The organism is Providencia sp. (genome assembly GCF_052096715.1).
Taxonomy (GTDB): domain Bacteria; phylum Pseudomonadota; class Gammaproteobacteria; order Enterobacterales; family Enterobacteriaceae; genus Providencia.
The window spans coordinates 1-47,954 of sequence record NZ_JBQDNB010000033.1 but is presented as its reverse complement, the minus strand read 5'-3'; the positions used below and the strand labels follow the sequence as shown (position 1 = coordinate 47,954).

Sequence of the window (47,954 nt, the reverse complement as noted above, 5' to 3'; positions counted from 1 at the left end):
TGATGAGTTGAGATATCGCAGATAAGCAGGTATCTCCACATGGGCTTCCTTGCACCGCGTGGATACGACGAATTAGATTTAATGCATCAATAATTAATAAATGGATCATAAGTATCGGGCCGTCCTTGGCTGCTTAAATTTATTTCACAATTTCATAGCAAGGTTCGTAGGCAGTTCCGCCCGGCAGTTTCATACGATGCTGACTAACGAAGCCTTGTAATAAGATATCCATACGTCTCATGATGTCAGTATCACCATGGATTTTAAAAGGACCATTTTTTTCAATAGCTTTCATTCCTGATTCTTTCACATTACCCGCAACAATGCCTGAGAATGCGCGGCGTAGGTCAGCGGCTAATTTTTCAGGTGCCTGGCCCGGATGTAAGTTCAAAGAAGCCATATTTTCATGACTAGGCTCAAAAGGATGCTGTAAAGCATGATCAATTTTAATTGACCAGTTGAAACTATAGGCATCACCAGTACTGCGGCGGTTATCTTTAACTAGAGGCATACTTTTTTTCATGACTCTAGCGACTTCTTGAGGATTATCAATAATGATCTGATAATGCTTACTCGCTTCATCCCCTAAAGTATGGCGAACGAAATCATCAAGTACAGCAAAGTATTCTGCACTTTCTTTTGGTCCGGTCAGAACGAGAGGGAGAACTTGCTCACTGTTTTCAGGATCCATTAAGATACCCAGTAAATAGAGAAGTTCTTCTGCTGTACCTACACCACCTGGGAATATAATGATCCCATGGCCTAATCTGACAAATGCCTCTAGACGTTTTTCGATATCAGGCATGATTAATAGTTCATTAACCAATGGATTAGGTGGCTCAGCTGCAATAATCGAAGGTTCAGTTAAACCGATAAAACGGCTATTTTTATATTGTTGTTGTGCATGGCCTACCGCAGCACCTTTCATCGGAGCTTCCATCGCACCTGGTCCGCAACCAGTACAGATATTGAGTTCCCTTAAACCTAACTCATTACCGACTTTACGGCCATACAGATATTCAGTTTCATTAATTGAGTGTCCACCCCAACATACGATCATGTTAGGTTCTTCATCAATATGTAAGGCGCGAGCATTGCGTAAAATAGAGAAAATCATGTTAGTTAAATGAACACTGTTTTCAATATCTAAATGAAATTGTTCTTTTGCGTTACTAATTTGTGCATGGACAAAAAGAATATCACGCAGTACTGCAAATAAGTTAGCTTGTAACGAGCGGATAATCTTGCCATCAACAAAGGCTTCTTCCGGTGGATTGATTAGTTCAAGTTTTACACCGCGTTCACGACGCAATACATTAATGTCAAAATCAATGCTTTTTGCCAGTAACTCTTTACTACTATCGGTTAAGCTGCCGGAGTGTAAAACTGCTAAAGAGCAATTTCTAAACAGCTGGTATAAATGGCTGCTAGCCGTTCTTTTTAACATATCAACTTCAAGTTGAGATAGTAGATCCATAGATCCTAATGGACTAATATGAGTAATCAAGTAACACTCCTTTATCCCCGCAGGGATCTTGATGTTGGATTGTGTTGAAATAGGTTCAGCGGCTGTTGTTTCAACTGCATTTTCCAATAATACATTTCAACTACATTCATTTTGACTATATTTTGTACTTATTGCCGTGCTAAGCGACCTGTTTGTGGTTTAAATTGCTCATTGCTACGCCATGGGTTGATATCAAGGCCACCTCGGCGTGTATAGCGTGCATAAACACTCAATTTTTCAGGTTTACACAGTTGTGTTATATCGTTAAAAATACGTTCCACACATTGTTCATGAAACTCATTATGATGGCGAAATGAAATGAGATAGCGTAATAACGCTTCATGATTAATTTTTGGGCCACGATAATGAATTTGTACTGAACCCCAGTCAGGCTGGTTCGTAATAAGACAATTCGATTTTAACAAATGGCTGACTAATGTTTCTTCAACAATTTCACTTTGTGTACAATCAGCTAAATAATGGCGGCTGAATTCATAATTATCGATATCAATATCTTGTTCATCTATACAGATACCATTAAATTGATGAATAGTTTGTTGTGAAAAATCATCTAGCTTATGGAGTGTAACGCTAACCTCGCCGTTAGCACAGTAACTTAAATCACTTTGCAAAACGCTTCGCACATTTTCCCACGTTTCAAATTTGGTTTGGTTAAAACTGTTGAGATAGAGTTTAAAACTTTTAGATTCAATAAGGTTGTCACTATTTGCATTTACACTAATAGAGCCTATTGCGACTTGAGGTAGACCTTTAGGGTTGAGCCATGAAAGTTCATACAGTGTCCAGATATCAGCCCCTTGAAATGGCAGAGCATCATTTCGAATTGCTAAAGGCTCTCTATTTAAGCTACGAGGAACCGCTTGTAATAACGTTGGATCGTATTGATCAATGTAGGCGGTTTTTTTACCGAGAGTTAAATTGTCGAGAGCTGGATTGTTCTGGTAGTGTGACATATTGATCCTTATACTTCATAAACTAAAATGAGGCTCAAAGCAGGAAAAGGGCGTAACAAGCACATTTTTTACGGTTAATCTGCTGTGATAATATCATTTATCAACCCTATTGACGTCTTTCAATTCAATTTGGTCTAAATAATACATAATTATGAATACAATAATTTCTGAATCACTTAACAATTTTACTCAGTTATATATGTCTCAATGGTTGGAGCAAACAGGTTTACCTCCAGCATCTGTTGATTTATATGGTATTCCCTCACCCTGTATCGTACGTACAGGTGAGAATTGGGTTTATTGGGAACCTCAACCTTTTCCGCTAGAAAATAAGAGTCTTCAAAAGGTTGCCACTGCACTTGATATTAGTTTACAGGATGATATTCATGGTTTTTATACCACTCAACTTGCGGGTGATATGAAAGCGAGATTTGCAGAGTTAGAGCTTAGTTTGGTTCAAGTATGGAATGAAGACGATTTTATTCGTTTACAAGAAAATTTAATTGGTCATTTAGTGACTCAAAAGCGTTTAAAACTGCCACCAACATTATTTATTGCGACTTTGGATTCTGAAATTGAAATGATTTCTATGTGCAATTTAAGTGGCGAAATTATTTTAGAAAAATTTGGAAGTAAAGAAAGAAGAGTACTTGCTCCTAATCTTGCTAGTTTTATAAATGCACTTTTACCGATAATTGAGCCACAAAGGTAAGATATCAGATACGAAGATGTGTAAGCATTTACCTACAATTGGGTTAAGCAATATCTTAAATATTTTTAATTTAAGTGAAATGATAATTATTTCACTTTTGATTTCATGACGTTACTATAGATACCCAATATCACTATGATTTGTAATGAATTTTAGTTTCCTCCACTAGGTTGTTTCATTAATAGATTTAATACATTCTTATGTGGCTGGACAGGGTAGATTGTTTAGCTTTTTATAAGTAAAAACAAAGTTATGGATGACTAATTAGACTTATTTTGTCTATTAAATTGTTTTTATTTGACAGGATGTCAGACGACAGGGAGTCGTTTTTGCAGGATGCTGTAAAACGTGTTTAAACTCGAGATGAGCCAGTCAATGTTTTTATTGGCTGGCTTTTTTCGTTAACGGCACTTTATTTCTTTATCGATAATTCAATTTTTGATTATGCGGTATTGATTATATACAGTAATAATTGTATTTAACTTGCTAATTTTTCTGATGTATTCGTATTAACTGAATATTGAGTGAGGGAATTTATTATATTCTGGAACATGGCCTCTCTTAATGCTTCACGTCGACGAAATTCAGCTCGGCGCTGGCTTTTAACTAATTCAATATCTCGTACTGGTTCTTGAAGCGGAAGTTGATACCAACCTTTAGGCGTCAATATTGCACCACATTCTTGCCAAAAATTGTCATAACTTGATTTTAAATGTTGGCTTTTAATATGGCTATTATTTGATATTCCCAAAATCGATGTAATGTTGAAATAAGCAGCGACTGCATAAATTGCTGACATTAATAAATTTTTAGGTCTCATACCATGCATTTGTTTGGTAATAGATTTAACTTGTTCAACACTTTGCTCAGTTGAGGGGCCTTGTAGAGAGCAGACATATAATTGTCCTTGGGGCCCGAATGAAAAACTCATTAAATAAATTTCATCACCGGTTTCATTGCGTAAATTTAAAGTTAAGTCACCTTCTCGAGGATATTCGGAGTAAATCAGTCTTAATTGCGCGAGATCGCCTGATTTAAGTTCTATATCGGCAACTTTAAGGCCTTCACGCTTATCTGAAAACATCGCCTCAATGGCATCAGGGGTAAAAGTATTTTCTATCAAATTCAATGTATGGCTTGCAGTAAGTAGCTTTTGTTTACCACTCCAAGCTTTGTGTAGGTATTTATTAATTGGGCGTTCAATAAAATGAGGAACATTACTTATTGTGCTTGATAATTGAGCACTATGGTAATTTTCACACATAAATTGATATTGCTGATATTGTTGTGAAGGCAGTTTAGCGATGCGAATACGTCGCTTTAATTGAACGTAACTATTGCTAAAGGATTTCCATATATTATTTTCTTTACGCCACTGCTTTAGTAATCCCATAAATAAACCATTTCTTCTGTGTTAGTAATACACAAGTATCAATTTGAAAAACATTCGATGATAAAGGTGGTTACAACAACAAATCATAAACGAAACTTAATTATTCTAAATGTATTGTGCAAATTAATCGGAGTAATTTAAAAAAGGGTGCCATGTTAGTAGTAGAACTTGCTTTTTATCGTTATCAGCACCATGTTTTCGACAGAATTGTAGAAAAAAATACAGTATATTTTGGGTTATCACCGTTAAATAGGTTTTAGTATGAATATCGAGCAACACATTGTTGAAAAATTGCGTCATGTAGAAGATGAAATGAAAGCCAAATCATTTTGGCGTGAATTACCGCCAAATGCAGAGGCATTTGAAAGTACTGAGCCATTTTCTATTGATACGATGGAAGCGTTGGAGTGGCTTCAATGGATTTTGATCCCACGACTGTATGAGTTGATAGAAAAAGGTGCCGTTTTACCCAGTAATTTTTCTATCGCGCCTTATTTCGAGGAAGTTTATAAGGATGATTGCAATGGTGATTTCATTGCGCTTTTTGAACATTTACGCGAACTTGATAATTTATTTCAGTTTACGCCAATGGGTAAGTTATAAATGTTAGAAATTATTTACCATGATGAATATATTATTGCCATTAATAAACCCGCTGGCATGTTGGTACATCGTAGCTGGATAGATAGTCAAGAAACCGTTTTTGTGATGCAGACTCTTCGCGACCAAATAGGGCAGTATGTTTATCCCATTCATCGTTTGGATAAACCAACTTCAGGTGTTCTACTTTTTGCACTATCAAGTGAAGTTGCAAGGCTGCTATCTGAGCAATTTGAGAATCATCAAATTGAGAAAACCTATCATGCCATCGTACGGGGTTATGTTACTGAGGAACAAAAAATAGATTATCCGTTGCTTGAAGAGTTGGATAAAATTGCTGATAAGCGAGCAACAAGAGAACCCGTATTACAAGAGTGTGTGACGCACTGTAAGCCGATTGAAACAGTTGAGTGTGCGGTTGCTATTGGCCGCTATGATACTGCCCGCTTTAGCTTGTTAGAGTTGAAACCTGAAACGGGGCGAAAACATCAATTAAGACGACATATGTCACATATTCGCCATCCTATCATTGGTGATAGTAAACATGGTGATTTGCGGCAAAATCGTGGGGTAACCGAACATTTTTCAGTTGCACGATTAATGCTACATGCGAGCCAATTAGTTTTAATTCACCCGATAACAACGCAAAAAATAACGCTTATTGCAAATTGGGATACTCAATGGCTATCACTGATTGAGCAATTTGGATGGTTGGATGTTGCGACAAAACTAGGTTTTGATGCAGTAAATCAGGCGAGTTAATTTTTACATAAATTAAGCACGTAAATTGAGGAACGGTTATGTCTAAAATTGGTATTTTTGTTGGCACTGTCTATGGTAATTCATTGGCTGTCGCTGAAGCTGCGCAGGATATTTTAGCGCAACAAGGGCATGAAATTGTTATTTTTGATGAGCCTACATTGGATGATTGGCAATCTTATAATTCAGATAATAATATTGCTTTAATTGTCACGTCTTCTACAGGACAGGGTGATTTCCCCGATACCATAGCGCCACTTTTTTATGAAATTAAAGATGTACTCGGTTACCAACCTGATTTACGTTACGGCATTATTGCGCTTGGCGATAGTAGCTATGAAAGCTTCTGTGGAGCAGCTAAGCATTTTGACGAGTTACTGACAGAACAATCTGGTACACGTATTGGTGATGTGTTATTCATTGATGCAACAGAGGTGGATACGCCTGAAGAGTTTGCTAAAGCGTGGATTCAAGCTTGGAGTGAACTTATCTGAAGATCTGCACCGGTAAACTATCTTAGAAACCATCTTAAAAACTAAAGTACAGTTAATGTAGATATCACGGTGCAGTCATTTATTCGGCAATTTTAAAGCGATTTTTGAATTATTTACGTGTTAATTTTTCAAGATCTGCTTCAATTTCGGCAATTTTATTAGAGACAACATGTTCTAAATGGCGTAAGTCATCAAGAATTTTATGTTTTAAATCGAGTTCAGATTTATCGGTCTGACAGATTTGATCGAGCTCTTCAATAGCATAACGAAGATTAGTATTGATTTCGTTGATTTCTTTAAAATTATTACTGCCATCTGTCGCAGCAATTGTTTTGCGCTGGCGTGGATATTTAAATTTCACGCTTTTAGCAAAAAACTCGCCTTTGTCTTTGCGAAAATAAATTTTCAAAATATCGTTATTTGCTTCTTGGCGCAGGGTATAGCGGTCGATGTCTTGAGGGTTGCTGATACCTAAACTTTTCAAATTATCGTACATGTAAACTCACTTAGCCGTAGGAGACAGAGTCGATGAATAAATATGAGAGTATGGGCCGGTTATAACAATATCGGTCTATTTCTCGCTTCTAAAGGATGTGGTGGGTCTGTTTAAATGATAAACAGTATTTCTATTAACTATATAATATTAAATAGAATAGATGAAAATATCTGCGCACATCACATCATTATTATGGCGAAAAATAAAATAATACAGTTTTATTAATGGCAACCAGCTAAAGCCACGGTCATATTATGCGCGATTTATTGAAATTGACAAACCTCTCCTTACAAGAAAAAGAGGTCTATCATCTAATTGGAAGGGGAGAGTGTTAGGAAGCTACTCTGTCACCTAATGGAAAGTTATTCATCAATGCTTCGTAATAGCTCATTGATACCAACTTTACCACGGGTTTTTTCATCCACTTTTTTAACGATAACAGCGCAGTAGAGACTATAACGACCATCTTTAGAGGGAAGGTTGCCAGAAACGACAACAGAGCCTGCGGGTACGCGACCATAAAAAATTTCACCCGTTTCACGGTCATAAATTTTAGTGCTTTGACCGAGATATACGCCCATTGAAATGACAGACCCTTCTTCAACGATAACTCCTTCTACAACTTCAGAACGAGCACCGATAAAGCAATTGTCTTCAATAATGGTTGGATTGGCTTGTAAAGGCTCAAGAACACCGCCAATACCGACGCCACCAGATAAGTGAACATTTTTACCAATTTGTGCACATGATCCGACGGTTGCCCATGTATCGACCATACTCCCTTCGTCTACATAAGCACCAATATTCACATAAGAAGGCATCAATACACAGTTTTTAGCAATATAGGCACCTTGGCGAACCGCTGCGGGAGGAACAACTCGGAATCCCTCTTTTTCGAAACGCGCTTTATCATAATCTGCAAATTTCATAGGGACTTTGTCGAAATAGCGACTTTCTGCACCCTCAATGACTTGGTTGTCATGAATACGAAATGAGAGTAAAACGGCTTTTTTTAGCCATTGATGGGTAACCCAAACGCCTGCAATTTTCTCTGCAACGCGGAGTTTGCCGCTATCGAGTAATGCTATAGTGTCCATTACGGCTTGTCTTACTGGCGCAGAGACGGTATTCGGTGTGATAGTCGCTCTGTCTTCAAACGCCTGTTCAATGATCGCTTGTAAATGCTGCATTGAGTTTATTTCTCCTTGGATAACGAAAAAAATGTTATATCCACCACAGATAAATGTGATGGATGTTATATTTTATCCTTCGATTTAAGGGCATCTGTCAACCTTTCTGATAACTCTTGTTGCATATTTTTACTGAGCGCTTTGTGATTTTTATCTGCAAGGACAAAAAAATCTTCAACTTTTTCGCCAATTGTGGTGATCCGCGCGCCGTACAATGAAATTTCCATTTGTGCAAAAATATGCCCAATTTTGGCAAGTAAACCTGGTTGATCAAGTGCGAATAATTCCATATAGCTACGACGTTCATTCGTAGAGTGTAGAAAATTAACTTTTGTCGGTACGGTAAAATGACGTAATTTTGCAGGGATCATCCGCGGCTTAGGTGGCAAAATTTCAGGTTGTTGAATGGCGAGCAGTAGCGTTTTACGGATCTGCTCATATCTATCTTTCGATAAGGCGGCGCCATTTGGCTCGAGTACGACAAACGTATCCATTGCCATATTGTCTTTGTTGGTGAAAATTTGAGCGCTATGAATGCTTAAATTACGTCTATCAAGTTCGCTGGCGACAGCGGCAAATAAGTGTGGTTTATCAGGGCACCAGATAAATATTTCGGTGCCACCATGTTTTGATTGAGTACTAATCAAAACTAATGGATGCGTTAAATCGTGTTTCAATAAATTACTGGCGTGCCAAGCGAGTTGTGACGGTGTGTGTCGTAAGAAATAATCTGCATGGCAACGAGACCATAATGCATTTAGTTTCTCTTCATCAATAGATGATTGGCGTAGTAATGATAAAGCCTGATAACGATGATGACGAATACGTTCACGTAAGTCTGGCGTGCTTTGCATTCCTTGATTTAATTGATGTTCAGTCAATAGAAAAAGTTCTCGAATAAGACTTTGTTTCCAACTATTCCATAATGTGCTGTTGGTGGCGCAAATATCGGCAACAGTTAGGCACATTAAATAATTTAGACGTGACACCGATTTAACTTCTAGTGCAAATTGTTTGATTATATCAGGGTCTTGAATATCTCTTCGCTGTGCAGTGACAGACATCAAAAGGTGGCTTTTCACTAGCCAAGCAGCGAGCTCCGCTTCTTTTATTGAAAAATCATGTTGTAGTGCAAAACTATAGACAAATTCAGCGCCAAGATCTGAATGATCGCCAGAGCGGCCTTTTGCAATATCATGGAACATCGCTGCTAGGCGTAAAATTTCGGGTTGCAGTAACTTTGGATAAACACTGACACAAAGTGGGTGATCGCGGCGATTTTCTTCTAACGTAAAACTGTCAATTTTCTGAAGGACACGAATAGTATGCTCATCAACAGTATAAGCATGGAATAGGTCAAACTGCATTTGGCCGACAATATTGCTCCACAGTGGTGTATAGGCGCTTAAAACACTGTGCAAATGCATGGGAACAAAGGCCCCTTTAATTGCGCGAGGGTGTCGTAATATTTTCAAAAATAACTTTCGTGCTTCAGGGTTTTCACATAGAGGAGTGGCGAGATTCCGTCTAGCAAATCGTAATTGACGTAATGTAGTCGAATAAATACCAGTAATGTTTGGATATCGAGCCATTTGGTAAAACATTTTTAAGATGGTGGCGGGCTCTTTGATAAATAACGCTTCATCAATCACATCAATTAATGATCCGCGAAGTTGGAATTGTGTATCAATGGGGCGTGGTTTTTCATTCGGATTCAACGTTAAAATAGCTTCATCAAATAGCTGTAATAGCATTTGATTGAGCTCTCTGACTCGACGAGTTACACGATAAAAATCTTTCATCATCCGTTCAACAGGTTGATTTTTATCACCTTCATAACCCAGTAAGCGAGCAACACTAAATTGCCGATCAAACAACAGTCGATTATCGTAACGTTTAACCACTAAGTGTAAGGCAAAGCGGATCTTCCATAGAAAGGTTAAACATTCTTTAAGTTCGTGATGTTCTTCTTCAGTTAGAAAACCAAAACTCACCATTTCATCAACTGTAGTGGCACCAAAGTGGCGGCGGCCTATCCACAGTAAAGTATGCACATCGCGCAAGCCTCCAGGGCTACTTTTAATATCTGGTTCTAAGTTGTAGCTGGTGCTGTGGTAGCGTTGATGGCGTTCGTGCTGTTCTTCAATTTTGGCGGCAAAAAAAGTGGTTGATGGCCAAAAGTCATCACTGAAAATAGTTTTTTGTAGTTGTAAAAATAAGGCGATATCACCACAAATTAATCTAGACTCAATTAGGTTGGTTGCCACGGTTAAGTCATCATTTCCAGCTTTAATGCATTCTGCCAATGAACGAACACTATGACCAATATCGAAGCGCAAATCCCAAAGCAACGTAATAAATTGCCCAATTTTGGTAGCAATTTCTTCGGCAAGAGGCTCTTTACTTAGCACTAAAATATCAATGTCCGATAACGGATGCAGTTCATGCCGGCCATAGCCGCCTACTGCGATTAAGGACATATTTGGACGTTTATCAAATTGATATTCTTGCCATAATCTTGTTAATAGCGCATCAAGGTAATCACTACGGACATGAACTAAATCCACCACGGATTGACCATGATTAAAGGCTACTTCTAACCAATTATTAAAGTCTTCAACATGCAGTCTTAACGTTGATAGCTCAAGGTCAGAGGGTTGAAATAAATGAGGCGATAGATATGTTTTAGAAGATGCTGTCATCATTTTCTTTCCGTGTTGATAAGCGCTACAGAAACTTTTATCAGCTTACGGTGTTTGAATAAAGATGAACAGTGAAAGATACCCCGAAGAAGGGGTATCCGAGAGAAAATAATTTACTGATTAAGGGTTAATTACACATTAACGAGAACTGCTGAAATGAATGGCTCTTCTTCTTTGCGCAATGTGAGGATTTCACAACCATTATCAGTCACAACTAATGTGTGTTCGTATTGCGCTGACCAGCCTCTATCTTTAGTTTTGACGGTCCAACCATCTTTCATTGTGCGGATACGGTAATCACCAGTATTCACCATAGGCTCAATCGTAAATGCCATCCCTTTTTGTAGCACAACGCCTCCATCATCTGCATCGTAATGCAAGACCTGTGGTTCTTCATGGAAGCCGACGCCAATACCATGGCCGCAGTATTCACGTACCACGGAAAGATCATGTTTTTCGACAAACTCTTGAATAGCTTTACCCAAAGTACGTAGACGAATACCAGGTTTCACCATGCGCAATGCTAAATACAGGCTATCTTGGGTAATTTTACAAAGACGTTCGCCTTGAATCGTTGGTTTTCCAACAATAAACATTTTTGAGGTATCGCCATGAAAACCATCTTTAATAACGGTAACATCGATATTAACAACGTCACCCTCTTTTAGAATTTTATCATCGCTCGGAATACCGTGGCAGATAACATCATTGATGGAAATACAAACAGATTTTGGAAATCCGTGGTAGTTCAGACACGCGGGAATAGCTTGTTGCGTTTCAACAATATGCTGATGACAGAGGCGGTCTAGCTCACCCGTACTCACTCCAGGCACAACATGCGGAGCAATCATTTCTAACACTTCAGCCGCTAGTCGCCCAGCAACTCGCATTTTCTGAATATCTTCTTCAGTTTTGATAATAATAGCCATGAGTTCGGTCCACTTATGTCAATAACAAGATTATGACAATTTGATAAAAAGATTTGAAAATGAGCGGTTAGTACCGCTTATTCACCATTAATGATACTAATGGTAACAGCCACCGCATTTTCTGCCAACTAGCACAGAACTAGATGCCACATAGAATATGGAGTAAGGATACGTGAATCAGCTTCAGAGCCTTGTTCAATTTGAGCCTTTAATCGCACAAATTGCAAAAATAAAAATCTGGTGAACCTCTTGCAGATGAAAGGATTTACTGGAAAATACGTCAATGTATGCGTTATTTTTACAATTTAAAAAACAACAAAAGTTAGCTTATTCTTCCGTTTTATGGTATAAAGCGCGCCGGCAATCCATATTTTTCTTCTTACTTTTTGGTTTGTGTTGATTTTGACATAAGTGTGAATTGTAAATGATTAAAATGGGTATGCGTAAACTAAACTCAATTGTGTAAATAACACACACGAATCGACACATGCACCGGGGTGCTCCTATGCGTTTCTACGCAGCTTTGGAGTCGGTAGTATGGGATTCGTGGAGGCATAACCCCAATTACTTAAATACAGAGGTATTAAATGGCAACTGTTTCCATGCGCGATATGCTACAAGCGGGCGTTCACTTTGGTCACCAGACTCGTTACTGGAACCCAAAAATGAAACCTTTCATCTTTGGTGCGCGTAACAAAGTACATATCATCAACCTGGAAAAGACTGTTCCAATGTTTAACGAAGCTTTGGCTGAGTTGACTAAAATCTCTTCTCGTAAAGGCAAAATTTTGTTTGTTGGTACTAAACGTGCTGCAAGCGAAGCCGTTCAAGAAGCTGCTAACAGCTGCGACCAGTATTTCGTTAACCATCGTTGGTTAGGCGGAATGTTGACTAACTGGAAAACAGTTCGTCAGTCAATCAAACGTCTGAAAGATTTAGAAATTCAATCTCAAGATGGCACTTTCGACAAACTGACCAAGAAAGAAGCGCTAATGCGTACTCGTGAACTTGGTAAGTTAGAAAACAGCTTAGGCGGTATCAAAAACATGGGCGGCTTACCTGACGCTCTGTTCGTTATCGATGCAGACCACGAACACATTGCTATCAAAGAAGCAAACAATCTGGGCATCCCAGTATTTGCTATCGTTGATACAAACTCTGATCCAGACGGTATTGATTTCATTATCCCTGGTAACGATGATGCGATCCGTGCAATTAAGCTGTATCTGGGCGCTGTAGCAAACACCGTTCATGAAGGTCGTTCACAAGATCTGGCTGTTCAAGCAGAAGAAAGCTTAGTAGAAGCTGAATAATAAGGTAAAAGCCCTTATTAACCAGGTATTGCTATATATTGGTTAGAAGGGGCCTAATTAGGCCCCTTTTGTTTCTGTGAATCAGAACTATCCTTGTGGGGAATGCTCCCGTAAGGTATATCGAGGAAGAAATCACATGTCTGGAATTACCGCGGCATTGGTAAAAGAACTGCGCGAGCGTACTGGCGCAGGTATGATGGAATGTAAAAAAGCACTAGTTGAAGCTAATGGTGATATTGAATTAGCAATCGACAACATGCGTAAATCAGGTCAGGCTAAAGCCGCTAAGAAAGCAGGCCGTGTAGCTGCTGAAGGCGTTATCCTTGCAGAAGTATTTGCTGATGGCAAAACTGGTGCATTAGTTGAACTGAACTGTGAAACTGACTTCGTTGCTAAAGATGCAGGTTTCTTAGCATTCGGTAAAGAAGTAATGGCATCTGTTGTTGCTGATAAAAGTGCTGATATCGATGCACTGAAAGCACAATTTGAAGAAGCTCGTGCTAACTTAGTTGCTAAAATCGGTGAAAATATCAATATTCGCCGTGTCGCTATTTTGGAAGGCGCAAATGTAGGTAATTACCTGCACGGCGCTCGTATCGGTGTTCTCGTTGCGGCTGAAGGCGCAGATGAAGAATTACTGAAACACATCGCTATGCACATTGCAGCAAGCAAACCAGAATATCTGACTCCAGACAACGTTCCAGCTGATGTTGTTGCTCATGAGCAACAAATTCAGTTAGACATCGCTATGCAATCTGGTAAACCACGCGAAATCGCTGAAAAAATGGTTATCGGTCGCATGAACAAATTTACTGGCGAAATCTCTCTGACTGGCCAGCCTTTCGTTATGGAGCCAAGCAAATCTGTTGGTGACCTGCTGAAAGAGAAAAATGCTACTGTTACTGGCTTCATTCGTTTTGAAGTTGGCGAAGGCATTGAAAAAGTTGAAACTGACTTTGCAGCAGAAGTTGCTGCAATGAGCAAGTAAGCAATATAAGGGCCGCCAATTGGCGGCCTTTCTTTAATACTCGTCATACTTCAAGTTATCTGGTTGTTGATTACATTCAGCAACATGTACTTTGAATTATTCTGAGTATATGACTGCTATATTCAGTCTAAGTCAAAATCAAGGCATATAGAGTCTATAATTCTATGTGCGTTACCCCAATAAATTATCTGTGTAGGACAGAACACCATGGCAACTAATGCGAAACCCGTTTATCAGCGTATTCTGCTCAAATTAAGTGGCGAAGCCTTACAAGGTGCAGAAGGTTTTGGTATCGATGCTAGCGTTTTAGATCGTATGGCTCAGGAAATCAAAGAACTCATAGAACTGGGAATACAGGTCGGTGTAGTTATTGGTGGTGGTAACCTGTTTCGCGGAGCCGGCTTGGCAGAAGCGGGTATGAATCGCGTTGTTGGTGACCATATGGGTATGCTAGCAACCGTCATGAATGGGCTTGCTATGCGAGATGCTTTGCATCGTGCTTATGTGAATGTAAGGCTGATGTCTGCAATTCCACTTAACGGTGTTTGTGATAACTATAGCTGGGCTGAAGCTATTAGCCTACTGCGTCATGGCCGTGTGGTTATTTTTTCAGCGGGAACAGGTAATCCATTCTTTACAACAGACTCAGCAGCTTGTTTGCGTGGTATTGAAATCGAAGCTGATGTTGTATTGAAAGCAACAAAAGTTGATGGTGTTTATTCTGCAGATCCTGCAAAAGATCCTGATGCTGTTCTTTATGAAAATTTAGATTATCAAGAAGTTCTGGAACGTGAATTGAAAGTAATGGACTTAGCGGCATTTACTTTAGCACGTGACCATAACTTACCAATTCGTGTTTTCAATATGAATAAGCCAGGTGCGTTACGTCGCGTTGTGATGGGCGAAAATGAAGGGACTCTGATTTCTCACCGTTAATACTCAGAGACATGACCTGAGTTTAAATGTATTATCTAATGTAAATTCAGACAATTTAAGCGAGGCTGCATTGCGGCCTTTAATAACTAGTTCTTAAGGGTTGAAAACGTGATTAACGAAATCCAAAAAGATGCTCAAGACCGTATGGAAAAGAGCGTTGAAGCACTAAAAAGCCAAATTAGTAAAATCCGTACAGGTCGTGCATCTCCTAGCCTGCTTGATGGTATTATGGTTGACTATTATGGTTCTTCAACACCATTACGCCAACTGGCTAACGTGACTGTAGAAGATTCACGTACATTAGCAATTTCAGTCTTTGACCGTTCAATGTCTCCGGCAATTGAAAAAGCGATTATGTCTTCAGATTTAGGTCTGAATCCATCTTCTGCTGGTACTGTTATTCGTGTACCTCTGCCTGCATTAACAGAAGAACGTCGTAAAGATCTAATCAAAGTTGTTCGTGGTGAAGCTGAACAAGGTCGTATTGCCGTTCGCAACATTCGCCGTGATGCTAACGATAAAGTTAAAGCTTTACTCAAAGATAAAGAAATCAGTGAAGATGACGAACGTCGTTCACAAGATGATATCCAAAAATTGACTGATGGTTATATCAAGAAAGTTGATGAAGCATTAGCGCAAAAAGAAACGGAATTGATGGATTTCTAATCCATCATTAGTAATGAAGCCATCTAGGTATACAGTTAATCTGTATATTTTGGATGGCTTTATTATTTTTCATACCTATTAAAGAATCCATTCTTATCTTTAAGCTGATATAATCTCAGTATTGAATTAATACAGAGTACCCGACTACTATGAAACGTCTGACAATCCTCGGTTCGACCGGCTCAATTGGTACCAGCACTCTTTCTGTTGTTCGACAAAATCCTGATAAATTTCAAGTTCTTGCTCTCGTGGCAGGGAAAAATGTTGCTGAAATGGCAAGCCAATGTATTGAATTTAATCCTAAATATGCGTCGATGGCCGATGAGTCATCAGCTCAATCATTGCGTAGGATTCTATCTGAAAATAATTGTAAAACCGAAGTTTTATCGGGTAAAGAAGCCACAATTGAACTTGCTGGGCTCGATGGCGCTGACCAAGTCATGTCAGCTATTACTGGTGTTGCTGGGTTATTGCCAACGCTTGCGGCGATCCGTAAAGGAAAAAGAATATTATTAGCGAATAAAGAATCTCTTATTACCAGTGGTCGTTTATTCTTTAATGCTATTCGTGAGCATAATGCAACAGTCTTCCCTATTGATAGCGAGCATAATGCGATCTTTCAAAGCTTACCTGAAGTGATTCAACTTAATTTAGGTTTTGCTGATTTATCGGCATCAGGTATTTCGAGTATTATTTTAACGGGTTCTGGTGGCCCATTTAGAGATACTCCACTTTCACATTTTGCTAATGTCACACCTGATGAGGCTTGTAATCATCCAAATTGGTCGATGGGACGTAAAATTTCCGTTGATTCAGCAACAATGATGAATAAAGGATTAGAATATATTGAGGCTTGTTATTTCTTCAATGCCACGCAAGATCAAATGGAAGTGATTGTTCATCCTCAATCCGTGATTCACTCAATGGTGCGTTATAGAGATGGCAGTGTTATTGCACAGCTAGGTACACCTGATATGCGCACGCCGATATCGTATAGTATGGCATATCCACAGCGTATAATGTCAGGTGCTAAGCCACTTGATTTTGCAACTTTATCGTCACTAACCTTTGTTCAACCTGATTTCCAACGCTATCCTTGCTTAAAACTTGCTATTGACGCATGTCATGAAGGGCAAGCTGCGACAACGGTTCTTAATGGCGCAAATGAAATAACGGTAGAAGCTTTCCTTGAAGGTAAGATCCGCTTTACGGATATCGCAAAAATTAACCACAAGACCATGGAAAAACATGTTTTTTCTGAACCAGTCTCGATTGAGGAGGTCTTAGAAATCGATGCATGGGCTCGTCGTGAAGCTGGAAAGTCAATTTCGCAAGAATTTTAATCTTAGTATGTGATTTATTTAGTTGCTGATACCCATGATATATCTTTAATATGTGATGGGTTCAAAAAACAAAGACAATATCAGTAGTTATCTGAGAATTTAAGGATGTGTCTTATCAGCATATTTAATAATAAAGGTTATTATTGAGTTGGATTCTCAAAGTTATACACACAAGGATTAACATTTAATGAACTCTAGTGGTGAAAATCTCGCTGAATCGATGATTCCTAAGCATGTCGCTATCATTATGGATGGTAATGGGCGATGGGCAAAGCAGAGAGGCAAACTCAGAATTACAGGTCATAAAGCAGGTGTTGAATCTGTGCGTAACTCTGTTCGTTTTGCAGTAAAAAATAAAATTAGCTCATTAACTCTTTATGCGTTTAGCAGTGAGAACTGGAGAAGACCAGAAAAAGAAGTCAGTTCGTTAATGGAGCTATTTGTTTTTGCGTTGGATAATGAAGTTAAAAACTTGCACAAAAACAATGTTAAATTAAAAGTTATTGGTGATATTAATCGCTTTAGTGAACGCCTTAGAAAAAGAATTGATAAAGCAGAGGCGCTGACACAGAACAATACGGGATTAAGATTAAATATTGCAGCGAACTATGGTGGGCGTTGGGATATTGCCAATAGTGTTAGACAAATATTTGAGAAAGTCAGTAATGGTGATATCGCTATTGACGATGTTAATGAAGAAACCATTAATGATTATGTCTGCATGAATGATCAAGAAAATGTAGATTTAGTGATTAGAACCGGTGGTGAACATCGGATTAGTAATTTTTTATTATGGCAGGTCGCATATGCGGAATTTTATTTCACCAACGTTTTATGGCCAGATTTTGATGAAATGGTGTTTCAAGATGCAGTTGATGCTTTTAGTAAGCGCGAACGTCGTTATGGTGGGGCTGAATCAGATGACGAGTTGGTTAAATAAAGGGAGAAAGATGTGCTGAAATATCGTTTACTAACAGCAATAATACTAATACCTATAGTTATTGCGGCATTATTTTTGCTTTCCCCTGTGAATTTTGGTTATGTGGTGATTGCGGTTTGTGCATTAGGTGCTTGGGAATGGGCGCAATTTGCGGGCTGGCATTCACAAGCAAAGCGTATTGGGCTAGCTGTCGTGTTTGCCGCTATACTGCTTGCGATTCAATTTTCTTTACCTAACATCGTTGAACTGGCTAGTGAACCGGTAATTAATTATGGGTTATGGGCAGGGCTCGTATGGTGGGTTGTTGCTATTTTATTAGTCATTACTTATCCAGCTTCCGCGTCATGGGGTAAATCGGTCATCGTACGCCTGTTATTTGGTGTATTAACCATTGTTCCTTTTTATTGCGGCATGATGGTGCTCAGAACGATTGGTTATCATAGCGATACCTTCTTTGGGGCTTGGTGGCTATTATATGTCATGTTGTTAGTTTGGGGCGCGGACTCTGGCGCTTATGCTTTCGGCCGTACGATGGGACGTAATAAATTAGCCCCTAAAGTTTCGCCTGGAAAAACATGGGAAGGCTTAATTGGTGGATTGATTACTGCTGGTGTTATCTCGTGGCTGTTTAGTGCATTTGCACCGATCCCAGTGATGCCTGACTATTTACTGGTGACATCAATTATTGTGGTTATTGTTTCTGTGTTTGGTGACTTAACTGAAAGTATGTTTAAGCGCCAGTCAGGAATTAAAGATAGTAGCCATTTAATTCCGGGTCATGGTGGAATTCTTGACCGAATTGATAGTCTAACAGCCGCAATTCCAGTTTTTGCAGGGCTAAATTTGTTAGTTTTTAACGGTTTTGGTCTTTAGGATTATAAATGGGATTTATTTGGAGTTTAGCTGCATTTATCATTGCCATTGGGGTATTGATAACTGTACATGAATTTGGGCATTTTTGGATTGCCAGGCGTTGTGGTGTTTATGTTGAACGATTTTCTATCGGGTTTGGCAAAACACTATGGCGCAAGGTTGACCGCCATGGTACCGAGTTTGTTTTAGCGTTAATACCACTCGGTGGTTATGTGAAAATGTTAGACGAACGGGCAGGGGATGTAGCACCTGAACGTCGTCATTTGGCATTCAACAATAAAACGGTGGGGCAACGAGCTGCAATTATTAGTGCAGGTCCGATTGCGAACTTTTTGCTTGCTATTGTTGTCTACTGGATAGTCTTTATGATTGGGGTTCCATCAGTTCGCCCGATTATTGAAGATGTAAAACTGGGCTCAATTGCAGCGGCAGCAAATTTTACGCCTAAAATGGAACTAAAATCGATTGATGGTATCGAAACGCCTGATTGGAATTCAGTTCGTTTAGCGCTAGTGGGCAAAATTGGCGATCGTGAATTTACTGCACAAGTTTTGCCTCAAGGATATAATGAGCCAATTACGGAAACAGTTGATTTAACTGCGTGGCAATTTGATCCCGAAAAGCAAGACCCGATACTTTCGATTGGTATCATGCCTGTCTCTGCGAGAATTGATCCTGTTATACAAAAAGTAACACCGGGTTTAGCAGGTGATCGTGCAGGTTTAATGCCTGGTGATAGAATTGTCAGTGTAAACGGGGAAAAACTAGGTCTTTGGGACCCAGTGACGCGAATTATTCGTAGTAATCCCGGGACACTTTTAAAATTAGATGTAGAAAGAAACCAGCAACTTATTTCGCTTGTGCTTACACCTGATAGCCAAAATGGACAAGGTGGAGAGAAAATTGGATTTGCGGGTGTTGAACTTTCAGTGTTACCGTTAGCAGAAGAATATAGAATGGTACAGCAATACGGACCATTCGCTGCGTTTTATCAAGCAAGTGATAAAACATGGCAGTTGATGAAACTAACTGTCAATATGATGGGTAAACTGGTTGTTGGGGATGTCAAACTCAATAACTTGAGCGGTCCGATATCTATCGCGAAAGGTGCGGGGGTATCAGCCGAGTCAGGCTTGGTATATTATTTGATGTTTATTGCGCTTATTAGCGTAAATTTAGGTATCATCAATCTGTTTCCATTGCCTGTTTTAGATGGGGGACATTTGCTCTTCTTGTTAATTGAAAAAATTAAAGGAAGTCCAGTGTCTGAGCGAGTACAAGACTTTAGTTTCCGGATAGGTGCAATGGCATTGATTCTGTTAATGGGACTTGCACTTTTTAATGATTTCTCTCGCTTCTAATTTTTATTAGCTGGGGACCAGTAAGGAATACGCTAACAACGATGGCGATGAAAAAGTTGCTCATAGCGTCGCTGCTTCTCGGCAGCGCCACTGCATACGGTTCAGACGGATTCGTAGTTAAAGACATTCGTTTCGAAGGTCTACAACGCGTCGCCGTTGGTGCAGCATTATTGAACATGCCTGTTAGGGTGGGTGATTCGATTGATACTGAAGATATCAGTCGTTCTATCCGTTCCCTATTCTCAACAGGTAACTTCGAAGATGTTAGAGTCCTGCGTGATGGAAACACGCTGATCGTTCAAGTTAAAGAGCGGCCAACCATCGCAAGTATCACTTTTACAGGTAATAAATCGGTAAAAGATGACATGCTGAAGCAGAACTTGGAAGCATCTAATATTCGTGTCGGTGAAGCTCTTGACCGTACGACTATTGCGAATATTGAAAAGGGTCTAGAAGACTTTTACTATAGCGTTGGTAAATACAACGCGACTGTAAAAGCTGTTGTGACACCATTACCGCGCAACCGTGTTGATTTAAAATTTGTTTTCTCCGAAGGTGTATCTGCAAAAATTCAGCAGATTAATATCGTGGGTAACAAAAATTACACGACGGCAGAACTGGTTAATAAAATTCAGTTACGTGATGATGTTCCATGGTGGAACTTTGCTGCAGACCAAAAATATCAGAAACAAAAACTTGCTGGTGACTTAGAAACACTGCGCAGTTTTTATCTTGATCGCGGTTATGCTCGCTTCAATATTGATTCTACTCAAGTTAGCCTGACACCTGACAAAAAAGATATTTACATTACAATTAACATTACTGAAGGCGACCAGTACAAAATTTCTGGCGTTGAAATTAATGGTAATACGGCAGAGCATTTAGCGGATATCCAAGAGCTAATCACAATTACACCGGGTGAACTTTATAACGGTGCGCAAGTGACGCAAATGGAAAACAAAATAAAAGAGTTATTTGGTCGCTATGGTTATGCTTATCCACGTGTAATGACTCAGCCTGAAATTAATGATGAAGATAAAACGGTCAAACTGCATTTAAATGTTGATGCTGGAAATCGATTCTATGTTCGTGAAATTCGATTCCAAGGTAATGACACCAGCAAAGATACCGTTTTACGTCGTGAAATGCGTCAAATGGAAGGTGCTTGGCTAGGCAACGATCTAGTTGAGCTAGGTAAAGAGCGTCTTAATCGTACTGGTTTCTTCGAAACAGTTGATGTAGAAACACAACGTGTTCCAGGTAGCCCTGACCAAGTTGATGTTGTCTATAAAGTTAAAGAACGAAATACCGGTTCAATGAACTTCGGTGTTGGTTTTGGTACTGAAAGCGGCGTAAGTTTCCAAGTCGGCGTATCGCAAGATAACTGGATGGGTACGGGTAACGCTGTTGGTATCAACGCGAGTAAAAATGATTACTCAACTAACGTTGAATTCTCTTTCACTGATCCTTACTTTACCGTAAATGGTGTAAGTTTAGGTGGTCGTATTTTCTATAACGACTTTAGTGCAAAAGATGCCGATCTATCTGGTTATACCAACAAAACTTATGGTTTAGATAGCTTCTTAAGCTTCCCATTCAATGAAAATAACTCATTCCGTTTAGGTGCGGGTTATGTTCATAATGACTTGTCTGATATGCGTCCACAAGCTGCGATGTGGGATTACCTCTATTCTATGGGGGATAAACCACCAATCAATGAAACTGGTCGTAATAAAGAAAGCTTTGATGCCAATGACTTTACTGTGAATGCGGGTTGGACCTATAACTCACTGAACCGTGGTTTCTTCCCAACGTCGGGTAACAAAACCAACGTATCAGCGAAAGTCACAGTTCCAGGTTCTGATAACGAATACTATAAACTGCGTTTTGATACGGCTCATTATTATCCAATCAATGAAGATGAAACTTGGGTTGTTTTAGGTCGTGCGCAAGCGGGTTATGGTGATGGTATCGGCAGTAAGCAAATGCCATTCTATGAAAACTTCTATGCGGGTGGTTCAAGTACTATTCGTGGTTTCCGTTCGAATAATATCGGACCGAAAGCGGTTTATCTGAAAAACACGGGTGGTAATGTTGCACCAGAACCAGGAAGTCCATCAAGTGATGCTGTCGGTGGTAATGCTATGTACACCGCGTCATTTGAGTTGATCACACCAACACCATTTATTGACGAGAAATATGCGAACGCAGTTCGTACATCGCTCTTTGTCGATGCGGGTACTGTGTGGGATACTAACTGGAATAGTATTAACTCTGAGTGGCGTGCAGGAATGCCAGACTACGGTAAAGCGACAAATCTCCGCGCTTCAGCGGGTGTTGCTTTACAATGGATGTCTCCACTTGGACCACTGGTTTTCTCCTATGCGCAACCTATCAAGGATTACGAAGGCGACAAATCAGAGCAGTTCCAATTTAATATTGGTAGAACTTGGTAATATCTATCTAGTGTCTTCCTAAGAAAGCCCTCACAATTAAGTGAGGGCAACCAAAATTTCCAGCCATAAATATGGGTTAAGGAGTTTAGTGTGAAAAAATTGTTGTGTGCAGCGGGTGTGAGTATTGCTTTAGCAATGTCTGCAGGTGCTTATGCTGAAAAAATTGCTATCGTAAATGTAGGCGAAATTTTCCAAAATATGCCTGCTCGTGAAGCCGTTGCTAAACAGCTTGAAAGTGAGTTCAAAAGTCGTGGTACTGAATTGCAAAGTTTAGAAAAAGATTTGCAAACACGCGTAGAAAAACTACGTCGTGACGGTGCTACTATGAAGCAAAGCGAACGCGAGAAGCTTGAAGCTGAACTCATGACTAAACGTGACCAATTTGCTGAAAAAGCTCAAAAATTTGAAGAAGACAACCGTCGTCGTCAAGGTGAAGAGCGTAATAAAATTTTGACTCGTATTCAGGATTCCATTAAATCTGTTGCCGCTAAAGAAGGCTATGATGTTGTTATTGACGCAAATGCAGTTGCATATGCAAAAGATAGCATTGACATCACAAGTCAGGTTCAAAAACAGGTTAAATAATAGATGTCCTCAATTCGATTGGCTGACCTTGCTCAGCAGTTGAATGCGCAGTTACACGGTGATGGCGATATTGTCATCACCGGTATTGCTCCGATGCATTCAGCAAATAATCAGCAGATTACTTTTCTATCTGATAGCCGTTATAGCGACAAACTCACTGAGTGTCAGGCCGCAGCGGTTGTACTCACAGCAAAAGATCTTGATGTTTGTAAGGTTGCAGCTCTTGTGGTTGATAACCCTTATCTTGCATATGCTCGTATGGCTCAAATTATGGATACAACGCCGAGTCCGGCTGAAAATATCCATGTATCCGCAGTTATTGCTGATGATGTTCAATTAGGCGAAAATGTATCGATTGGCGCTAATGCTGTTATTGAAACGGGTGTAATTCTGGGCGATAACGTAGTGATTGGCGCGGGTTGTTTTATTGGTAAAAATACGCAGATTGGTGCTGAAACTCGCCTTTGGGCAAACGTCACCATATATCACAACGTAGAGATTGGCACTCAATGCTTGATCCAATCTGGTACAGTTATTGGTTCTGATGGCTTTGGTTATGCAAATGATCGTGGTAATTGGATCAAAATACCGCAGTTAGGTACAGTGATCATTGGCTCACGTGTCGAAATCGGTGCGAGTACAACGATTGACCGTGGTGCATTAGATAATACAGTTATTGGTAATGGTGTTATCATAGATAACCAGTGTCAAATTGCACATAATGTGACAATTGGCGATAATACAGCTGTTGCTGGTGGTGTTATTATGGCCGGTAGCTTAAAAATCGGTCGCTACTGTATGATTGGCGGAGCAAGCGTTATCAATGGTCACATGGAAATTTGTGATAAAGTAACGGTAACTGGAATGGGTATGGTCATGAGACCAATTACTGAACCCGGAGTATACTCTTCAGGCATCCCTTTACAGCCTAATAAAGCTTGGCGTAAAACAGCCGCTTTAGTCTTAAATATCAATGAGATGAATAAGCGATTGAAAACGATTGAGCGTGAGTTAGATAGCCAAAATCAAAAAAAACAGTAAACATTTTGTAATTCAGGCTAAAATAGTTATCTGAGTTACGTTTTTCCGGCCTGCCAGTTGACCTTGTTTCGAGGTTGAAGCAGGCCGATTCATTAATTAAATCTTATTAATAGACAGGAAGAGTATTTCGATGAGTGATAATCATACTCTGAATATAGAAGAAATCTTAGAACTACTTCCACACCGTTACCCGTTTCTTTTGGTTGACCGTGTATTGGATTTTGACGCAGGCAAATCTTTACGTGCAGTAAAGAATGTCTCTTTCAACGAGCCGTTTTTCCAAGGGCATTTCCCTAGCAAACCGATTTTTCCGGGTGTGTTAATTTTAGAAGCGATGGCGCAAGCTACCGGTATCTTAGCATTCAAAAGCTCGGGCAAATTAGAACCGGGTGAATTGTATTATTTTGCAGCAATAGATAATGCGCGTTTTAAACGCCCTGTTTTACCAGGAGATCAAATGATCCTGGAAGTCGAGTTCATTAAAGAGCGTCGTGGTGTTGCGCGTTTTAAAGGTGTTGCAAAAGTTGATGGAGAAATAGCCTGCGAAGCAGAAATGATGTGCGCCCGTCGTCGCGAGGTCTGATATGATTGATAAAACTGCTTATATCCACCCTTCATCTGTTGTCGAAGATGGCGCTATTATTGGCGCCAATGTTCACATCGGCCCTTTTTGCTATATTGGAGCTGACGTTGAAATTGGCGAAGGCACTGAACTGAAATCTCACATTGTTATTAACGGACATACTAAAATTGGTCGTGACAACGTGGTATTTCAGTTTGCCTCTATTGGCGAAATAAACCAAGATCTAAAATATCAAGGCGAGCCAACTCGTGTTGAGATTGGTGATAGAAACCGTATTAGAGAAAGCGTCACTATTCACCGTGGAACGACACAGGGTGGCGGCTTAACTAAAGTGGGCGATGATAACTTATTGATGGTTAATGTGCATATCGCGCATGACTGCTTAATTGGTAATCGTTGTATTATTGCAAATAATGGTACTCTCGGTGGACATGTCACTTTGGGAGACTTTGCAATTATTGGTGGTATGACCGCAGTTCATCAATTTTGTCAAATCGGCGCTCACGTCATGGTTGGCGGCTGTTCTGGTGTTGCACAAGATGTTCCTCCTTATGTGATTGCGCAAGGTAACCACGCAACACCATTTGGCTTGAACCTCGAAGGATTAAAACGTCGCGGTTTTGATAAAGAATCCCTACATGCTATTCGTAACGCTTATAAAACGTTATATCGCTCAGGTAAATCTTTAGAAGAAGCGCGCGAAGAAATTGCTGAAATGGCGAAAAATAATTCGCATGTACAAGTGTTCAGTGATTTCTTAGAGGAATCAGCACAGTCTAAACGTGGTATTATTCGTTAATATCTATTTTTATAGATAGGAATGATATTAGGCCTTTATTAAGGAGCGAATTTCGGTGAATAACAACCGCCCACTTACTATTGGCCTTGTTGCCGGAGAAACATCTGGTGATATTTTAGGTGCAGGGCTTATCCGTGCACTGAAAGAACAGGTACCGAATGCGCGTTTTGTCGGTGTCGCAGGACCTCTTATGCAAGCAGAAGGCTGTGAAGCTTGGTATGAGATGGAAGAGCTTGCTGTGATGGGAATTGTTGAGGTACTTGGTCGTTTACCTCGTCTCCTGACTATTCGTAAAGATTTAACCAAGCGATTCACTCAATTACAGCCCGATATTTTTGTTGGTATTGATGCCCCTGATTTTAATATTACGCTTGAAGGAAGATTAAAGTCTAAAGGTATCAAAACCATTCATTACGTTAGCCCATCTGTATGGGCGTGGCGTCAGAAGCGCGTGTTTAAAATTGGCCGTGCAACTAACTTAGTACTTGCCTTTCTTCCCTTTGAAAAAGCGTTCTATGACCGTTTTAATGTTCCATGTCGTTTTATTGGACATACGATGGCGGATGCAATACCGCTTCATCCTGATAAACAAGCGGCAAGGGCGCGTCTTAATATTCCTGAATCTACGAAATGTTTAGCCTTGTTACCGGGAAGCCGCCATTCTGAAGTTGAAATGCTAAGTGCTGATTTTTTAAAAACAGCTAAGATTTTGCATCAGCACTTCACTGATTTACACATTGTGGTGCCTTTGGTGAATGAAAAGCGGCGTGAACAATTTAACGCTGTTTGGCAGGAAGTTGCCCCTGAACTCAATGTTCATATTTTAGACGGTCAAGCGCGTGATGCGATGATGTCTGCGGATGCAACGTTATTAGCGTCTGGTACGGCAGCACTCGAATGTATGTTAACTAAATGTCCAATGGTTGTGGGTTACCGTATGAAACCCTTTACTTTTTGGTTAGCAAAACGATTAGTTAAAACGCCTTATGTTTCGCTACCTAACTTATTAGCGGGTACTGAAATTGTGAAAGAGCTATTACAGGATGAATGCCAACCTGAACAATTAGCTCAGCAGCTTACCCCATTATTAGAAGGGGGAGAGCCGGTGGAAAAATTAAAACAAACTTTTTTACAACTGCATGAACTGATCCGTTGTGATGCAGATAAACAAGCTGCGGATGCAGTATTAGATTTGGTTAGGAAATAATGGATTTTATATACCCTAAAGCCAACTTAATTGCTGGCGTAGATGAAGTTGGCCGTGGGCCTTTAGTTGGTGCGGTAGTCACTGCTGCTGTTATCCTTGATCCTAATAATCCTATTCTTGGGTTAGCAGATTCAAAAAAGCTCACAGAAAAAAAACGTGAAAAGTTATTTGTTGAAATCCAAGAAAAAGCCCTTTGTTGGAGCATTGCTCGTGCAGAGCCAGAAGAAATTGATAATATCAATATATTGCATGCGACTATGTTAGCCATGCAACGAGCAGTTGCAGGATTATCAATCACACCTGATTTTGTTTTAATCGATGGTAATCGCTGTCCTAAATTGCCGATGCCTTCGCAAGCGGTAGTGAAGGGTGACAGCTTAGTACAAGAAATTAGTGCTGCATCTATTTTAGCTAAAGTGATAAGAGATAGAGAGATGGTTGAACTTGACAAAGTTTTTCCTGAGTATGGATTCGCAAAGCATAAAGGCTATCCGACAGCTTATCATTTAGAAAAACTGACGTTGCATGGGGCAACTGAGTTTCATCGTAAAAGCTTCGCCCCTGTGCGACTTGTTTTGGCAATGAAAGGGTAGGTATCAGGTTGATGGTTTCTCCTCGTTTTATTCACTTACGTGTTCATAGTGACTACTCTATGATAGATGGGTTGGCTAAAATCAGCCCATTAGTCAAAAAAGTAGCTGCAATGGGGATGCCTGCATTTGCAATTACTGACTTTACTAACCTTTGTGGTTTAGTTCGATTTTATGGTGCAGCCCATAGTGCAGGTGTTAAACCTATTATTGGTGCAGATTTTTATGTTGAAAGTGAGCTATTAGGTGATGATATTTCTCACTTAACAGTGCTTGCTAGGAATAATGAAGGTTATCAAAATCTTACACTTCTTATTTCTGAAGCTTATCAAAAAGGTTATGGTGCTATTGGCCCAACAATACAGCGTGATTGGTTAACGAAACATAAAGAAGGTTTAATTCTACTTTCAGGCGGACGTAAAGGTGATGTAGGCCAGTGCTTACTACGAGGTAATCAAGCTCTAGTTGATGAATGCCTCGAATTTTATGAAGCACATTTTCCTAATAGCTACTATTTAGAATTAATAAGAACAGGCCGATCAGACGAAGAAAGCTATTTACATGCCGCTGTTGAGCTAGCCGCCAAAAAAGGTTTGCCAGTTGTTGCGACGAATGAAGTGTGTTTTCTTGAAAGTAGCGACTTTGATGCACATGAAATTCGTGTTGCAATTCATGATGGTTTTACGTTAGTTGATCCTAAAAGACCTAAAAATTATAGTCCTCAGCAATACTTACGTACTGAAGAAGAGATGTGTGAGCTATTTGCTGACATCCCTGAAGCACTAGAAAATAGTGTAGAGATTGCTAAGCGCTGTAATGTAACTATTCGTCTTGGTGAGTACTTTTTGCCACAATTCCCTACGGGGGAAATGAAGACTGAAGACTTTTTAGTCATGTGCTCACAAAAAGGCTTAGAAGAACGCCTTGAATTTCTTTTTCCTGATGAAAAAGTTAGAGCTGAAAGACGTAAAGAATATGATGAACGTCTAGAAATTGAATTAAATGTCATTAATCAAATGGGTTTCCCTGGTTACTTTCTTATTGTTATGGAATTTATCCAGTGGTCGAAAGATAATGGCGTTCCTGTAGGGCCAGGGCGTGGTTCTGGCGCGGGTTCGCTCGTCGCTTATGCTTTAAAAATTACGGATCTTGATCCATTAGAATTTGACCTACTGTTTGAGCGATTTCTCAACCCAGAACGTGTTTCAATGCCCGATTTTGACGTTGACTTCTGTATGGAGAAACGCGACCTAGTTATTGATCATGTCGCTCAAATGTATGGACGTGATGCGGTATCACAAATAATTACATTTGGTACCATGGCCGCAAAAGCAGTTATTCGTGATGTAGGACGAGTTCTTGGGCATCCTTATGGTTTCGTTGACCGAATTTCAAAGCTGATCCCTCTTGATCCAGGTATGACACTGGAAAAAGCATTTGAAGCTGAGCCTCAGCTTCCTGAAGTTTATGAAGCAGATGAAGAAGTTCGAGCGCTGATAGATATGGCGCGTAAACTGGAAGGTGTTACGCGAAACGCAGGTAAACATGCGGGTGGTGTGGTTATCGCACCAACAAAAATTACTGATTTTGCTCCACTTTATTGTGATGCGGAAGGCAAAAACCCAGTTACTCAATTTGATAAAAATGATGTTGAGTATGCTGGTTTAGTAAAATTTGACTTCTTGGGTTTGCGTACACTCACAATTATCAACTGGGCGTTGGAAATGATCAACGCGCGGCGTAGTAAGAAAAATTTAGAACCTATTGATATTGCAGCTATTCCTTTACAGGATCAAAAAAGCTTCGATATGCTACAGCGTTCAGAAACAACGGCGGTATTCCAGTTAGAGTCCCGCGGTATGAAAGATCTGATTAAGCGCCTGCGGCCTGATAGCTTTGAAGACATGATAGCCCTTGTGGCACTTTTTCGCCCAGGGCCGCTGCAATCAGGCATGGTGGATAACTTTATTGACCGTAAACATGGTCGTGAAGAAATATCTTATCCTGATGTCGAATGGCAACATGAATCATTAAAACCTGTTCTAGAGCCAACTTATGGTATTATTTTATACCAAGAACAGGTTATGCAAATTGCTCAGGTACTTGCTGGATACACACTCGGCGGCGCAGATATGTTGCGTCGTGCTATGGGTAAAAAGAAACCTGAGGAGATGGCTAAGCAGCGTTCTATTTTTGAAGATGGCTCTATCAAAAATGGGGTTGATGGTGAGCTTTCGATGAAAATCTTTGACTTGGTAGAGAAATTTGCCGGTTATGGATTTAATAAATCTCACTCCGCTGCTTATGCATTGGTTTCATATCAAACCTTGTGGCTAAAAGCCCACTATCCTGCTGAATTCATGGCTGCGGTAATGACTGCGGATATGGATAATACAGAAAAAGTTGTTGGTTTGGTTGATGAATGCTGGCGGATGGGACTAAAGGTATTACCGCCAGATATTAATAGTGGTTTATATCACTTCCATGTGAATGATGAAGGTGAGATAGTTTACGGCATTGGCGCAATTAAAGGGGTTGGAGAAGGGCCGATAGAGGCCATCGTTGAGGCTCGCCAAGAAGGTGGGATCTTCAAAGAGATTTTCGATCTTTGTGCTCGTGTTGACATTAAAAAAATTAACCGCCGTATGATGGAAAAACTGATCATGGCGGGTGCATTTGATCATTTAGGACCGCATCGTGCAGCGCTGATGTCTTCCTTGGAAGATGCATTAAAAGCTGCTGATCAACATGCGAAAGCGGAAGCTATTGGGCAAGCAGATATGTTCGGTGTTCTTGCTGATGCACCGGAACAAGTTGAAAGCTCATATGCAAGCGTGCCTAAATGGCCAGAGCAAGTTGTACTTGAAGGTGAAAGAGAAACATTAGGGCTTTATTTAACAGGGCATCCAATAACACGCTACTTAAGTGAGATTGAACGCTACACTAATGGCCTTAGATTAAAAGATGTGAACCCTACCCCTCGTGGTCAAATGACAACTGTGGTAGGTTTAGTACTTTCAGCTAAAGTCATTACAACTAAACGTGGAAATAGAATTGGTATCTGTACACTTGATGATCGTTCCGGTCGTTTGGATATTATGCTATTTTCTGATGCGTTAGATAAATACCAACATATGCTGGAAAAAGATAATATCCTGATAGTCACCGGTCAGGTCAGCTTTGATGATTTTAACGGTGGTAATAAAATGACAGTGCGTGAATTAATGGATCTTGGTGAAGCAAGAGAAAAATACGCACGCGGACTTGCGATATCACTGTCAGATAAACAAATTAACGATCAATTGTTGAACCGGCTTCGCAGCACTCTTGAACCTCACCGTTCAGGAACGATCCCAGTTCATTTGTATTATCAGAAGGATGATGCCAGAGCCAAACTTAAATTTGGCGTTGTTTGGCGTGTGACACCCGTGGATCCCCTTCTGAACGCTCTTCGAACTCTGCTGGGTAATGAGCAGGTAGAATTAGAATTTGACTAAAATAGGAATATTATGAGTCTGGATTTTCTTGATTTTGAACAGCCAATTGCTGAATTAGAGGCGAAAATTGATTCCCTAACTGCAGTTAGTCGTCAAGATAACAATTTAGAAATCAACCTGGATGAAGAGGTTGCACGTTTACGTGAAAAAAGTGTTGAGCTAACACGTAAAATCTTCTCTGATCTGGGAGCATGGCAAATTGCTAAGCTCGCTCGACATCCACGTCGTCCTTATACTTTGGATTATATTCCACGTATATTTACTGATTTTCAGGAATTAGCAGGGGACCGTGCATACGCTGATGATAAAGCTATCGTGGGGGGAATGGCTCGTTTAGATGGCCGTCCGGTCATGATTATTGGTCATCAAAAAGGGCGTGAAACAAAAGAAAAAATCCGTCGTAACTTTGGTATGCCTGCACCAGAAGGTTATCGTAAGGCACTGCGCCTGATGGAACTTGCAGAACGTTTTAATCTCCCTATTATTACTTTCATCGACACACCAGGCGCATATCCAGGTGTTGGTGCAGAAGAACGTGGTCAATCTGAAGCGATTGCACGTAATCTACGTGAAATGTCACGCCTATCTGTTCCTGTTATCTGTACTGTTATTGGTGAAGGTGGATCTGGTGGCGCTTTAGCTATTGGTGTTGGTGATAAAGTGAATATGCTGCAATACAGTACTTATTCTGTTATCTCACCAGAAGGTTGTGCTTCTATTTTATGGAAAAGTGCAGATAAAGCCCCATTAGCGGCAGAAGCGATGGGAATTACCGCACCACGCCTTAAAGAGTTGAAATTAATAGATAATGTTGTGCCTGAGCCATTAGGTGGAGCACATCGTAATTATGATGCTATTGCAGAATCACTCAAAGCACGTCTTGTTGAAGATCTTGATGCACTTGATGAATTTGATAAAGAAGCATTAAAAAATCGTCGTTACCAACGTCTGATGGACTATGGTTATTGCTGATTTTTAATAATTAATTCTATTAAAAAAACGGGAGTATGGTTTTACCAGCTCCCGTTTTTTATTTGCTCGCAATCACATGCAGAAGGGCTGGCAATGCGCCAATATAATTATTTGATCTATGCATTAGTGTGCGTACTAATATGGAGCTTTATCCCTATTGTGTCGCGTTTTGGACAAGATGGTATGGATAGCTTTCAATTTTTATTTTGGTCTAATCTCATTTCAGCAATTTCGGTCATATTTGTTGCTTTGCTTGCTGGCTATAAACCAACTAAATTATTCATTCTTCCTGTTGATATTTTAATCAAAGTATTTGTTCTCGGTGTTCTTGATTGTCTATTTTATCTACTTTTATACTATGGCTATTCTATTGAAAATGGCATTGCAGTGCTTGTTATTCAATATAGTTGGCCTTTAGTGATTATTTTATTATCGGTTTTTTTATTAAAAGACAAATTAGCAGGACGGCAGATTATAGGCGTGGTGATTGGTTTTATTGCTGTTATCATCACGTTTACTAAAGGACAAATTACTCAGCTACAAGTGGAAAATCCAACGGCTCTTTTACTGGTATTTAGTGGCGCATGTTGTTTTGCCTTGATGTCTGTATTTTCTCGCCGATATTCTATCGATCCTTATATTAGTACTGTCTGGTTATTTATTTTTTCTACGTTAACTTCACTGGCTTTATTATTTTTATTTAGCGAAATACAACTCCCGTCAGAGGCATCGCTGTGGCCTACGATAATTAACGGTGTTTTGATCAATGGGGTATCCTATATTTTATGGTTTAAGGCGATGAATACAGGTCACTCGGCAAAAATTGCATCAATAGTTTTCTTATCTCCAGTATTATCGGTGATTTGGTTAGTCTTAATTTTAAGTGATCCTTTTGAGATGGCATATATTATTGGAATAGTATTAGTGATCATCTCTGGGATTTTATGTGTTGGTTTTGGTAAAAAACAGAAAAATTAGTGGGTAAGGACAAGTAATGGATAAGCAATCACAGCTCATTATTGAGCAGGTATTCAGTAAAATTGGTGATTTTAAAAAAATACTCGTTGGATTCAGCGGTGGTATTGATTCAACTGTCCTACTACATGCCCTTTATCAAATAAAAAAAACTTGCCATCCATCACTACAAATTCGAGCAATTCATGTCCACCACGGTTTGAATATTAAAGCAGATTCTTGGGAAGCTCATTGCGCTTTATTATGTCAACAATGGGATATCCCTTTTATTTGTTGCCATGTTTTGGTTGATCCTGCCAACAATGGATTGGAAGCCGCAGCACGAGAGGTTCGTTATCAAGCTTATCGAGACGAGTTACTCGATGATGAAATTATTGTTACTGCGCAGCATTTAGATGACCAAGCGGAGACGTTTATGTTAGCGCTTAAACGTGGAAGTGGCCCGGCAGGATTATCATCCATGCCTGAATTATTACCTTTTGCTATAACAGCCGGCATAACGTATTTACTGCGTCCTTTATTGTCGATTGCTCGTGTTAATTTAGAACATTATGTTCAAGACAATCAATTACGTTGGGTTGAAGACGACAGTAATCAAGACGATAAATATGATCGAAATTATCTTCGATTACGTATAATGCCTTTACTATCAGCTCGTTGGCCACATTTTCCGAATGCGATAGCGCGTAGCGCTTCTTTGTGTGCCGAGCAAGAATCGTTACTTGATGAGTTATTGCAAGATATCCTCGATGAAATGATGGATTATCGTGGCGGCTTATTTATTGATAGTCTGCATGATTGCTCAATCGCAAAAAGAAATGCCTTAATTCGTCGTTGGATAGGTTTACATCAATTACCGATGCCACCTTTTAACCAATTACAGCGTATTTGGCAGGAAGTCGCATTAGCGCGTCAAGATGCGGAGCCTATTTGTCGGTTAGGAAATGTTGAAATAAGGCGTTATGAAAGCGCTTTGTGGATCGTCAGGCGTATTAGTTCGTTAGCGAATAAACAATATGATTGGAATTATCCAGAAAGTTTCATTTTGCCTGAATCCCTTGGTAAGCTCTATATTATGCAAGGGCAGGGACAAATCCGTCCACCATATCAACATGAAAAAGTGACAGTGCGCTTTGGTTTACAAGGAATTATTAACATTGTAGGCCGTACTCATTCTCGAAATAGTAAAAAAATATGGCAGGAATTAGGTATTGCACCTTGGATGCGTGAGCGGACACCTTTGGTTTATTATAATGATGAGTTAATTACAGCGGTAGGATGCTTTGTGACGCCAGCGGGTTATATTGGCGAAGAACAACTCGGTATTGCGATTGATTGGCAAAAAAATGATGAATTTCAAATACCGTTGTAATGACTAGAATGAGAAACCCCTTATGACTGTGACCATCATAAGGGGCATAGAAGAACTCAACTGCGAGTATTAGTGAGAGTGGTCGACAATTATCGTGCCGATTTCAGGATGACTGAAGGTATTAATACAATCCAAACGTAGCTCCATTGTGCCATCATGTGTTTCAACAATCAGGTATTCTACTTTTTTACGCAGAAGCAAATCACTGGCTTGCCCTTCAATATTCTCTCCGCCATTAAGTTTAATCTGTAACTTCAACTGGCGTTGGCATGCGATTTCTAGATATTCGTAATCATCACAATTGATAGGTTGATATTCAGTATCTGTAGACATATTCCCTCACCACTGTGTTAGTGGCGGTTATTGCCGCCTTGAACATTTTGTATCAAGCAAAAACATGCTTAATACGATAATAGCATAGTAATTTTAATAACTATAATCGGCGCTAGATGAAAAAGACAATTCTTATTCATTAAATTAATGAATAACGTATTTTATCAGTAATGTCCTAATTATCTTATGTGCCCCATCTTTTTGCTGCCTGAGATGATACGATGTTGTTATTAGTTAAAGAGTTAAACATGAATGTTCACAAGGGAATTATAATGAATAAGTCACTATTATTAGTCTTAATGGCGGTCGGTACAGTTACATTAGCTGGTTGTCAAAGTGCAGCGAAAAATCCAAATACGGCACAAATTGATAATGCATATACTGGCGTTATCCCTTGTGCAGACTGTTCTGGTATTGAGGCAACTCTGTTAGTTAACCAAGATGGCAGTTACGTCGAACAGTTGATTTATATGGGTACAAAAGAAGGTAATCGTGCATTCCATGATGCAGGTAAATGGGATGTGGACGGTGAAAAATTACGCTTAACGAATGAAAAAAATGACCTAACTTATTTTGCTAAAGCAGCAGATGGTAAATCGGTCACTTTACTTGATTTGGAAGGTAATCCTATTGAAACTCAGATGAATTATACCTTAAATCAAGTCACACCAAGCAAAAAAGTGGGGCAATACCGCTACATGGCGGATGCGGCAGTATTTACTGAATGTGAGTCTGGCCGTCAATATTCCGTATCAGGTATTGAACTCGAAAAAGGCTATAGTGAAACAGGTGTAGAAGGTGGCACACCTGTATACGTTGAGGTGGAAGGTTATTATTCAGTACGCCCTTCTATGGAAGATGGTCAGTTTGACTCAGCACTTATTCCAACCGGAAAAGCTAAATTTGATAAGACTGCTGCTTGCCAATAATTTAATGATCTAACCTTACTCTCCTAAATTTTAAAGGCCCAATGCTTATATCATTGGGCCTTTTTGTCGTTTAAATAATTAAAATTCATGAAAATACTCTGATTTTTTTACTTATTCCAAAAAAGATGTGCTTTTGATATCAGTATAACTTTTTAATTGACGCGAAATATTTGCATAAATGTGAAGAGGGTCATGGCAATAGGTCAATGAGAGACAATTATAGATAACAATGAAATATCGAAAAATAGGGAATGTACGTATACTGCCTTCAACTAGAAGTAATTTAGTGGCTTTATGTGCTTAAGACAAAAAAACATAAGTCTATAAAAAAATTTATAAATTACAGAAGAAACCAAAAAATAATTAGAACTGCTTAAGGATAAAGAATGAACAAGAAAAATATCTACTTATTTTGTTCTGCTGGAATGTCTACTTCTCTATTAGTTAACAAAATGAGAATTCAGGCAGAAAAATATGATGTTCCAGTCAATATTGAGGCCTTCCCAGAAAGTTTGGCCGCTGAAAAAGGTGTTGATGCGGATTTAGTGTTACTGGGACCTCAAATTGCTTGGATGTTAGACGATATTCAAAAGTTATTACCGAGTAAACCTGTTGTGGTTATCGACTCGTTATTGTATGGGAAAGTTGATGGTCTTGGTGTATTAAAAGCCGCAGTTGCAGCAATTAAAAATAAAACGACAAATTAAACTTAGAGAGCTACTTACTACCTCTACTAAATAATGACTCCATCACTATGAGACTATCACTACAGGGTTGTCACTAGAAAATGGAGCACACTCAAAAATTGAGGGTATTCTTATGAGTCTCGCAATAAATTCGCTTGAAAAGGCACTCCTCCCATTCGCGGTAAGACTGGGAAAGCAGCCTCATGTTAATGCAATAAAGAATGGTTTTATTCGTATTATGCCACTGACTTTAGTTGGGGCAATGTTTGTTCTTATTAATAACGTTTTTCTTAGCTTTGATGTCGGGTCGTTTTTCTATTCTATGGGGGTTCGATTAGAACCGAGTACGATAGAAACAATTAATGGATTTAAAGGAATTGGGGGGAATGTCTATAACGGAACCCTCGGTATTATGTCATTGATGACACCTTTTTTTATTGCGATGGCATTAGCTGAAGAACGCAAGGTTGATCCACTCGCTGCAGGTCTGCTTGCTATAGCTTCATTTATGACCGTGACCCCTTATGAAGTTAATGGTGCTTATGCTGTTGGTGCCAACTGGCTCGGTGGTGCAAATATTATTTCGGGTATTATTTTAGGGTTAGTTGTAGCCGAAATGTTTACCTTCATAGTTCGTCGTAACTGGGTCATTAAATTACCTGATAGCGTACCTCCTTCAGTTGCTCGTTCATTCTCTGCATTAATTCCTGGCTTTATTATCCTATCTATTATGGGGATAATTTCATGGTCATTGAGTGGCATTAGTACTAACTTTCACCAAATAATCATGGATTCAGTTTCAACACCACTCGCCTCAATGGGTAACGTTGTCGGTTGGGCATATGTGGTATTCACGTCACTATTATGGTTTTTTGGTATTCATGGTTCGTTGGCATTAACGGCGCTTGATAGTGGTATTATGACGCCATGGGCATTAGAAAACGTCTCCTTATATGCTGAATACGGTTCGGTAGATGCCGCAATCGCTGCGGGTAAGTCATTCCATATGTGGGCTAAGCCTATGTTGGATTCTTACGTATTCTTAGGGGGTACAGGGGCAACGCTTGGGTTAATTATTGCTATCTTTATTGCATCACGACGTGCTGATCATCGTCAAGTTGCTAAGTTGGCACTACCCGCGGGTATATTCCAAATTAATGAACCTATTATTTTTGGACTGCCTATTATCATGAACCCTGTAATGTTTATCCCATTTCTTCTTATTCAACCTTTACTTGCAGGAATTATGGTCGCCGCTTATTACTTAGGGATTATCCCGCCGATCACAAATATTGCACCTTGGACAATGCCAACAGGACTAGCTGCATTCTTTAACACTAATGGTAGCGTGGCCGCTCTATTGCTTGCTTTGTTTAACCTTGGTGTTGCGGTACTGGTTTACTTACCATTTGTTGTCATCTCGAATAAGGCACAGAACACGATTGATGAAGAAGAAAGTGAAGAAGATATTGCTAATTCATTGAAATTTTGAAGCTAGAGGAATTAATCAAAAAATAAGTTAAGTTGCATGTTAGTGATAAACGAAGTTAGTTTGAGTGATGAAATGTAGTAGATCACCATGCAACTTGCATATGACAAAGATATTTTTCCATTATGAAAGAGATAAAGTTATGTTTGAATTAGATGATATTCAAGACGATACAGTAAGTGAGTTAGAAGAAGTTGTTATGGGGCTAATTATTAATGCAGGTCAAGCAAGAAGTCTTGCTTATACTGCACTAAAAAAAGCCAAAGAAGGTGATTTTGCTACAGCTAAAAGTTTAATGGAGCAATCTCATTCTGCTTTGAATGAAGCACATAAAGTACAAACAAAATTAATTGAAGACGATATGGGTGAAGGGCGAGTAAAAGTTAGCCTAGTGCTTGTTCATGCTCAAGACCATTTAATGAATGCGATGTTAGCACGTGAGTTAATTACTGAGTTAATTGAGCTTCATGGAAAAATAAATAGTTAAAAGGTTGAACAGGTAAAAAGCAAACCGATAGAAAGGAGATTATAATGCAGATATTAATGAATAGAACAGACATTGCTGCGGATATTAAATTAGTTCAAGAACGTGAGCTTTTTAATAATAAAACCTTTCATGTCGTTATTTATAATAAGATTGAAAGTGCCACTGGGTTACATCAACATGATTATTATGAATATATGATTGTTTTAACTGGACGCTGCTATCAAATAATTAATGGTAAACGGGTTTTATTGGAAAGAGGCGATTTTGTTTTCTTACCAATAGGCTCTAATCATAAAAGCTCTTATGATTTTGGCGCAACCAGAGTATTAAATGTTGGAATAAGTAAGTCATTTTTTGACAAACATTATTTGTCATTACTTCCTAGTTGCTTTGTTGCCTCTCAAGGGTATCAATTAAAAAATGAATTTATGGCTTATATTGAGTCAGTAATCGCATCACTAAACTTTCGTGATAGTGAATTTAATGAATTTGTCGAGTTAGTGACATTTAATGTGGTCAACAGATTGCGTCATTATCGTGAAAAAAGCCTGCAAGACGATGCACCTATGTGGCTTAAAACGACATTGGAAGAAATGCATGATATTGCTATGTTTAGCGAAAGTGCATTACAAAACATGATTACAATTACGGGTAAATCTCAAGAGTATCTAACTCGAGTTACTAAACGTTTTTATGGCAAAACGCCAATGCAACTTATTAATGATATTCGAATCAATTTTGCAAAAAAACAATTAGAAATAACAAATTATACAATTACAGATATTGCTTTTGAATCTGGATATAGTAGCCCAAGCTTATTCGTGAAGAAATTTAAAGAGTCAACATCATTAACTCCAAGCGATTACCGAAAAAATCTTTTTAGCGTTGAACAGCGTGTCGGCGGTTAAATATTCACTGATGTAATTAGCTTTAATTAGCTGAATTTTTTGAGCACAACCATTTTTAATTAAAAATGGTGTGCTTTTCTATACTTAAAATACAAGGTTATATGGAGTTAATATGACTAAAAAATTGAAAATTGTTACTATAGGTGGTGGTAGTAGTTATACTCCTGAGCTATTAGAGGGTTTCATTAAGCGTTATCATGAACTTCCAATAACTGAATTATGGCTTGTTGATGTCGAAGAGGGAAAAGAGAAGTTAGATATTATCTTTGACCTTTGTCAGCGAATGGTTAAGCACGCTAATATTCCATTAAAAGTGTATAAAACACTGGATCGTAAAGAAGCGCTGAAAGATGCTGATTTTGTGACAACTCAGTTACGAGTTGGCCAATTAAAAGCGCGAGAAATCGATGAGTCAATACCATTAAAGTATGGTTATTTAGGGCAAGAAACTAATGGTGCTGGTGGACTTTTTAAAGGGCTACGTACGATCCCTGTTATTTTTGACATTATAAAAGACGTTGAAGAAATATGTCCTAACGCATGGATCATTAACTTTACTAATCCAGCTGGTATGGTCACAGAAGCAGTTTATCGACATACAAATTTCAAACGTTTTATTGGGGTATGTAATATTCCAATTGGTATGAAAATGTTTATTACAGATGTGCTGAATTTAACGGATAAAGACGAATTATCAATCGACTTATTTGGTTTAAACCATATGGTTTTTATTAAAGACGTTATTGTTAATGGCAAATCACGTTTTAATGAGTTATTAGATGGAATTGCATCGGGAACATTAAGTGCTAACTCGGTTAAAAATATTACAGATTTAGCCTTTGATGAAGGGCTGATCCGTTCATTAAATTTAATACCATGCTCATATTTATTATATTATTTTAAACCTAAAGAAATGTTGGCGATTGAGCTTGGTGAGTATTACAAAGGTGGAGCAAGGGCTCAAATTGTACAAAAAATAGAGCACCAGTTATTTGAGCTTTATAAAAATCCTTCGCTAGATGTGAAACCAAAAGAGTTAGAATTACGAGGTGGGGCTTATTATTCAGATGCTGCTTGTGAAGTTATTAATGCAATTTACAATGACAAAAATACTGAACATTATGTAAATATTCCGCATCTAGGTAATATTGATAATATTCCAGCAGACTGGACTGTAGAAATGACCTGTACTTTAGGGCGTAATGGTGCGACACCACACCCTAGAATCACACATTTTGATGATAAAGTGCTTGGGCTTATTTACACTATCAAAGGTTTTGAAATTGCGACAAGTCGCGCTGCAACTAATGGCGACTTTAATGATATTTTATTAGCAATGAACCTTAATCCTTTAATACATTCTGACAAAGATGCTCGTCTAATAGCAAAAGAGTTGGTAATTGCACATAAAAAGCATCTTCCTAAATTTGAAAAAGCAATAAAGCAGCTTGAGCAAGAAAAGTAAATACGATTATTAGCGGTAAAGCTAGTTATCTGGGTAAATAGAAGGAAATAATAATGACATCGTTATTGATTGTTAATGCCGATGATTTTGGGCTATGTCAGGCAGTTAATTATGGCATTATTGAGTCTCATCGAAATGGTATTGTTCATTCGACAAGTGCGATGATGAATATGCCAGGTATACTCCATGCGGCTAAATTAAGCCATGAATATCCTACGCTAGCAGTTGGTATGCATTTTGTATTAACTGCTGGAACGCCATTATCATCGATACCATCATTAACCCGCGAGGGAATGTTAGGTAAGTGGCTATGGGAGATAGATTCGAGTGAATTAGCATTAGACGAAATTGAGCAAGAATTACATCGTCAATATGATTATTTTGTACAAGTGTTTGGTCGAAAACCAAGTCATATTGATAGTCATCACCACGTTCATATGCTCGCGGGTATTTTTCCTATTGTTGTTAATTTTGCACAAGAAAAAGGCATTGCCCTGCGGGTTGATCGCCAATTAGAAAAAAATTGGCCACCAATGTCTTATTCGGTCACGAGTACGGATTATTTTAGTAGTGATTTTTATGGCGATGAAATTACAGAATCTTTATTTCTTAAGATACTTGATGAGTCAAAACAACGTGGAGATAGTTCAATTGAAGTGATGAGCCATCCTGCATATATTGATAATGCGTTATTGAAAAGTAATTATGCTTATCAGCGGTTAATTGAACTAGATGTGTTAACGTCAGCAGCGCTAAATGCTCAAATTTTAGAACGTGGTTTTAAACTTGGTTCGTATTTAGATCTTTAATAATAAGCCCAAACTCTAATAGATGATAAATATTATCGATTATCTTGAGTTCGGGCTTTTTTAATTTTATTAATTTAGATCGTTAATCAGTTACTTTTTCAGGCACGAGGCCAGTTTTCCTTTTAGGAAAGTCACTACATTATCAAGACCAACGAGTTCTTTATCATCACTACGGCGAGCTTTGTATTCAACCTGATTGTTATCTAAATTACGGTCACCAATAACAATAGTATATGGGACACCAATCAGTTCCATGTCAGCAAACATCACGCCTGGACGCTCTTTCCTATCATCAAAAATCACATCAATACCTTGTGCTTTTAGATCTGCGTACATTTTCTCAGCAACTTCTTTAACGCGATATGATTTATGCATATTCATCGGTAAAATAGCTACTTGGAATGGTGCAATGGCATCTGGCCAAATAATTCCGCGCTCATCATGGCTTTGTTCGATAGCGGCAGCAACAATACGTGTTACACCGATACCATAACAACCCATAGTAACGATTTGGTTGTGGCCTTCTTCGTTTTGCACTGACGCTTTCATAGCCTCGGAATATTTTGTTCCAAGTTGGAATATATGACCAACTTCAATACCACGTTTAATGAGCAATGTTCCTTTGCCATCTGGGCTAGCATCACCTTCAATCACATTACGTAAATCAAAAGTACTAGGTAATGTTAGGTCACGTTGCCAGTTGATACCAAAATAGTGTTTACCATCAATATTAGCACCGGCCCCAAAATCACTCATTACAGCGACACTTCGGTCAATGACGATAGGTAATGGCATATTGATTGGGCCTAAAGAACCCGGGCCTGCATTAACGGCTTTTTTTATCTCTTCTTCAGTTGCAAATTCTAATGGGCTGGCAACTAAAGGATGTTTCTCAGCCTTGATTTCATTAAGTTCGTGGTCGCCACGAATTAACAATGCAACTAATGTATGACTCGAATCTTCTTTTGCATGAACAATCAGTGTTTTAACTGTTTTTTCTATCGGTAACTGGAATTGTTCTACCAGTTCAGCAATCGTTTTTGCATTTGGCGTGTCGATAAGACGCATTTCTTCAGTTGGTGCTGCACGCTCAATCGCTGGAGCAACGGCTTCTGCAAATTCAATATTCGCCGCAAAATCAGACTCTGTTGAGAAAACAACATCATCTTCACCACTTTGTGCAAGAACTTGGAATTCATGAGAAGCACTGCCACCAATAGAGCCGGTATCTGCTAAAACTGCACGGAAATCAAAACCAATACGGGTGAAAATTTTGCTATAAGCCGCATACATTTCATCGTAAGTTTCTTGTAGTGATTCTTGATTTATATGAAAGGAATATGCATCTTTCATAATAAATTCACGTGAACGCATTACACCAAAACGTGGGCGAACTTCATCACGAAACTTAGTTTGGATTTGAAACAGATTCAAAGGAAGCTGTTTATAAGACGTAATTTCATTTCGAACTAAATCTGTAATGACTTCTTCATGGGTAGGGCCAAGAACGAAAGGGCGTTCTCCACGATCAGCAAAACGCAGTAATTCAGGACCATATTGCTCCCAACGTCCACTCTCTTGCCATAAGTCAGCAGGTTGCACGACAGGTAATGACACCTCAATAGCGCCTGCATTTTCCATTTCTTCACGAACGATATTTTCTACTTTACGCAGAACACGCACACCTGTGGGTAGCCAGTCATAAAGACCAGAAGCAAGTTTACGGATCATTCCTGCACGCAGCATCAGTTTATGACTGATAACTTCTGCATCCGCAGGGGTCTCTTTTAGAGTTGAGAGCAGATATTTGCTAGTACGCATTGTATAGGTTCCATTAGAACAACAAATTTTGGTAGGCGGCGTGCTTACCAAATAAATTATGGCTGCTATGCAGCATTATAGAGAGCTAGTCTACCAGTGACGGTGAATTGTCAAAAGGGGTTAAATGTTTTTTTCATTACGTTCGATGGAGAATACTTCAGTCACACTATCAATGACGCGCCAACGAACATTAAAATCGAGTAGATGAACTGCATAATCACGAATTTCAGTTGATTGTTTTTTATAAGCAGGACGAGGGTCTTGCATTAACACTTGTTCGATAAATTGTGCAAGCCCAGGGTATTCATTTTGATATATTTGCAGCTCTTTTTGTGCTTGAGAACTAAAAATAACGTGCATGTTATCTGATGGGGCATCTTGCGCATATCCAGCTTCAGCCGTTGTAATTGCCTCAGCAAAAGGCAAGTACGGTTTAATATCAATGACTGGCGTTCCATCAACAAGATCAAGGCTACCGAGCTCTAAGATGACTTGATTATTTTTTGTAATAACACCCTTGAGTTCAACAAGCGACATACCAATTGGGTTAGGTCTAAAAGTTGAACGTGTTGCAAATACGCCAAGCTTTTCATTACCACCAAGTCTTGGCGGGCGAACTAAAGGTTTCCAACCCCCTTCCATGGTTTGATGGAAAACAAATAATACCCAAATATGACTAAATTGGGTTAATCCCCTGATTGCGTTTTGGTCATTGAAAGGAGGGTGTAAATGTAGTCGTCCAGAGCCACCTGGAACAAGTCCAGGTTGGCGTGGAATGGCAAACTTTTCCTTATATGGTGACTCTATATGCCCAATGGCATTAAATTGGAAAGATTGCATTTTTGATTATTCAACAATTTGTAGTGCACTACCTTCGCAGATTGTTGCTTGATAACAGCCTGGCGAAGTCATGGTTTGACACTGGTGTAATAGCACGGCATCAGCAGCAATGTAGGCTGCTTGAGTTAGCATACTCGTTTTTGCTGAATTGAGGTTTGCTGGTGGGCTTTGAACACTTTCTCTGCATGATTCACCTGAGACAACCCCTAAATCTTTAAAGGGCATTCCTAACAATTCCTCAGGACTATTCATTAGTTTTACATTGGCTGTGTCTGCTTTAGTAACGCTAGGCACTGGTTTAGACAATTTCATACTAGAGAAACCTTTATTTTGCCCTGGACTCGTGTATTGATTAATTCCACACCCAGCTAAAACAAAAGCTGCTAAGGTGAGCAATAACAGTCTCATAAATTATACCTTTCTTATATGTTTATAAAATTTCTTCGCTATATGTAGTTTATCTATATTACAAAAAATACTAGATGGCACGAAGCCATCTAGTATATTAAACAGTTTTTTACCAATATAAAAGATTACCAGCCTTTAACTGCACCACCATCAAAGACTTCATTTGCTTTACTTGCTACTTCATTTGATTGATATGCTTGAATAAACTTCTTCACATTCTCGCTATCTTTATTATCTTCACGAGCAACAATAACGTTTACATAAGGTGAATCTTTATCTTCAACAAATAAACCATCTTTTGCTGGAGTCAATTTTGGTGTTGCACTACTTGCCCAAGTGGTATTGATGATTGCCAATGCGATTTTTTGGTCATCAAGTGAACGAGGTAGTTGTGGTGCTTCTAACTCAACAAATTTTAAGCCTTTTGGATTTTCAACAACATCCAAAACAGTTGGCATCAAACCTGTGCCATCTTTTAATTTAATTAAGCCTTGTTGTTGCAGCAGTAATAAAGAACGACCTAAATTAGTTGGGTCATTTGGTAGAGCGACTTGTGCTCCATCAGCTAGTTCATCAACAGATTTAATTTGTTTAGAGTAAGCTGCAATTGGGTAAATAAACGTATTGCCTACTGGCACTAATTTATAGTTACGGTCTTTAATTTGTTGTTCAAGATAAGGTTTATGTTGGAATGCATTCGCATCAATATCACCTTTACTTAAAGCTTCGTTTGGTAAAACAAAATCATTAAATGCAACTAACTCAACATTTAAGCCATATTTTTCTTTAGCGACTTTTTGTGCAACTTCAGCAACTTCTAACTCTTTGCCCATAATCACACCGACTTTAATACTATTTGGATCTTTTTCTTTTTCGCCACAGCCAACAAGAACTAATGAGCCTAATAGCGCGCCGACTACTGCAATAGATTTTAACTTGATAGACATAATTGACCCCTATAAACACTTTCTTTTATAGCACCCTAACGGCGCTGCTATTTTTACAGACTATCTATGTGACACTTTCTTCATTAAATATTCACCACTAAATTGAATGATGAATACTAAGATAATTAACAACACAAGAACGGTATTCATAATCATTGGATTATAAGTGTAGTAGCCGTACTGCATTGCAATTTGTCCTAAACCGCCAGAACCAACAGCACCACCCATTGCGGAATAGCCGACTAACATAATTAAGGTAATCGTTGCTGCGTTAATGATCCCAGGTAATGATTCAGGTAATAAAACTTTTCTAATAATTTGTAATGGGGTTGCACCCATTGCTCTTGAAGCTTCAATTAGACCACTTGGAACTTCTAATAATGCATTTTCTACCATGCGTGCTATAAAAGGAATTGCACCAACAGTCAATGGGACTATCGCACCTTCTATTCCAATAGCTGACCCAACAAGAAATTTGGTAAATGGGCTTATCCAAACTAATAAAATAATAAATGGAATGGAACGGAAAATATTCACTACAGATGAAATGACACTATAAAGAAGAGTGTTTTCCATCACTTGCCCACGACGTGTAATAAATAGCAAAACACCAGTAGGTACACCCATAATGAAGCCTAAAATGGCAGAAACGATGGTCATGATAATCGTATCAATCGTTCCTGATATAAGCAGTGCAATCATTCCCTCAGACATACCCTAAAACCTCTACTTTTACATGGTGTTCTTTTAAAAATTCAATTGTGGATTCAATTCCACCATTAACGCCGTGTAATTCTGCTAACATCACGCCGAATTTGACACCACCTGCGTAATCAATTTGCGAGCTTAATATATTAATATCAATGTCAAATTTACGAACCACCATTGAAATTAAAGGTGCGTCAACAGATTGGCCTGTGAACTCAAGTTTTAATAATGGTGATAAATCTTGAGCTGGTTCATTTTTCAGACGCTCTTTATAGTCATCAGGAATATCAATAACTAAAGTTGATTTAATAAATGCTTGAGCAATAGGCGTTTTCGGATGAGAGAAAACTGCGCTGACTTTATCTTGCTCAATTAATTGACCATCACTGATGACTGCAACTTGATCACAAATACGTTTTACAACATCCATTTCATGAGTGATAAGTAAAATAGTTAATCCTAATCTACGATTAATATCTTTAAGCAACTCAAGGATAGAACGAGTAGTTGCAGGATCTAACGCGCTCGTTGCTTCATCACAAAGTAAAACCTTAGGCGAATTAGCTAGTGCGCGGGCAATAGCAACACGTTGTTTTTGTCCCCCTGAAAGGTTTGCTGGATATGCGTCTTTTTTATCAGTCAAGCCAACCAGTTCAAGTAATTCATTAACACGCTCTTTAATTTTATTTTTAGGTGTATTGTCCAATTCAAGAGGTAGTGCAATATTATCGAAAACAGTACGTGATGATAATAAGTTAAAGTGTTGGAAAATCATGCCAATACCGCGACGTGCTCTTGTTATTGATTTTTCAGGTAGTGCAGTCAAATCTTGACCATCTACAATCACTTGGCCTGATGTTGGACGTTCAAGCATGTTTACACAACGAATGAGCGTACTTTTTCCAGCCCCTGATGCACCAATGACGCCATATATCTGACCAGCAGGTACATGCAGGCTAATATTCGTTAGCGCCTGAATGTTACGGCTTCCTTGCTGGAAAACTTTATTTATATTTGAGAGCTTTATCATTTATGTTTTCTGACTTTTACCAAAATAGTTATTTAGATAGTGTATCTAATATACTTGGATGTTAAGGCGTCTAGACGTCTAAGTCAATAAAGTTTGATCTATTTATTCTATTCTCATTTATTTTCTTTTCGTGAGATACTAAAAAACATTCAAGTTAGAGGAGCAAACAGGTGAGTAAAGGTATACCAGCAATTTTCTTAGATAGAGACGGTACAATTAATATCGATCACGGCTATGTGCATAAAATAGATGACTTTCAATTTATCGAAGGTGCTATTGAAGCTATGGCTGAATTGAAAAAAATGGGTTATGCACTCGTTGTAGTCACTAATCAATCAGGCATTGGTCGTGGTGTTTATACTGAAGATCAATTTATGCAATTAACGGAATGGATGGATTGGTCGCTGGCAGATAGAGACGTAGAACTTGATGGAATTTATTTTTGTCCTCATCATCCTGAAGCAACAATAGAAGAATACCGAGAAGAGTGTAATTGCCGTAAGCCAAAACCGGGTATGTTACTAGATGCACAATCAGTTTTAGATATCGATATGGCTGCCTCTATTATGGTTGGCGATAAACTTGCTGATATACAAGCAGGGAAAGCAGCACATGTCGGTACGACTGTACTGGTTAAAAGTGGTCAAAAAGTAACAGATGAAGCAATTTCGAGTGCGGATATTGTTATAAATAGCATCGCAGAGCTACCAGAAGCTTTAAAAAGAATCAAAAAATAGGCGTTTTGGGTAATAAGTCAGCGGTTGAAAAAGTTTTTCAAAAAAACACTTGCCAGAATTTTCTGACTCCCTATAATGCGCATCCACTGACCGGGAACAAGACA

Annotated in this window: 45 protein-coding genes and 1 pseudogene; 31 read left to right on the top strand and 15 right to left on the bottom strand. The window is 39.0% G+C overall.

Translation table 11 applies throughout. The annotated features are described in order from the left end of the window. The 3 genes and pseudogenes from ACTH6U_RS18855 to queF all read right to left on the bottom strand — a co-directional run. A pseudogene (locus ACTH6U_RS18855) lies at positions 1–109 on the bottom strand (flap endonuclease Xni); the annotation flags it as partial. A gap of 30 nt (positions 110–139) precedes the next feature. Beyond that, entirely contained in the window at positions 140–1,507 is a 1,368-nt protein-coding gene (gene ppnN, locus ACTH6U_RS18850; protein ID WP_294106966.1) for a nucleotide 5'-monophosphate nucleosidase PpnN, read from the bottom strand. 128 nt (positions 1,508–1,635) lie between these two features. Further along, positions 1,636–2,481 carry an NADPH-dependent 7-cyano-7-deazaguanine reductase QueF gene (gene queF, locus ACTH6U_RS18845; protein ID WP_294106871.1) on the bottom strand — a complete coding sequence of 282 codons (846 nt, stop codon included), beginning with the start codon at positions 2,479–2,481 and terminating at the stop codon, positions 1,636–1,638. Between the two features lie 151 nt (positions 2,482–2,632). Here queF and syd point away from each other — a divergent pair, with 151 nt between their 5' ends. Beyond that, positions 2,633–3,193 (top strand): SecY-interacting protein, encoded by a 561-nt coding sequence (gene syd, locus ACTH6U_RS18840; protein WP_294106873.1) that lies wholly within the window; start codon positions 2,633–2,635, stop codon positions 3,191–3,193. Positions 3,194–3,671: 478 nt separating this feature from the next. Here the strand turns inward: syd and ACTH6U_RS18835 are convergent, their stop codons facing one another. Then, entirely contained in the window at positions 3,672–4,586 is a 915-nt protein-coding gene (locus ACTH6U_RS18835) for a DUF535 family protein (protein ID WP_294106875.1), read from the bottom strand. Between the two features lie 261 nt (positions 4,587–4,847). On the opposite strand from ACTH6U_RS18835, the gene ACTH6U_RS18830 reads away from it, so the two are divergent. Genes ACTH6U_RS18830 through ACTH6U_RS18820 form a run of 3 tightly spaced genes read left to right on the top strand, consistent with a single transcriptional unit; the run spans position 4,848 to position 6,439 of the window. Then, the gene (locus tag ACTH6U_RS18830; protein ID WP_441829974.1) at positions 4,848–5,189 is read left to right on the top strand and encodes a YqcC family protein; all 342 of its coding nucleotides are present in this window, start codon (positions 4,848–4,850) and stop codon (positions 5,187–5,189) included. Continuing rightward, entirely contained in the window at positions 5,190–5,948 is a 759-nt protein-coding gene (gene truC, locus ACTH6U_RS18825) for a tRNA pseudouridine(65) synthase TruC (RefSeq protein WP_441832895.1), read from the top strand. It begins immediately after the preceding gene. A 38-nt stretch (positions 5,949–5,986) separates the two neighbouring features. Continuing rightward, a complete protein-coding gene (locus tag ACTH6U_RS18820; RefSeq protein ID WP_336430517.1) occupies positions 5,987–6,439 on the top strand; it encodes a flavodoxin in 453 nt (150 codons plus the stop codon). Positions 6,440–6,548: 109 nt separating this feature from the next. Here the strand turns inward: ACTH6U_RS18820 and ACTH6U_RS18815 are convergent, their stop codons facing one another. The 4 genes from ACTH6U_RS18815 to map form a co-directional block, all read right to left on the bottom strand. After that, a complete protein-coding gene (locus ACTH6U_RS18815; RefSeq protein WP_294106882.1) occupies positions 6,549–6,935 on the bottom strand; it encodes a DUF3461 family protein in 387 nt (128 codons plus the stop codon). Positions 6,936–7,297: 362 nt separating this feature from the next. Next, the gene (gene dapD, locus ACTH6U_RS18810) at positions 7,298–8,125 is read right to left on the bottom strand and encodes a 2,3,4,5-tetrahydropyridine-2,6-dicarboxylate N-succinyltransferase (protein WP_434719964.1); all 828 of its coding nucleotides are present in this window, start codon (positions 8,123–8,125) and stop codon (positions 7,298–7,300) included. Positions 8,126–8,190: 65 nt separating this feature from the next. After that, a complete protein-coding gene (glnD, locus tag ACTH6U_RS18805; protein ID WP_441832894.1) occupies positions 8,191–10,830 on the bottom strand; it encodes a bifunctional uridylyltransferase/uridylyl-removing protein GlnD in 2,640 nt (879 codons plus the stop codon). Positions 10,831–10,958: 128 nt separating this feature from the next. Continuing rightward, positions 10,959–11,756 carry a type I methionyl aminopeptidase gene (map, locus tag ACTH6U_RS18800; RefSeq protein ID WP_294106888.1) on the bottom strand — a complete coding sequence of 266 codons (798 nt, stop codon included), beginning with the start codon at positions 11,754–11,756 and terminating at the stop codon, positions 10,959–10,961. Positions 11,757–12,343: 587 nt separating this feature from the next. Here map and rpsB point away from each other — a divergent pair. The 19 genes from rpsB to tilS all read left to right on the top strand — a co-directional run bounded on the left by rpsB (position 12,344) and on the right by tilS (position 34,253). Further along, complete coding sequence (gene rpsB / locus ACTH6U_RS18795) at positions 12,344–13,069, top strand: 30S ribosomal protein S2 (protein ID WP_294106889.1); 726 nt, start codon at positions 12,344–12,346, stop codon at positions 13,067–13,069. 136 nt (positions 13,070–13,205) lie between these two features. Next, on the top strand, positions 13,206–14,057 hold the full coding sequence (tsf, locus tag ACTH6U_RS18790) for a translation elongation factor Ts (RefSeq protein ID WP_441832893.1): 852 nt from the start codon (positions 13,206–13,208) through the stop codon (positions 14,055–14,057). 207 nt (positions 14,058–14,264) lie between these two features. Further along, entirely contained in the window at positions 14,265–14,993 is a 729-nt protein-coding gene (gene pyrH, locus ACTH6U_RS18785; protein ID WP_294106893.1) for a UMP kinase, read from the top strand. Positions 14,994–15,101: 108 nt separating this feature from the next. Beyond that, positions 15,102–15,659, top strand: a complete 558-nt coding sequence (gene frr, locus ACTH6U_RS18780; RefSeq protein WP_294106895.1) for a ribosome recycling factor — start codon at positions 15,102–15,104, stop codon at positions 15,657–15,659. 149 nt (positions 15,660–15,808) lie between these two features. Continuing rightward, on the top strand, positions 15,809–17,002 hold the full coding sequence (gene ispC, locus ACTH6U_RS18775) for a 1-deoxy-D-xylulose-5-phosphate reductoisomerase (RefSeq protein WP_441832892.1): 1,194 nt from the start codon (positions 15,809–15,811) through the stop codon (positions 17,000–17,002). Between the two features lie 187 nt (positions 17,003–17,189). Then, entirely contained in the window at positions 17,190–17,942 is a 753-nt protein-coding gene (gene uppS / locus ACTH6U_RS18770) for a polyprenyl diphosphate synthase (RefSeq protein ID WP_294106899.1), read from the top strand. Between the two features lie 12 nt (positions 17,943–17,954). Next, positions 17,955–18,815 (top strand): phosphatidate cytidylyltransferase, encoded by an 861-nt coding sequence (gene cdsA / locus ACTH6U_RS18765; protein WP_441832891.1) that lies wholly within the window; start codon positions 17,955–17,957, stop codon positions 18,813–18,815. Between the two features lie 8 nt (positions 18,816–18,823). Next, complete coding sequence (gene rseP, locus ACTH6U_RS18760) at positions 18,824–20,176, top strand: sigma E protease regulator RseP (protein WP_441832890.1); 1,353 nt, start codon at positions 18,824–18,826, stop codon at positions 20,174–20,176. A gap of 41 nt (positions 20,177–20,217) precedes the next feature. Beyond that, positions 20,218–22,632, top strand: coding sequence for an outer membrane protein assembly factor BamA (gene bamA / locus ACTH6U_RS18755; protein ID WP_441832889.1), 2,415 nt, complete (start codon positions 20,218–20,220; stop codon positions 22,630–22,632). A 90-nt stretch (positions 22,633–22,722) separates the two neighbouring features. After that, positions 22,723–23,217, top strand: coding sequence for a molecular chaperone Skp (gene skp, locus ACTH6U_RS18750; RefSeq protein ID WP_294106909.1), 495 nt, complete (start codon positions 22,723–22,725; stop codon positions 23,215–23,217). Between the two features lie 3 nt (positions 23,218–23,220). Next, positions 23,221–24,258, top strand: coding sequence for a UDP-3-O-(3-hydroxymyristoyl)glucosamine N-acyltransferase (lpxD, locus tag ACTH6U_RS18745; RefSeq protein WP_441832888.1), 1,038 nt, complete (start codon positions 23,221–23,223; stop codon positions 24,256–24,258). A 130-nt stretch (positions 24,259–24,388) separates the two neighbouring features. Then, positions 24,389–24,841 carry a 3-hydroxyacyl-ACP dehydratase FabZ gene (gene fabZ, locus ACTH6U_RS18740; protein ID WP_336430522.1) on the top strand — a complete coding sequence of 151 codons (453 nt, stop codon included), beginning with the start codon at positions 24,389–24,391 and terminating at the stop codon, positions 24,839–24,841. 1 nt (position 24,842) lies between these two features. Further along, positions 24,843–25,640 carry an acyl-ACP--UDP-N-acetylglucosamine O-acyltransferase gene (gene lpxA, locus ACTH6U_RS18735; protein ID WP_294106916.1) on the top strand — a complete coding sequence of 266 codons (798 nt, stop codon included), beginning with the start codon at positions 24,843–24,845 and terminating at the stop codon, positions 25,638–25,640. Positions 25,641–25,695: 55 nt separating this feature from the next. Next, on the top strand, positions 25,696–26,847 hold the full coding sequence (lpxB, locus tag ACTH6U_RS18730) for a lipid-A-disaccharide synthase (RefSeq protein WP_434719970.1): 1,152 nt from the start codon (positions 25,696–25,698) through the stop codon (positions 26,845–26,847). Further along, entirely contained in the window at positions 26,847–27,440 is a 594-nt protein-coding gene (gene rnhB, locus ACTH6U_RS18725) for a ribonuclease HII (protein ID WP_294106919.1), read from the top strand. The genes lpxB and rnhB overlap by 1 nt, the downstream gene beginning before the upstream one ends. 11 nt (positions 27,441–27,451) lie before the next feature. Beyond that, positions 27,452–30,934, top strand: coding sequence for a DNA polymerase III subunit alpha (gene dnaE / locus ACTH6U_RS18720; protein ID WP_441832887.1), 3,483 nt, complete (start codon positions 27,452–27,454; stop codon positions 30,932–30,934). Between the two features lie 12 nt (positions 30,935–30,946). After that, entirely contained in the window at positions 30,947–31,906 is a 960-nt protein-coding gene (gene accA / locus ACTH6U_RS18715) for an acetyl-CoA carboxylase carboxyl transferase subunit alpha (protein WP_336430525.1), read from the top strand. A 93-nt stretch (positions 31,907–31,999) separates the two neighbouring features. Continuing rightward, positions 32,000–32,884, top strand: a complete 885-nt coding sequence (locus tag ACTH6U_RS18710; protein WP_441832886.1) for a DMT family transporter — start codon at positions 32,000–32,002, stop codon at positions 32,882–32,884. A gap of 16 nt (positions 32,885–32,900) precedes the next feature. After that, the gene (tilS, locus tag ACTH6U_RS18705) at positions 32,901–34,253 is read left to right on the top strand and encodes a tRNA lysidine(34) synthetase TilS (RefSeq protein ID WP_441832885.1); all 1,353 of its coding nucleotides are present in this window, start codon (positions 32,901–32,903) and stop codon (positions 34,251–34,253) included. A gap of 69 nt (positions 34,254–34,322) precedes the next feature. Here the strand turns inward: tilS and rof are convergent, their stop codons facing one another. Then, complete coding sequence (gene rof / locus ACTH6U_RS18700; RefSeq protein ID WP_294106924.1) at positions 34,323–34,586, bottom strand: Rho-binding antiterminator; 264 nt, start codon at positions 34,584–34,586, stop codon at positions 34,323–34,325. Between the two features lie 272 nt (positions 34,587–34,858). Here rof and nlpE point away from each other — a divergent pair, with 272 nt between their 5' ends. From nlpE to chbG, 7 genes are all read left to right on the top strand, one after another. Next, positions 34,859–35,515 (top strand): envelope stress response activation lipoprotein NlpE, encoded by a 657-nt coding sequence (gene nlpE / locus ACTH6U_RS18695; RefSeq protein ID WP_294106926.1) that lies wholly within the window; start codon positions 34,859–34,861, stop codon positions 35,513–35,515. 386 nt (positions 35,516–35,901) lie between these two features. Then, positions 35,902–36,222: a PTS sugar transporter subunit IIB gene (locus ACTH6U_RS18690; protein WP_294106927.1), complete on the top strand. Its 321-nt coding sequence runs from the start codon at positions 35,902–35,904 to the stop codon at positions 36,220–36,222. A gap of 112 nt (positions 36,223–36,334) precedes the next feature. After that, the gene (gene chbC / locus ACTH6U_RS18685) at positions 36,335–37,693 is read left to right on the top strand and encodes a PTS N,N'-diacetylchitobiose transporter subunit IIC (protein WP_294106929.1); all 1,359 of its coding nucleotides are present in this window, start codon (positions 36,335–36,337) and stop codon (positions 37,691–37,693) included. Positions 37,694–37,832: 139 nt separating this feature from the next. Next, on the top strand, positions 37,833–38,177 hold the full coding sequence (gene chbA, locus ACTH6U_RS18680) for a PTS N,N'-diacetylchitobiose transporter subunit IIA (protein WP_294106930.1): 345 nt from the start codon (positions 37,833–37,835) through the stop codon (positions 38,175–38,177). A gap of 44 nt (positions 38,178–38,221) precedes the next feature. Further along, a complete protein-coding gene (gene chbR, locus ACTH6U_RS18675; RefSeq protein WP_294106931.1) occupies positions 38,222–39,085 on the top strand; it encodes a transcriptional regulator ChbR in 864 nt (287 codons plus the stop codon). Between the two features lie 112 nt (positions 39,086–39,197). Further along, positions 39,198–40,550: a 6-phospho-beta-glucosidase gene (locus ACTH6U_RS18670; RefSeq protein WP_441832884.1), complete on the top strand. Its 1,353-nt coding sequence runs from the start codon at positions 39,198–39,200 to the stop codon at positions 40,548–40,550. Positions 40,551–40,603: 53 nt separating this feature from the next. After that, positions 40,604–41,359, top strand: coding sequence for a chitin disaccharide deacetylase (chbG, locus tag ACTH6U_RS18665; protein WP_441832883.1), 756 nt, complete (start codon positions 40,604–40,606; stop codon positions 41,357–41,359). Positions 41,360–41,449: 90 nt separating this feature from the next. On the opposite strand, the gene proS is transcribed toward chbG, so the two are convergent. The 6 genes from proS to metN all read right to left on the bottom strand — a co-directional run bounded on the left by proS (position 41,450) and on the right by metN (position 47,113). Continuing rightward, a complete protein-coding gene (gene proS, locus ACTH6U_RS18660; RefSeq protein WP_441832882.1) occupies positions 41,450–43,180 on the bottom strand; it encodes a proline--tRNA ligase in 1,731 nt (576 codons plus the stop codon). A 120-nt stretch (positions 43,181–43,300) separates the two neighbouring features. Further along, a complete protein-coding gene (gene tsaA, locus ACTH6U_RS18655) occupies positions 43,301–44,020 on the bottom strand; it encodes a tRNA (N6-threonylcarbamoyladenosine(37)-N6)-methyltransferase TrmO (RefSeq protein ID WP_294106939.1) in 720 nt (239 codons plus the stop codon). A 6-nt stretch (positions 44,021–44,026) separates the two neighbouring features. Next, positions 44,027–44,428, bottom strand: a complete 402-nt coding sequence (rcsF, locus tag ACTH6U_RS18650) for an Rcs stress response system protein RcsF (protein ID WP_294106941.1) — start codon at positions 44,426–44,428, stop codon at positions 44,027–44,029. A 125-nt stretch (positions 44,429–44,553) separates the two neighbouring features. Then, positions 44,554–45,375, bottom strand: a complete 822-nt coding sequence (locus ACTH6U_RS18645) for a MetQ/NlpA family lipoprotein (RefSeq protein WP_294106943.1) — start codon at positions 45,373–45,375, stop codon at positions 44,554–44,556. A 60-nt stretch (positions 45,376–45,435) separates the two neighbouring features. After that, a complete protein-coding gene (gene metI / locus ACTH6U_RS18640; protein ID WP_294106945.1) occupies positions 45,436–46,089 on the bottom strand; it encodes a methionine ABC transporter permease MetI in 654 nt (217 codons plus the stop codon). Beyond that, the gene (metN, locus tag ACTH6U_RS18635; RefSeq protein WP_336430536.1) at positions 46,082–47,113 is read right to left on the bottom strand and encodes a methionine ABC transporter ATP-binding protein MetN; all 1,032 of its coding nucleotides are present in this window, start codon (positions 47,111–47,113) and stop codon (positions 46,082–46,084) included. The genes metI and metN overlap by 8 nt, the downstream gene beginning before the upstream one ends. 170 nt (positions 47,114–47,283) lie before the next feature. On the opposite strand from metN, the gene gmhB reads away from it, so the two are divergent. Further along, positions 47,284–47,850, top strand: coding sequence for a D-glycero-beta-D-manno-heptose 1,7-bisphosphate 7-phosphatase (gmhB, locus tag ACTH6U_RS18630; RefSeq protein ID WP_294106947.1), 567 nt, complete (start codon positions 47,284–47,286; stop codon positions 47,848–47,850). Positions 47,851–47,954: the final 104 nt, after the last annotated feature.

Coding starts and splice junctions, on each gene's coding strand:
- queF (WP_294106871.1), bottom strand. CDS start 2,481: ATGTCACACTACCAGAACAATCCAGCTCTCGACAATTTAACTCTCGGT.
- syd (WP_294106873.1), top strand. CDS start 2,633: ATGAATACAATAATTTCTGAATCACTTAACAATTTTACTCAGTTATAT.
- ACTH6U_RS18835 (WP_294106875.1), bottom strand. CDS start 4,586: ATGGGATTACTAAAGCAGTGGCGTAAAGAAAATAATATATGGAAATCC.
- ACTH6U_RS18830 (WP_441829974.1), top strand. CDS start 4,848: ATGAATATCGAGCAACACATTGTTGAAAAATTGCGTCATGTAGAAGAT.
- truC (WP_441832895.1), top strand. CDS start 5,190: ATGTTAGAAATTATTTACCATGATGAATATATTATTGCCATTAATAAA.
- ACTH6U_RS18820 (WP_336430517.1), top strand. CDS start 5,987: ATGTCTAAAATTGGTATTTTTGTTGGCACTGTCTATGGTAATTCATTG.
- ACTH6U_RS18815 (WP_294106882.1), bottom strand. CDS start 6,935: ATGTACGATAATTTGAAAAGTTTAGGTATCAGCAACCCTCAAGACATC.
- dapD (WP_434719964.1), bottom strand. CDS start 8,125: ATGCAGCATTTACAAGCGATCATTGAACAGGCGTTTGAAGACAGAGCG.
- glnD (WP_441832894.1), bottom strand. CDS start 10,830: ATGATGACAGCATCTTCTAAAACATATCTATCGCCTCATTTATTTCAA.
- map (WP_294106888.1), bottom strand. CDS start 11,756: ATGGCTATTATTATCAAAACTGAAGAAGATATTCAGAAAATGCGAGTT.
- rpsB (WP_294106889.1), top strand. CDS start 12,344: ATGGCAACTGTTTCCATGCGCGATATGCTACAAGCGGGCGTTCACTTT.
- tsf (WP_441832893.1), top strand. CDS start 13,206: ATGTCTGGAATTACCGCGGCATTGGTAAAAGAACTGCGCGAGCGTACT.
- pyrH (WP_294106893.1), top strand. CDS start 14,265: ATGGCAACTAATGCGAAACCCGTTTATCAGCGTATTCTGCTCAAATTA.
- ispC (WP_441832892.1), top strand. CDS start 15,809: ATGAAACGTCTGACAATCCTCGGTTCGACCGGCTCAATTGGTACCAGC.
- uppS (WP_294106899.1), top strand. CDS start 17,190: ATGAACTCTAGTGGTGAAAATCTCGCTGAATCGATGATTCCTAAGCAT.
- rseP (WP_441832890.1), top strand. CDS start 18,824: ATGGGATTTATTTGGAGTTTAGCTGCATTTATCATTGCCATTGGGGTA.
- bamA (WP_441832889.1), top strand. CDS start 20,218: ATGGCGATGAAAAAGTTGCTCATAGCGTCGCTGCTTCTCGGCAGCGCC.
- lpxD (WP_441832888.1), top strand. CDS start 23,221: ATGTCCTCAATTCGATTGGCTGACCTTGCTCAGCAGTTGAATGCGCAG.
- fabZ (WP_336430522.1), top strand. CDS start 24,389: ATGAGTGATAATCATACTCTGAATATAGAAGAAATCTTAGAACTACTT.
- lpxA (WP_294106916.1), top strand. CDS start 24,843: ATGATTGATAAAACTGCTTATATCCACCCTTCATCTGTTGTCGAAGAT.
- rnhB (WP_294106919.1), top strand. CDS start 26,847: ATGGATTTTATATACCCTAAAGCCAACTTAATTGCTGGCGTAGATGAA.
- dnaE (WP_441832887.1), top strand. CDS start 27,452: ATGGTTTCTCCTCGTTTTATTCACTTACGTGTTCATAGTGACTACTCT.
- accA (WP_336430525.1), top strand. CDS start 30,947: ATGAGTCTGGATTTTCTTGATTTTGAACAGCCAATTGCTGAATTAGAG.
- ACTH6U_RS18710 (WP_441832886.1), top strand. CDS start 32,000: ATGCGCCAATATAATTATTTGATCTATGCATTAGTGTGCGTACTAATA.
- tilS (WP_441832885.1), top strand. CDS start 32,901: ATGGATAAGCAATCACAGCTCATTATTGAGCAGGTATTCAGTAAAATT.
- rof (WP_294106924.1), bottom strand. CDS start 34,586: ATGTCTACAGATACTGAATATCAACCTATCAATTGTGATGATTACGAA.
- nlpE (WP_294106926.1), top strand. CDS start 34,859: ATGAATAAGTCACTATTATTAGTCTTAATGGCGGTCGGTACAGTTACA.
- ACTH6U_RS18690 (WP_294106927.1), top strand. CDS start 35,902: ATGAACAAGAAAAATATCTACTTATTTTGTTCTGCTGGAATGTCTACT.
- chbC (WP_294106929.1), top strand. CDS start 36,335: ATGAGTCTCGCAATAAATTCGCTTGAAAAGGCACTCCTCCCATTCGCG.
- chbA (WP_294106930.1), top strand. CDS start 37,833: ATGTTTGAATTAGATGATATTCAAGACGATACAGTAAGTGAGTTAGAA.
- chbR (WP_294106931.1), top strand. CDS start 38,222: ATGCAGATATTAATGAATAGAACAGACATTGCTGCGGATATTAAATTA.
- ACTH6U_RS18670 (WP_441832884.1), top strand. CDS start 39,198: ATGACTAAAAAATTGAAAATTGTTACTATAGGTGGTGGTAGTAGTTAT.
- chbG (WP_441832883.1), top strand. CDS start 40,604: ATGACATCGTTATTGATTGTTAATGCCGATGATTTTGGGCTATGTCAG.
- proS (WP_441832882.1), bottom strand. CDS start 43,180: ATGCGTACTAGCAAATATCTGCTCTCAACTCTAAAAGAGACCCCTGCG.
- tsaA (WP_294106939.1), bottom strand. CDS start 44,020: ATGCAATCTTTCCAATTTAATGCCATTGGGCATATAGAGTCACCATAT.
- rcsF (WP_294106941.1), bottom strand. CDS start 44,428: ATGAGACTGTTATTGCTCACCTTAGCAGCTTTTGTTTTAGCTGGGTGT.
- ACTH6U_RS18645 (WP_294106943.1), bottom strand. CDS start 45,375: ATGTCTATCAAGTTAAAATCTATTGCAGTAGTCGGCGCGCTATTAGGC.
- metI (WP_294106945.1), bottom strand. CDS start 46,089: ATGTCTGAGGGAATGATTGCACTGCTTATATCAGGAACGATTGATACG.
- metN (WP_336430536.1), bottom strand. CDS start 47,113: ATGATAAAGCTCTCAAATATAAATAAAGTTTTCCAGCAAGGAAGCCGT.